The sequence below is a fragment of the Nocardia violaceofusca NBRC 14427 genome (genome assembly GCF_963869435.1).
Lineage (GTDB): Bacteria > Actinomycetota > Actinomycetes > Mycobacteriales > Mycobacteriaceae > Nocardia > Nocardia aobensis.
Genome location: NZ_CAWMPM010000028.1, coordinates 56,310 through 107,854, shown reverse-complemented (window position 1 = coordinate 107,854; position 51,545 = coordinate 56,310). Strand labels below are relative to the sequence as shown.

The 51,545-nt window shown below is 68.0% G+C and carries 58 protein-coding genes and 1 pseudogene (1 of these 59 only partly in view); 23 read left to right on the top strand and 36 right to left on the bottom strand.

What is annotated here, in order from left to right; translation table 11 throughout:
- Positions 1-326: DUF4229 domain-containing protein (locus tag AC5592_RS23400; protein WP_063065429.1), on the bottom strand; the 326-nt coding region annotated here is incomplete at its 3' end.
- A gap of 222 nt (positions 327-548) precedes the next feature.
- On the opposite strand from AC5592_RS23400, the gene AC5592_RS23395 reads away from it, so the two are divergent.
- Together AC5592_RS23395 and AC5592_RS23390 are read left to right on the top strand one after the other, a co-directional pair.
- Complete coding sequence (locus tag AC5592_RS23395) at positions 549-782, top strand: BldC family transcriptional regulator (protein WP_051025198.1); 234 nt, start codon at positions 549-551, stop codon at positions 780-782.
- A 78-nt stretch (positions 783-860) separates the two neighbouring features.
- Positions 861-1,064, top strand: a complete 204-nt coding sequence (locus AC5592_RS23390; protein ID WP_036506051.1) for a hypothetical protein — start codon at positions 861-863, stop codon at positions 1,062-1,064.
- Positions 1,065-1,107: 43 nt separating this feature from the next.
- On the opposite strand, the gene dapA is transcribed toward AC5592_RS23390, so the two are convergent.
- Positions 1,108-1,986: a 4-hydroxy-tetrahydrodipicolinate synthase gene (gene dapA / locus AC5592_RS23385; protein WP_063065428.1), complete on the bottom strand. Its 879-nt coding sequence runs from the start codon at positions 1,984-1,986 to the stop codon at positions 1,108-1,110.
- A gap of 71 nt (positions 1,987-2,057) precedes the next feature.
- Here dapA and AC5592_RS23380 point away from each other — a divergent pair, with 71 nt between their 5' ends.
- Positions 2,058-2,954, top strand: coding sequence for a LysR family transcriptional regulator (locus AC5592_RS23380; RefSeq protein ID WP_036505962.1), 897 nt, complete (start codon positions 2,058-2,060; stop codon positions 2,952-2,954).
- A 22-nt stretch (positions 2,955-2,976) separates the two neighbouring features.
- Here AC5592_RS23380 and AC5592_RS23375 read toward each other — a convergent pair whose 3' ends face one another.
- Positions 2,977-3,624, bottom strand: coding sequence for a hypothetical protein (locus AC5592_RS23375; RefSeq protein ID WP_063065427.1), 648 nt, complete (start codon positions 3,622-3,624; stop codon positions 2,977-2,979).
- 85 nt (positions 3,625-3,709) lie between these two features.
- Positions 3,710-4,393 (bottom strand): lysophospholipid acyltransferase family protein, encoded by a 684-nt coding sequence (locus AC5592_RS23370; protein ID WP_063065426.1) that lies wholly within the window; start codon positions 4,391-4,393, stop codon positions 3,710-3,712.
- Between the two features lie 142 nt (positions 4,394-4,535).
- On the opposite strand from AC5592_RS23370, the gene AC5592_RS23365 reads away from it, so the two are divergent.
- The 4 genes from AC5592_RS23365 to AC5592_RS23350 all read left to right on the top strand — a co-directional run bounded on the left by AC5592_RS23365 (position 4,536) and on the right by AC5592_RS23350 (position 7,444).
- Positions 4,536-5,414: a helix-turn-helix transcriptional regulator gene (locus AC5592_RS23365; protein ID WP_232329508.1), complete on the top strand. Its 879-nt coding sequence runs from the start codon at positions 4,536-4,538 to the stop codon at positions 5,412-5,414.
- Positions 5,415-5,453: 39 nt separating this feature from the next.
- Positions 5,454-6,431 carry a quinone oxidoreductase family protein gene (locus AC5592_RS23360; RefSeq protein ID WP_036505967.1) on the top strand — a complete coding sequence of 326 codons (978 nt, stop codon included), beginning with the start codon at positions 5,454-5,456 and terminating at the stop codon, positions 6,429-6,431.
- Positions 6,432-6,618: 187 nt separating this feature from the next.
- Positions 6,619-6,846, top strand: coding sequence for a deoxyribodipyrimidine photolyase (locus AC5592_RS23355; protein ID WP_227463165.1), 228 nt, complete (start codon positions 6,619-6,621; stop codon positions 6,844-6,846).
- A gap of 145 nt (positions 6,847-6,991) precedes the next feature.
- The gene (locus AC5592_RS23350; protein WP_084507043.1) at positions 6,992-7,444 is read left to right on the top strand and encodes a nuclear transport factor 2 family protein; all 453 of its coding nucleotides are present in this window, start codon (positions 6,992-6,994) and stop codon (positions 7,442-7,444) included.
- 172 nt (positions 7,445-7,616) lie between these two features.
- Here the strand turns inward: AC5592_RS23350 and AC5592_RS23345 are convergent, their stop codons facing one another.
- Positions 7,617-8,795 carry a helix-turn-helix domain-containing protein gene (locus AC5592_RS23345; RefSeq protein WP_036505970.1) on the bottom strand — a complete coding sequence of 393 codons (1,179 nt, stop codon included), beginning with the start codon at positions 8,793-8,795 and terminating at the stop codon, positions 7,617-7,619.
- Between the two features lie 105 nt (positions 8,796-8,900).
- Between AC5592_RS23345 and AC5592_RS23340 the strand changes: the two genes are divergently transcribed.
- The 3 genes from AC5592_RS23340 to AC5592_RS23330 all read left to right on the top strand — a co-directional run bounded on the left by AC5592_RS23340 (position 8,901) and on the right by AC5592_RS23330 (position 11,501).
- Positions 8,901-9,206, top strand: coding sequence for a hypothetical protein (locus AC5592_RS23340; RefSeq protein WP_036505972.1), 306 nt, complete (start codon positions 8,901-8,903; stop codon positions 9,204-9,206).
- A complete protein-coding gene (locus tag AC5592_RS23335; protein WP_036505974.1) occupies positions 9,203-9,415 on the top strand; it encodes a MarR family transcriptional regulator in 213 nt (70 codons plus the stop codon). The genes AC5592_RS23340 and AC5592_RS23335 overlap by 4 nt, the downstream gene beginning before the upstream one ends.
- A 715-nt stretch (positions 9,416-10,130) precedes the next feature.
- Positions 10,131-11,501, top strand: coding sequence for a wax ester/triacylglycerol synthase domain-containing protein (locus AC5592_RS23330; protein WP_063065424.1), 1,371 nt, complete (start codon positions 10,131-10,133; stop codon positions 11,499-11,501).
- Here AC5592_RS23330 and ccsB read toward each other — a convergent pair.
- From ccsB to hemL, 6 genes are all read right to left on the bottom strand, one after another.
- The gene (ccsB, locus tag AC5592_RS23325; RefSeq protein ID WP_036505978.1) at positions 11,498-12,490 is read right to left on the bottom strand and encodes a c-type cytochrome biogenesis protein CcsB; all 993 of its coding nucleotides are present in this window, start codon (positions 12,488-12,490) and stop codon (positions 11,498-11,500) included. The genes AC5592_RS23330 and ccsB overlap by 4 nt on opposite strands.
- 2 nt (positions 12,491-12,492) lie before the next feature.
- The gene (resB, locus tag AC5592_RS23320; protein WP_063065423.1) at positions 12,493-14,196 is read right to left on the bottom strand and encodes a cytochrome c biogenesis protein ResB; all 1,704 of its coding nucleotides are present in this window, start codon (positions 14,194-14,196) and stop codon (positions 12,493-12,495) included.
- A 5-nt stretch (positions 14,197-14,201) separates the two neighbouring features.
- Entirely contained in the window at positions 14,202-15,038 is an 837-nt protein-coding gene (locus AC5592_RS23315; protein WP_063065422.1) for a cytochrome c biogenesis CcdA family protein, read from the bottom strand.
- Positions 15,035-15,613 (bottom strand): TlpA disulfide reductase family protein, encoded by a 579-nt coding sequence (locus AC5592_RS23310; RefSeq protein ID WP_036506059.1) that lies wholly within the window; start codon positions 15,611-15,613, stop codon positions 15,035-15,037. Before AC5592_RS23310 ends, AC5592_RS23315 begins: the two co-directional genes overlap by 4 nt.
- 26 nt (positions 15,614-15,639) lie before the next feature.
- Positions 15,640-16,245: a histidine phosphatase family protein gene (locus tag AC5592_RS23305; protein ID WP_051025203.1), complete on the bottom strand. Its 606-nt coding sequence runs from the start codon at positions 16,243-16,245 to the stop codon at positions 15,640-15,642.
- 194 nt (positions 16,246-16,439) lie between these two features.
- A complete protein-coding gene (gene hemL, locus AC5592_RS23300) occupies positions 16,440-17,777 on the bottom strand; it encodes a glutamate-1-semialdehyde 2,1-aminomutase (RefSeq protein WP_036506061.1) in 1,338 nt (445 codons plus the stop codon).
- A 249-nt stretch (positions 17,778-18,026) separates the two neighbouring features.
- Here hemL and AC5592_RS23295 point away from each other — a divergent pair, with 249 nt between their 5' ends.
- A complete protein-coding gene (locus AC5592_RS23295) occupies positions 18,027-18,410 on the top strand; it encodes a hypothetical protein (protein WP_036505981.1) in 384 nt (127 codons plus the stop codon).
- A gap of 87 nt (positions 18,411-18,497) precedes the next feature.
- Here AC5592_RS23295 and AC5592_RS23290 read toward each other — a convergent pair whose 3' ends face one another.
- The 5 genes and pseudogenes from AC5592_RS23290 to hemB form a co-directional block, all read right to left on the bottom strand.
- A complete protein-coding gene (locus tag AC5592_RS23290; protein ID WP_036505982.1) occupies positions 18,498-18,833 on the bottom strand; it encodes a hypothetical protein in 336 nt (111 codons plus the stop codon).
- 81 nt (positions 18,834-18,914) lie between these two features.
- Positions 18,915-19,154: a hypothetical protein gene (locus AC5592_RS23285; RefSeq protein ID WP_143860068.1), complete on the bottom strand. Its 240-nt coding sequence runs from the start codon at positions 19,152-19,154 to the stop codon at positions 18,915-18,917.
- Between the two features lie 110 nt (positions 19,155-19,264).
- Positions 19,265-19,780 (bottom strand): annotated as a pseudogene (gene mce1N / locus AC5592_RS23280) (transport-regulating membrane protein Mce1N); the annotation flags it as partial.
- A 385-nt stretch (positions 19,781-20,165) separates the two neighbouring features.
- Positions 20,166-20,684, bottom strand: coding sequence for a hypothetical protein (locus AC5592_RS23275; protein ID WP_063065421.1), 519 nt, complete (start codon positions 20,682-20,684; stop codon positions 20,166-20,168).
- Positions 20,681-21,658 carry a porphobilinogen synthase gene (gene hemB / locus AC5592_RS23270; RefSeq protein ID WP_063065420.1) on the bottom strand — a complete coding sequence of 326 codons (978 nt, stop codon included), beginning with the start codon at positions 21,656-21,658 and terminating at the stop codon, positions 20,681-20,683. Before hemB ends, AC5592_RS23275 begins: the two co-directional genes overlap by 4 nt.
- 329 nt (positions 21,659-21,987) lie before the next feature.
- On the opposite strand from hemB, the gene AC5592_RS23265 reads away from it, so the two are divergent.
- On the top strand, positions 21,988-22,257 hold the full coding sequence (locus AC5592_RS23265; RefSeq protein ID WP_036505990.1) for a hypothetical protein: 270 nt from the start codon (positions 21,988-21,990) through the stop codon (positions 22,255-22,257).
- 41 nt (positions 22,258-22,298) lie between these two features.
- Here AC5592_RS23265 and AC5592_RS23260 read toward each other — a convergent pair whose 3' ends face one another.
- From AC5592_RS23260 to AC5592_RS23245, 4 genes are all read right to left on the bottom strand, one after another.
- Entirely contained in the window at positions 22,299-23,861 is a 1,563-nt protein-coding gene (locus AC5592_RS23260; RefSeq protein ID WP_036505992.1) for a bifunctional uroporphyrinogen-III C-methyltransferase/uroporphyrinogen-III synthase, read from the bottom strand.
- Positions 23,858-24,862, bottom strand: coding sequence for a hydroxymethylbilane synthase (gene hemC, locus AC5592_RS23255; RefSeq protein ID WP_036506065.1), 1,005 nt, complete (start codon positions 24,860-24,862; stop codon positions 23,858-23,860). The genes AC5592_RS23260 and hemC overlap by 4 nt, the downstream gene beginning before the upstream one ends.
- 62 nt (positions 24,863-24,924) lie before the next feature.
- Complete coding sequence (locus tag AC5592_RS23250; RefSeq protein WP_036505994.1) at positions 24,925-26,313, bottom strand: glutamyl-tRNA reductase; 1,389 nt, start codon at positions 26,311-26,313, stop codon at positions 24,925-24,927.
- Positions 26,310-27,185, bottom strand: a complete 876-nt coding sequence (locus AC5592_RS23245; RefSeq protein ID WP_063065439.1) for a redox-sensing transcriptional repressor Rex — start codon at positions 27,183-27,185, stop codon at positions 26,310-26,312. Before AC5592_RS23245 ends, AC5592_RS23250 begins: the two co-directional genes overlap by 4 nt.
- Before the next feature lie 352 nt (positions 27,186-27,537).
- Between AC5592_RS23245 and AC5592_RS23240 the strand changes: the two genes are divergently transcribed.
- A complete protein-coding gene (locus AC5592_RS23240) occupies positions 27,538-27,798 on the top strand; it encodes a glutaredoxin family protein (protein WP_036505996.1) in 261 nt (86 codons plus the stop codon).
- 81 nt (positions 27,799-27,879) lie between these two features.
- Complete coding sequence (locus AC5592_RS23235) at positions 27,880-28,917, top strand: HAD family hydrolase (protein ID WP_371507423.1); 1,038 nt, start codon at positions 27,880-27,882, stop codon at positions 28,915-28,917.
- A gap of 71 nt (positions 28,918-28,988) precedes the next feature.
- Here AC5592_RS23235 and AC5592_RS23230 read toward each other — a convergent pair whose 3' ends face one another.
- The 9 genes from AC5592_RS23230 to AC5592_RS23190 form a co-directional block, all read right to left on the bottom strand.
- The gene (locus AC5592_RS23230) at positions 28,989-29,999 is read right to left on the bottom strand and encodes a lysophospholipid acyltransferase family protein (protein ID WP_063065419.1); all 1,011 of its coding nucleotides are present in this window, start codon (positions 29,997-29,999) and stop codon (positions 28,989-28,991) included.
- Complete coding sequence (locus AC5592_RS23225) at positions 29,996-31,078, bottom strand: NAD-dependent epimerase/dehydratase family protein (protein WP_051025205.1); 1,083 nt, start codon at positions 31,076-31,078, stop codon at positions 29,996-29,998. The genes AC5592_RS23230 and AC5592_RS23225 overlap by 4 nt, the downstream gene beginning before the upstream one ends.
- A gap of 193 nt (positions 31,079-31,271) precedes the next feature.
- Positions 31,272-31,373, bottom strand: a complete 102-nt coding sequence (locus tag AC5592_RS23220) for a 30S ribosomal protein bS22 (RefSeq protein ID WP_003402602.1) — start codon at positions 31,371-31,373, stop codon at positions 31,272-31,274.
- 230 nt (positions 31,374-31,603) lie between these two features.
- On the bottom strand, positions 31,604-31,831 hold the full coding sequence (locus AC5592_RS23215) for a helix-turn-helix domain-containing protein (protein WP_030516190.1): 228 nt from the start codon (positions 31,829-31,831) through the stop codon (positions 31,604-31,606).
- A gap of 167 nt (positions 31,832-31,998) precedes the next feature.
- The gene (proC, locus tag AC5592_RS23210) at positions 31,999-32,817 is read right to left on the bottom strand and encodes a pyrroline-5-carboxylate reductase (RefSeq protein ID WP_036506000.1); all 819 of its coding nucleotides are present in this window, start codon (positions 32,815-32,817) and stop codon (positions 31,999-32,001) included.
- Positions 32,818-32,888: 71 nt separating this feature from the next.
- Positions 32,889-33,719 (bottom strand): thioesterase family protein, encoded by an 831-nt coding sequence (locus AC5592_RS23205; RefSeq protein ID WP_051025206.1) that lies wholly within the window; start codon positions 33,717-33,719, stop codon positions 32,889-32,891.
- 318 nt (positions 33,720-34,037) lie between these two features.
- Entirely contained in the window at positions 34,038-34,919 is an 882-nt protein-coding gene (locus tag AC5592_RS23200) for a sugar phosphate isomerase/epimerase family protein (protein ID WP_036506002.1), read from the bottom strand.
- A gap of 32 nt (positions 34,920-34,951) precedes the next feature.
- Positions 34,952-36,613 (bottom strand): Rv0497 family membrane protein, encoded by a 1,662-nt coding sequence (locus AC5592_RS23195; RefSeq protein ID WP_036506004.1) that lies wholly within the window; start codon positions 36,611-36,613, stop codon positions 34,952-34,954.
- Between the two features lie 36 nt (positions 36,614-36,649).
- Entirely contained in the window at positions 36,650-37,645 is a 996-nt protein-coding gene (locus AC5592_RS23190; RefSeq protein ID WP_051025200.1) for a Ppx/GppA family phosphatase, read from the bottom strand.
- Positions 37,646-37,812: 167 nt separating this feature from the next.
- On the opposite strand from AC5592_RS23190, the gene AC5592_RS23185 reads away from it, so the two are divergent.
- The 3 genes from AC5592_RS23185 (at position 37,813) to AC5592_RS23175 (ending at position 39,708) form a co-directional block, all read left to right on the top strand.
- Positions 37,813-38,652, top strand: a complete 840-nt coding sequence (locus AC5592_RS23185; protein ID WP_063065437.1) for a DUF3109 family protein — start codon at positions 37,813-37,815, stop codon at positions 38,650-38,652.
- Between the two features lie 24 nt (positions 38,653-38,676).
- Positions 38,677-39,315, top strand: coding sequence for an NADPH-dependent FMN reductase (locus AC5592_RS23180; RefSeq protein ID WP_083871305.1), 639 nt, complete (start codon positions 38,677-38,679; stop codon positions 39,313-39,315).
- A 78-nt stretch (positions 39,316-39,393) separates the two neighbouring features.
- Positions 39,394-39,708, top strand: a complete 315-nt coding sequence (locus AC5592_RS23175) for a hypothetical protein (RefSeq protein ID WP_143860062.1) — start codon at positions 39,394-39,396, stop codon at positions 39,706-39,708.
- A gap of 151 nt (positions 39,709-39,859) precedes the next feature.
- On the opposite strand, the gene AC5592_RS23170 is transcribed toward AC5592_RS23175, so the two are convergent.
- From AC5592_RS23170 to AC5592_RS23145, 6 genes are all read right to left on the bottom strand, one after another.
- Entirely contained in the window at positions 39,860-40,549 is a 690-nt protein-coding gene (locus tag AC5592_RS23170) for a response regulator (RefSeq protein WP_030516181.1), read from the bottom strand.
- Positions 40,546-41,796, bottom strand: a complete 1,251-nt coding sequence (locus tag AC5592_RS23165) for a sensor histidine kinase (protein ID WP_030516180.1) — start codon at positions 41,794-41,796, stop codon at positions 40,546-40,548. The genes AC5592_RS23170 and AC5592_RS23165 overlap by 4 nt, the downstream gene beginning before the upstream one ends.
- A 406-nt stretch (positions 41,797-42,202) precedes the next feature.
- Complete coding sequence (locus AC5592_RS23160) at positions 42,203-44,254, bottom strand: CocE/NonD family hydrolase (RefSeq protein ID WP_063065418.1); 2,052 nt, start codon at positions 44,252-44,254, stop codon at positions 42,203-42,205.
- 343 nt (positions 44,255-44,597) lie between these two features.
- Positions 44,598-45,335 (bottom strand): phosphoglyceromutase, encoded by a 738-nt coding sequence (locus AC5592_RS23155; protein WP_063065436.1) that lies wholly within the window; start codon positions 45,333-45,335, stop codon positions 44,598-44,600.
- 78 nt (positions 45,336-45,413) lie between these two features.
- Positions 45,414-46,208 carry a hypothetical protein gene (locus tag AC5592_RS23150; protein WP_036506009.1) on the bottom strand — a complete coding sequence of 265 codons (795 nt, stop codon included), beginning with the start codon at positions 46,206-46,208 and terminating at the stop codon, positions 45,414-45,416.
- A gap of 85 nt (positions 46,209-46,293) precedes the next feature.
- Positions 46,294-46,677: a hypothetical protein gene (locus AC5592_RS23145; protein WP_030516176.1), complete on the bottom strand. Its 384-nt coding sequence runs from the start codon at positions 46,675-46,677 to the stop codon at positions 46,294-46,296.
- Between the two features lie 149 nt (positions 46,678-46,826).
- Between AC5592_RS23145 and AC5592_RS23140 the strand changes: the two genes are divergently transcribed.
- From AC5592_RS23140 to AC5592_RS23115, 6 genes are all read left to right on the top strand, one after another.
- Positions 46,827-47,363, top strand: a complete 537-nt coding sequence (locus AC5592_RS23140; RefSeq protein WP_157163491.1) for an SLATT domain-containing protein — start codon at positions 46,827-46,829, stop codon at positions 47,361-47,363.
- Positions 47,364-47,477: 114 nt separating this feature from the next.
- Positions 47,478-47,639, top strand: coding sequence for a hypothetical protein (locus AC5592_RS23135; RefSeq protein ID WP_167332004.1), 162 nt, complete (start codon positions 47,478-47,480; stop codon positions 47,637-47,639).
- 5 nt (positions 47,640-47,644) lie between these two features.
- Entirely contained in the window at positions 47,645-48,751 is a 1,107-nt protein-coding gene (locus AC5592_RS23130) for a YeiH family protein (protein ID WP_036506085.1), read from the top strand.
- A 92-nt stretch (positions 48,752-48,843) separates the two neighbouring features.
- Positions 48,844-49,764, top strand: a complete 921-nt coding sequence (locus tag AC5592_RS23125; protein ID WP_063065417.1) for an alpha/beta fold hydrolase — start codon at positions 48,844-48,846, stop codon at positions 49,762-49,764.
- Positions 49,765-49,785: 21 nt separating this feature from the next.
- Entirely contained in the window at positions 49,786-51,009 is a 1,224-nt protein-coding gene (locus AC5592_RS23120; RefSeq protein WP_036506016.1) for an FAD-dependent oxidoreductase, read from the top strand.
- Between the two features lie 85 nt (positions 51,010-51,094).
- Positions 51,095-51,316, top strand: coding sequence for a DUF4287 domain-containing protein (locus tag AC5592_RS23115; RefSeq protein WP_063065435.1), 222 nt, complete (start codon positions 51,095-51,097; stop codon positions 51,314-51,316).
- A gap of 58 nt (positions 51,317-51,374) precedes the next feature.
- Here AC5592_RS23115 and AC5592_RS23110 read toward each other — a convergent pair whose 3' ends face one another.
- Positions 51,375-51,545: the 3' portion of an ROK family protein gene (locus AC5592_RS23110; RefSeq protein ID WP_063065416.1), read on the bottom strand. 792 nt of this gene lie beyond the right edge of the window; 171 of the gene's 963 nt are visible here — the last part of the coding sequence; the start codon falls outside the window, past its right edge — the gene reads right to left on this strand; its stop codon occupies positions 51,375-51,377.

The following is a 51,545-nucleotide window of genomic DNA, read 5'->3' as shown; positions in this document are numbered from 1 at the left end:
TCGCCACGCAGGCGAGCTCGCAGGTTCGCTTTGTCGTTGCGGCGCTTCTCGTCAACCGCCGCGATGTCCTCGTTCACGCGCGCCCGCAGCCGCTTGAACAGGACCAGCGACAGCGGCATCGCCACGATCAGCGCGAACAGCAGCGCGACGATCAGCGGGATGTCGACGTTCACCACGTGCGCCACCACCAGGATGATCACGGCGATCACGGCGACGAGGGCCAGCCGGGCCAGGGTGTACAGCGCCAGGTTGCGCGCAAGCCGCCGACCCGCCGAGGCCGGGGCCCGATCGCTCGCGGCGTCGTCGGATCGGGATGCTTCACTCACACGACCAGGGTAGGCGACGCCGCCGCACCCGTTCCGACCTGCCCGGGTCCCGCCGCATTCGATCGCCGGATGTTCGCCGGCGCGACGTACTCAGCCGTACGTATATCCGTTTTGTCTATTACTTCCCCTTTACCAACGTTAGATCGTTCGAACACCTGGGGGTCCGGGTGCAACGATGTCGCTATCTGATGAGGGATCTGTCGATTACGGAAAGGTTTGCGAATGACTGCGATCACCGCGGCGAGCCGCACGTTGGGTTCCGTCAACGGCCAGGAGGCCCTCCTGACCCCGGGCCAGGTGGCGGCGCTGTTCCACGTCGATCCGAAAACGGTCACTCGGTGGGCACATGCCGGACGGCTGGGCTCGCTGCGCACCCCTGGCGGACATCGCCGCTTCCGTGAATCGGAGGTAATGCAGCTGCTGAAGTCGCTGACCACCGAGGCGACCCGCCCCTGAGTTCGAGGGCTCATTCTCGCGGTCACAGTGCGACAGGTACGTCCACGGGATTACCCTCGATGTCAGGAGGTGAGCGACGTGGCGTACCTGTTGGCACTCATCGCGGTCGTGGCTGTCGCGGTGCTGTGCTGGAAAGCGTTCGGACCGGAGCATGCGCCCCGGATCGGCATCGGACGGGGGCCCGAGAAGCGACGTCGAGTCGTGGGCCCCGATGACGACCCCGAATTCCTGTGGCGGATCTCCCGCCAACATCGCGACGGCGACCCGGGCACGGATCACTGACGCGCATATCCTCACCCGTGAGATGGCTTGCAGGCGCGGCTGATCAGCCGATGGAGCCCGCGGTGGCCAGCGCAGCCGAGACCGAATCGGCGCACGCGGGCAGGAGCGGCAGGCGCACATGCGCGCTCGGTATCCGGCCCTGCGCGGCGAGCACCCCTTTGACCACGGTCGGGTTGGCCTCGGCGAACAGCGCCCGCGCCAGCTCGACCAACCGGTTGCCGATTTTTCGTGCCGCCTCGATCCGTCCGTCCCGCCAGGCCGCGATCAACTCCGCATAGGCCGCGGGCGCCACATTCGAGCAGGTCAGAATGGCTCCCTGCGCGCCCATCGCCAGCAGCGGCGCCGCGTACAGGTCGTCGCCGCACAGCACCGTCGTCCGGTCACCGACCGCCGCCAGCCACGCGACCGTCGTCTCGTCCACGACACCCACGGCATGTTTGAACCCCGCGACGTTCGGCAGTTCGGCCAGTTCGGTCAATGTTTCCGGATCGAGCGGCCGACCCGTCCGATGCGGCACGTTGTAGATCAGCAGCGGCACCGGGCTCCGCTGCGCGAGCCGCCGGAAATGTTCCACCACGCCGCGCTGCGAGGGTTTCGTGTAGTACGGGACCACCGTGAGCGCCGCCGCGACTCGCTCGTCCAGCGCGGCCAGCGCGAGCTCGGAATCGGCCGTCGAATTGGAGCCGGTGCCCACGATCAGCGGCGCGTCACGCTCGGCGCAGACCTGGGCGCAGATGTCGACGACCCGGCGCTTCTCCTCCGCTGTCAGGGTGGCCGGCTCGCCGGTGGTGCCCAGGGCGACGATGCCGGAGGCACCCGCGTCGAGGACGTCGTGCGCGAGCCGGCCCAGAGCGTCGCAGGCCAGCTCGCCGTCCGCCGTGAACGGCGTGACGAGTGGAACGAAGAGACCGCTGAACGTCATGCCACCTACCCTCGTCTAGGCGTTGATTCAGGTCCAGTTCACAAATCTTCCGTCGAGATTAAGCTGAACTTATGCTCGATGTACGCCGCCTACGGCTGTTGCGGGAATTGGCCCATCGCCGAACGATTGCTGCGGTCGCCGAGGCCGTGTCCTACACCCCGTCGGCGGTATCCCAGCAGCTCACCGCGCTGGAACGCGAGGCAGGGGTCACGCTACTGGAACGCAGCGGCCGCCGCGTCACCCTCACCGCGGCGGCGCGCCGCCTGGTGGAGCACACGGAATCGGTCCTCGCGATCCTGGAGCAGGCGGAGGCCGAACTGGCCACCGCCGAACTCACCGGCGCCCTGCACATCGGCGCCTTCCCCACCGCCGTGCAGCGGATACTGCCGCATGCACTGGTCTCGCTCAGCCGTGCTCATCCGCGCTTGGAACTGCATGTGACGGAATTGGATCCGGCGGCCGTGCCCGCGGCACTGCGCGCCGGCGCGCTGGATATCGCACTCATCCAGGAGTACGACTACGTGCCCGCCGAACCGGAGGCCGGCCTGGAGACCGAACCGTTCCTGGAGGAACCGGTCTACCTGGCAGCCCGCACCACCCAGCCGCTGGCCGCCTACCGCGAGGCGGCCTGGATCTCCGGAACACCCGGCACCCTCTGCCACACCATGACCGTAAGAGCATGCGAGGCAGCGGGTTTCGTTCCTCGTATCCGCCACCGCTCCGACGATTTCGGCACGGTGCTCGCCCTGGTCGCCGCCGGCCAGGGCGTCGCCTTCATTCCGCAGCTCGCGATACCCCTGCATCCCGAAACCGACACCACCCCGATCGAATTGACCCCGCTCCCCATCCGCCGCCGCACTCGGATCGCCTACCGCGCCGGCACCCGCACCCACCCCACCATCTCCGCCGCCCGCACGGCCCTGCACGCCACCACCGGAACCATCCCGCCGGTGGACGAACTCACCTGAACTGCTCGAAGGCTCTGGCCGGTCAGAGGCCCCGGCCGTCGACCACCGTTCGGAGTTCTTCGGGATCCCAGAAATCTCGGACGCCCGGGAGGTCGGACAGGTAGCGCAGTATGCGGTCCGGAGGCCAGCCGTGGGATTCGCCGAGACCGCCGGCCAGCATGCTGAGGTACCGTGCGGACGGCTTGGTCAGATCGACGGTCAGCGGGCTGTCCGGGGCGGTGAAGGTCAGGACCGGGATGCCGTCGACGTCGTCCACATGCCAGAGCGTTTCGTAGTGGCCTTCGCCGAGTTGAAGCGAGCCGCGGCGAACCACCTCCTCGGGGTCGAAGACCGGCCCGTGTCCCGGTTGCCGGTGCATCTCTTGAGCCATCAGATCGCTGAACTGACCGACGGTCAGCAGGTAACCCCGCGCCGCCGCGCCGACCGGCCAGTCCATCGGCGGACGGTGGGCATAGAACGCCACACCCCCGCTCCACACCGGGCTCTGCCCTGCGAAATACACGCATCCGGGAAGTGACAGTGGGCAATTCCGCGCGGGCGGCGTGGGATCGCGGAAACCCCCGTAGAGACGCGGGGTGCCCGGTGGATTGCCGCCCGCCCGGTAGTAGGCGAACCGCTTCTCGAACAGATTCGATCCGTAAGCGGCGTACCACACGCGGACCGCGGTCATCGGAGCTCGGTTCCTTCCGGAATGGCCACATCCCGACCATACGGGAGGGCAGGGCGCGACCTTCGGCACCTGGGGGCCGCCGACCTTATTCCCGCAGGTCTTCGATGCGGCGGCGCAGGTGATCGAGTAATTTCTCCGGATCGTCGAACTCCGCGGGATCGATGGGCGTGCCGAAATGGATGCGCACCTGCTGGCGGCGGTCGAATGCGGGGCCGTCGCCTCGATTGCGGCGCATCGGCAGCACTCGGTCGGTGCCCGTGGTGCCCACCGGAACGATCGGAACTCCGGTCGCCAGAGCCAGTTTCGCCACGCCCGGCTTGTACGGCTCGGTGTCGCCCGATGCGACCAGCCGCCCTTCCGGATAGATGATCAACACCCCGCCGTACCGCAGAATCTGTTCCGCCTGTGCCATCGCCGACTGTCCGGACACACTGTCGCGCCGCACCACCGGAATATGACCCAGTCGCCGCACCAACCACCCGACCACCGGCCACGACCACAACTCGGCCATCGCGATGGCAATTGCCCTGCGCCGCAACGCACCCCACAGGAACACCGCGTCCAGCATCGAGATGTGGTTGCTCGCCACGATCACCGGACCCGCCTTCGGCACCAGTTCTCGCCCCACCACGGTGACGTGCACGAAGTTCGACCACGCCAGCGTGCGCAGAATCCGCCGCACGAACTGCGTGGTGAGCCATGCCCGCTTGCCCAACCCCTTGGGCCGACGCCCGGATCGTTCGCGCCGACGCCCTGATTGTTCGCTCATTTCAACCCCCCGATTCCCACCGAACGAACTCGATTCTCCCACGGGGCACCGACATGTTCGGGGCCCTGTTGTCCGACGAGGTTTGCACGATTGATTCGGGCTCGAGCCATCAGCACCTGCGCCACCTCACTATCGTGGACGAGTGAGTATCAGCACGAACGACGATCCGCGCGGTACGAGCGCGCGGGATCGGCGGCGGGCGGAGCTGCGCGAATATCTGCGCAGCCGCCGTGAACGGCTCACGCCCGCCGAGGTGGGACTGCCGGAGGCCGGGCGGCGGCGCACTCCCGGGTTGCGGCGTGAAGAGGTCGCCGTGCTGGCCGGGGTCGGCGTGTCCTGGTACACGTGGCTCGAGCAGGGGCGCGATATAAAGGTCTCGGGCGAGGTGCTCGACGCCGTGGCCCGCGCGCTGCTGCTCGACGAGGCCGAGCGCGCACATCTGTATCGCCTCTCCGGCCTCAATCCTCCGCAGCGCGAGGCCGCGCCGTCGGTCCCGGCCTCTCCACAGATGCAGGCGTTGCTGGACGCATGGGCTCCGCGCCCGGGATACATCCGGGACCGGCATTGGAATTTCACCGCCGTCAACGACGCCGCCCGCCGCGTGTTCGGTTACGGCGACACCGACCACAACTGCCTGGTGTCCTACTTCACCAATGCCCGCTACCGCGTCCTGCACCAGCAGTGGGCGGAGAATGCGCCGGGCGTGGCGGCCGGGTTCCGCGCCGACTCCGCCCGCTATCCCGACGATCCCGAATTCGACCGCATCGCAACCGATCTCGCGCAGGTCAGCCCGGAGTTCGCCGAGCTCTGGGCCCGGCACGACGCCGCCGAACACAGCGTCGCGGTAAAGGCCGTCGAACATCCCGACGTGGGCTTGCTGATCTTCGACGCCACATTGTTCCCGGTGCCCGACCACCCCGGCCACCACCTGATCCTGCACAATCCGCGCCCCGGCACCGACACCGCCGAACGCCTGGAACGGCTGTTGCAGCCTGGTGGTCTCACACCCAGGATGAGCTGACACTGCCTCCTCGCCTGCCGCGCGCCGAGGATCATCCTCATGAGCAATGCACAGATGCGGGCGATCACCATCCCCGAATTCGGTCCGGCGGAGGTACTGCGGCCCGCCACCGTCGACATCCCGGAACCCGGCCCGGGCCAGGTGTCCATCGACGTCGCCTACGCGGGAGCCAACTTCGCCGAGGTGTTGTACCGGCAGGGCGTGGTCGGTGTGCCGTTGCCGTTCGTGCCGGGTATCGAGGTCTCGGGCCGGATCCGTGCCGTCGGACCGGACGTGACGGGCCTGACGGTCGGGCAGCCGGTCGCGGCGCTGACCATCGTCGACAGTGGCGGTTACGCCGAGGTCGTGGTCACCTCCGCCGCCGTGGTCGCACCGCTCGACGGCCTCGACCTGAGCCTCGATATCGCGGCGGCGTTGCCGTCCAACAGCACCACCGCCTTTCTCGTTCTCGATCGCGTGGCGCGGATCGAACCCGGCGAGAGTGTGCTGGTCCATGCGGCGGCCGGCGGCGTCGGCAGCCAGCTCGGCCAGGCCGCACGATTGCTCGGTGCGGGCCGGGTGGTCGGCAGCGTCGGCAGCGCCGAGAAGATCGACGTAGCTCGGTCCTTCGGCTACGACGAGGTGATCCTGCGCGAGAACATCTCCGGCGCAGGTGAGTTCGACATCGTGGTCGATATGGTCGGCGGCCCGGCCCGTCGTGCGAGCCTGGACCGGCTACGCCCGCTGGGCCGAATGATCGTGATGGGCAACGCTTCCGGCGCCGAAGACGTCGGAGTTTCCGCGAACGAGCTGTGGTTCACCAACAAAACCGTCTCCGGATTCAATCTCGCCGCCTTCGCCGCCGCCTACCCCGCCGACGCCGGAGCGGCGCTGCGCCGGGCCGTCGAGGCCGCCGCCCGCGGGGCGCTTCGCGTCCAGGTCGAGTCCCTGCCCTTCGACCAGGTTGTCGAGGCGCATCGACGCATCGAATCAGGTTCCAGCACAGGCAAAATAGTATTGGCGGCGGCGAGGGGATGACGCCGGGGCGACGTGCGGATTCCCGTCGGTGCGCGGGTCGCTGGTCGCGGTGGGTGGTGTGCGGGCCACGGTGCGCGGGTGGCGGGTCACGGGTCGCCGTTTGCGGTCGCGGCGCGCGGGTACTGCTGAGAAGCCGCACACCGGAATCTATTTCGGCCCGGAAGCTCGCGGCACAGGAGGAGTGATCATGAACTTGTTGCTGGCTGCCGCCCACACCGATCCGGAAGCGGCCGGATTCATCCTGCGCGGCGTCAAAGGAATCTTCGTCGCCATCGGCAGCATCATCGCCGCGTTCATTTGCGCCGCCATCGCCGCCGCCAAGGGCCGCAATCCGTTCGGCTGGGGGTTACTGGGACTGTTCTTCAGCATCCTGACCCTCATCGTGGTCGTCGTCATCCCGAGCAAGAAGTCCTGAAAGTTCCTCGCGCACAATTCGCCCCGGCAACCCGTTATCCGGGGCGAATTCTGCACGCGCTTCATGACGGTCTCCCGGTGTCGATGAATCCGCATGACGTCGGAGGTAATGGACTTGCGGCCTCCGCGCGGGCAGGGTCGACAGAGTGAACGATTCCGCTGCCACCCGCACCGTCGTCGAAGATCTGCTGACCCGCATGGCGGGCGGCGATCCGGAAACTATTGCCGCGCTGTACGCCCCGGCGAGCGACTGGAAACTGAACTGGCCGGAGGACGAGCACGGCCGCGCCGCCACCCCGTGGATCACACACCGCTCCACCCGCGCCGACGCGGCCGCGCATTTCCGCGAGATCGCTGAACACCATGTGCCCGAAGAGGCCGGCACGGTGGTCGAACGCATTCTCGTCGACGGCCCGGATGCGGTGGTCCTGGGCGAGATCCGCCAAACCGCACGCGCAACCGGGCGCCCCTACCGCGCCCGCTTCGCCCTTCACCTCACGGTGGAGGACGGCCTGATCACCCGCCACCACGTCTACGAGGACAGCCTTGCCGTCGCCCGGGCGTTCGCCCCGGACACCACGACCGTCGCCGCGCCGTGAAGTCTCGACTGCCGTGGGCCGAGACATGCGTTCGGGGCGGGCGAACCCTGAACTAATCGTGCAAACCTCGCCGATATTTCGAGTTTTCTGCATTTTTCGCGGCGGTTTGCACGAATAGTTCACCCACCACCGCACCCCGACGCACGCGAAGGCGAAGAACGGAGGGGTTTCGCTAGAGCCCCGCCCCGATCCACGCCGCGAATCCCAGCAACCCCTCGGATTGACGGCGCTGCGCCGCCGCGATGCCGTACACGGTCTCGCGAACCGAAGGATGCAGCCGCGTCTGCTGCGGTGCGGCGGCGCGGGCCTTGTTGAGCGCGGCCAGCGCTCGATCCGGTTTACCCGACATCAGCCACGCGCGCGCGTTGTCCTGCCAGTGGTGGCCGACGCGCGGCGCGGCGACGTCGGACGGTATCCGCAGTTCCGCTCCCTCACGCGCCGCTCTGCCCGGATCACCAGCTTCCAACTCCACGGCACAGGCATGGATTTCGACGTTGCCCGGGCCGAAATCCGTTGTGTACAAATCGCTCTCATGGCTCATCGGCCGCGCGATGTCACGCGCGGCGGCGATGTGGTCCTGCGCGAGTTCCAGACGACGGCCGCGCGCGGCCACGATCGCTGCCCGCAGGTGTCCGTAGCCGCGCAAAACCCGTTCTCCCTCGGTGGCACCGGGGACCAACGCCATTCCTCGTTCCACCAAATTCATTGCCACATCGGTTGAATCGTGCGCCATGAGTAGCCGCGAGCGCTTCATCAAACTGCGAACAGCAAAGCCGGGGTCGTCGGCGCGCGACGCGACGGTATCGAGCCGATCGAGTACCAGAGCGGTCAACGACGAGTATCCGAGCCGGCAGCATGCCCCTTCCGCGGCGATGTAGGCCGCGCACAGCATGCCGTACACAGCGGCGCGCTCGGCATCGTCGGAAGCCGTCTCGGCGGCACCGTGCAGTCGTCGAATCAGGTTCGGCAGCAACGCAAGAGCGCGACGCGTCCGATCGTTGTGCAACGCAGCTTCGACGGAGTCGAGTTCCGCGCGCAACTCCGCGGCGGTCGTCGGCTCCAGTGCCTGCACATACGAACCTTCGGCAAGTACGGCGCGCAGCTCCGGAAGGCCTTCGAGGGGTCCGTCCTCTTCGAGCGTCTCGAGATAGGGCGTGCCCTGCAACCTGTCCGGGTCTATCCCCAACGCCCTGGATACCGCCGCAATGAACCCCGGTGAGGCAACCTCTCGCCCCTGCTCGACCGCCTTCACCATCGACAGCGAATAGTTCGCGCGCGCCGCCAACTGACGCTGCCCCAGTCCCGCGATCTTGCGCTCGGATGCGATCCGCCGCCCCACGTGTTCGCCCATGCTCCGAGAGTAGATCGATACCGCCGCGCTGTCCCCCTGTCCCTTCACTGGTCTTCGGCGCCCCTACCTGCGCCGAATCTGACATACACAGACAGGAGGGTAGGGATGAGAACACGTCCGACAGCGCTGGCCTGGATCGACCCGGAGGTCAGCACCGCGCCGAACTGGGATGCGGCACAGGTGAAACGGCTCGCCCGGCACCTCGGTTACACGCTGCTCTGGCCGGTGCCGCATCGGACCATTCCGCTGCTCGACCAGATCCGCACGGCCGACGTGGATGCGATCGTCATGCCCACACCCGCCCATCTCGACGCCCGCACCCTCGACCTGATCATGCACCTCGCGGATGTCGAAACCGCGTGCCCTCGCCTGTCTTTCGCACGATGGCACGCCTCCGGAGCTCGCGCGTGAATCCATCCGAGCGCGCCGTCCTGCGCACACTCGCGCCGGGCGGCCTTCTCACCACCGCCCAACTGCAACGAGCCACGGCGCACACCACGCGAAGCATCCGCAACGCCCTGGCCCGCCTGCACGCGCGCGGCCTGGTCGTCCCGAGCCGAGACCGCTGCCGATGGCAACTGAGCCCGCGCGGTCGCGCCGTCGCGGCATCGATCCGGTGATCGGCCTGCTGATCGCCGCGGGAATTCCGACAACCGTATTGCTGTGGGCCGCATGCTGTCCGACCCGCACAGGCGAAACCTTGATCCGGCCGACGCGCCCGCACGCGGCAGACGATCTCCACGGCACCGGATCCTCATCGACGGTGACATCAGCGAAGATTCCGCGACGCAGTGACCGCCGACGTCCACCGTCGGAGGTCGGCGCAGCACAAGAAGAGGCAGTGCCCCACCCGCTGGGCGGCTCAGACCCACAGAAGTGGGGCACCGGTTCTTCCCCTGACAACGGAGGCCGACGTATCCGCTCCCCATGGAGGGCAACCTCCGCGCACACACCGTAACCGGTATGAGGCCTCCGGTTAGGTCGCATTAATGCGATTGCAATGAATCGTTACCTGCCCGTCGAAGCCGAGCCGCGACCCCGCAGGTACGAGGAACACAGCGTCTACGCAGCTTGACATGACCTTGCAGGACCTGCATCCGCCGTGTCGGTACCTGACACCAAGGTCGCAAGATTGCGCGATACGGTTGGGAAACCCTTGCACGCCGCGGTGACGTCGGCATCTCGGCGGAACCGGTACGAGTCCTTCGGTCACGGCGGCACCGACGTTCGGCCCTACCGGCGCGACGGATGCGGTGCATACGGTCGAGGCACGAGCGGCGCCGGAAGTCGCATCCGCGGCGAACACGGCGCCGATTCTCCAGCGAAGGCACGCCGATGACGGACACGCGCGAATCTCACCTCAGCCAGTCCGACCTGTTCTCGTGGAGCATGGAGCGCGACGCGGTCCTGCGCTCGACGATCGTCTCGGTCGTGATGCTCGACGCCGAGCCCGACTGGGAACGACTGGTGCAGGCCGTCGATCGCGGCACCCGGGTGGCGCCCCGCTTCCGGGATCGGCTGGTCGCCCTGCCGGCCGGTCTCGCTCCGCCGCGCTGGGAAGCCGATCCCGGCTTCGACCTGTCCTGGCATATGCGCCGGGTCGCACTGCCGGCCGCGCTCGACCGGACGGCGGTGTTCGAGTTCGCCCGTGTCGAGGCCATGACGGCCTTCGACCCGGTCCGCCCGTTGTGGCAGGTGACCGTGCTCGGCGATGTGGCCGGCGGCGGTAGCGCGCTGGTGCTCAAGGTGCATCACTGCCTGACCGACGGCTTGGGCGGCATCCAATTGGCCAACGAGATCGTCGATTTCACCCGCTCCGGCGGCGAACCTCGGCCGGACCCGGAGCCCGCCCCGGAAAGCCGCGGTGGACTGGCCGACATCGTCGGATGGAACTGGGCGGTGGGATCGGAGTTGCTGCGCGGCGGCCTCGCGCACGTGCTGCCGTTGGCCCGCCACGCCCTGACCCACCCGGTAGGTACCGTGCGCGACGGGGTGGGGCTGGCCGTCTCGATCGGCAAACTGGCGCGACCGGTGGTCGGCACCCTCTCTCCCGTGATGACGAAACGTGGTCTGGCGCGCCACCTTTCGACCCTCGACGTCCCGCTCGAACCGCTGCGCCGCGCCGCGCACACGGTCGGCTGCACCCTCAACGACGCCTTCCTGGCCGGGGTGGTCATCGGGCTGCACCGCTATCACGAAGTGCACGAAACGGAGGTCGAGCGGCTGCGGGTCACGATGCCGGTCAGCGTGCGCAAGGACACCGACCCGATCGGCGGAAATCGCATCACTCTGGTGAGATTCGCGCTGCCGGCCGGCATCACCGACCCGGCCGCGCTGATGCCCGTGCTGGACGCCATGGTCGTCGGCTGGCGGCACGAACCGGCGATCCCCTATTCGGCCGCCGTCGCCGCCACGCTGAACCGGCTACCGGTCGCGATCGTCACGGCGATGCTCAAGCACGTGGACTTCGTCGCCTCGGACGTGCCCGGCTCCCCCGTACCCATCTACATCGCCGGCGCCGCCGTCGAGCGCATGTACGCCTTCGGCCCCACTATCGGCACGGCGTTCAACGTCACCCTCATCTCACACACCGACACCTGCTGTGTGGGCATCAACGCCGATACCGCCGCCGTGCCGGACGTGGAAGTCTTCACCGACTGTCTCGCCGAAGGTTTCCACACCGTCCTCGAACTGGGTGGAGGCTAGTTCAGCCCCGCGTAGCTGTGCAGCCCGCTCACCACGATGTTGATGATGAAAAGGTTGAACAGCATGGCGACGAAACCGGCCACGTTGATCCAGGCGGCCTTGGTTTCGCGCCAGCCGGAGGTCGCGCGGGCGTGCAGGTAGGCGGCGTAGATGACCCAGGCGATGAAGGAGACGGTTTCCTTGGGGTCCCAGCCCCAGAAGCGGCCCCACGCGCTTTCGGCCCAGATGGCGCCGAGGATGATGCCGGTGCCGAAGAGAGGGAAGGCCACGACCGTCGTGCGGTAGGCGAGGCGGTCGAGGGTGCGGGCGTCGGGCAGGCGGCGGGCGAGGGCGCCGAGCGGGTTGCTCGATTCCTGCCCCTCGGGCTGGTTCATACGCAGCAGGAACAGCAGGCTCGCCACACCGGAGAGCATGAAGATGCCGCTGCCGATGCTGACGATGGTGACGTGGATCGGCAGCCAGTACGACTTCAGCGCCGGAACCACGGGCGCGGCGTCGGCGTAGAGTACCTGGCCGGCCAGGAACATCAGGATCAGCACCGGGACCAGCAGGAAGACCCACATCGCGCGGTACCGGCGGTCGTGGATGAAGACCAGGCCGGTAACCATCGCGGCCGCGGTCGCCATGGTGATGAACTCGTACATGTTGCCGAGCGGGAAGCGGTGGGTCGCGAATCCGCGCAACACGATCGAGGCCAGATGCAGGCCGATCGCGACGAAGAGGACCGCGAACGCCATATTGCCGAGTTGCTCCGCCAGCGAACGCTTCGGCGCGGGCTCCAGCTTGCCGGGGACGAGCGGCCGGTCGGCGCTCACGCCACCGGAGGCGCCCACGCCGACCAGTTCGCGCTCACGCTCCTGCGCGCTGGTCACCTTCTTCTTCGCGGAGGCGTACTGCACGATCAGCATCGCCAGCACCAGCAGGTAGACGACGAACGCCGTCTTGAAGGCGAGATTGCTGTAACCGGCGAGTGTTTCGTCGATCGGCATGTTCACTCTCCCGTGCTCTCGGTCCGGGCGACCGGGCGCTGATCCGTGGGGCTGCCGGTGTCGGTGCGGTCGGAGCCGAGCAGCCGTGTCAGCAAGCGGTCGAACTCGCCGCCCCAGCCCGCCTGGTCGGTGCGGGCCAGCCCACCCATTTCTACTACAGTACGTCGTTCACCGGAACGGTCGTCGTCCGGGCCTTCCGGATAGGCGCGCAACCAGATCCGCCGCCGCTTGACCACCAGCGAGACCAGCAGACCTGCCATCATCGTCAACGCGCACACCAGCACCCAGCTCTGCGCCGGATCGTGGGAGACCTGCAGATTCGCGTACTGCTGCGCGCCGTCGAAGGTGACCTTGGTGCCGTCGGCCAGCGTGGCCGATTCACCGGGCCGCAGATTGACGCGCTGCTGCTTCGTCAGCCGGCCCTGTTTGATCATCTCCGGATCGAGCGAGAACAACGACTGCGCGCGTCCGGTGTCGAGTCCGGTCTCGCCGCGGTAGATGTCGATCGCCACCGCCGGATCGGTCAGGCCCGGATACGAGGAGGTCAGCAGGCTGCCGTGCATCAGCGCGGTGGGGGCGAACAGGCCCTCGATCGCGATCTGGTTCTTGCGCCGCTCGTCCTCGCTGCCGTACATGCCGCCCGGCGGGTCGAATCGCATCACACCGCTGGACAGGAAGGTGGCGCCGTCGTCGGGCCGCCACTGGATGGTCTCGGTGCGCTTCTGCCCGTTCGGATAGGTGACGGTGAAGGTGGGCGCGTAGCCGTGTCCCTGCAGGTAGACACGGTCGCCGGCGACGCGCAGCGGATGGTTGACCTGGATGGTGGTGTCACGCCAGGTGTCGGTCGCCAGATCCTCGCCGGTCTGATACGAGATGTCGGCGGTGAACATCTCGGCCTGCCCGTTGGGCAGGTAGTCGGCCTTGAAATCCTTGACGCGCACGCAGACCGGCGTCAGTCCGGTGCCGTCGTTGACCCGTCCGGCCTTGAAGGAATCGAAGACCGCCGGCGAGGTGGTGCAGAATCCGGGACCGCCGTCGGCGACGACGATCACGTTGCCCTCATAGCCGAACAGCTTGCCCGCCGCGATCGCGACCAGCAGGCCGACCAGGGCCAAGTGGAAGACCAGATTGCCCAGCTCGCGCAGATACCCCTTCTCCGCGGAGAGCGTCACCTCACCGGGACGGCCGTTGCGCACGCCGGATTCGTCCCGCACCACCGTGCGCCAGCCGCGCAGTCCGCGTCGCGCCTGCTCGATCGCCTCGGCGGGGGTGTCATCGGTGGTGGTCGCGGCGTGATGCGGCAGCCGGGACAGGTTGCGCGGCACCATGACCGGCGGTGTGCGCAGCGCCTTGTAGTGGTCGAAGACGCGCGGCACGATGCAGCCGACCAGCGAGACGAACAGCAGGGCGTAGATCGCGGTGAACCAGAAGCTGGAGAACACGTCGAACAGCTGCAGCCGGTCCATCCACGGACCGAGGGTGCCGCGATCGGCGATGTACTTGTCGACCTTCTGCGGGTTGAGACTGCGCTGCGGCAGCAACGCCCCCGGAATCGCCGCCAGCGCCAGCAGGAACAGCAGCATCAGCGCGGTGCGCATACTGGTCAATCCGCGCCAGGCGTTGCGCAGCAGTGCGAACGCGCGGCGCGGCAGCGACTGGCGCGGCGGCTTCGCGGCGGTGGACGGGGGCGTCATCGTGGCAGTCATGGGGCTCAGATCGGCAGGGTTACCTGGGAGACGAATACGTTGCGGATCCATCCGACGAACTGGTCCCACATCCCGGTGACCAGTGCGATGCCGACCACGACGAGCAGTACGCCGCCGATGATCTGGATGGTGCGCGAATTGCGCCGGAGCCAGCCGACTCCGCGCAGCGCGGTGGCCGATCCGAACGCGAGAATCACGAACGGCAGGCCGAGACCGAGGCAGTACGCCACGATCAGCGCGACACCGCGAGCGGCCGTCGCCCCCTCGGTGCCGGCGGATACGGCCATCACGCCGGACAGCGTCGGACCCAGGCACGGCGTCCAGCCGAGGGCGAACACCGCGCCCAGCAGCGGTGCGCCGACGATTCCGGTGAGCCGGCGCGGATGCATTCTGGTGTCACGCTGCAACATCGGCACCAGGCCGAGGAATACCAGCCCCATCATGATCGTCACCACGCCGCCGATGCGTTGCAGCAGTTCACGATTGACGTTCAGGGTCTGGATGACCCCGAAGACCGTGGCCGAGGCCAGCACGAATACCACGGTGAAACCGGCGACGAAGAGTCCGGCCGCACCCGCCACGCGCATCCGCCCGGCGCGCAGCGCGACGGCCGCGCTCTTGCCCTGGGCCTCGCCGACGGTGACCGGCGGCGCTTCGGCGCCCACGAGCCCGGCCAGATACGACAGATATCCCGGTACCAGCGGCACCACGCACGGCGACGCGAACGAGACCAGTCCGGCGAGCAGGCACGCGCCCAAGGCCAGCAGCAGCGGCCCGGTGGCCGCGGTCTGCTGGAACGATTCGCCCACCGAAGCCAACGCCGGCAAAGCCAACGCCGTCACTGCCGGCCCTCCTGCGCGACCTGATTCACCACCGGCAGCAGATCCTCGGCCAGCAACGACCGCAGGAAGACCGCGGCGACGCGATGCTGCCGATCCAGCACCAGCGTGGTGGGGATGACGCTGGTGGGGAATTTGCCGCCGAGCGCCAGCAGGCTGCGCATCTCGGGGTCGTAGATGGAGGGATAGCCGACATGGTTGTCGGTCACGAAGTCACGCGCCTTGTCTTCCTGCGGATCACGCACATTGATCCCCAGGAAGGCGACGCCCTTGTCCTTGGACTGTTCGTAGACCTGTTCCAGCGCGGGCGCTTCCGCGCGGCACGGCCCGCACCACTGGCCCCAGAGGTTCAGCACGACGACCTGATTCGGGAAGTCGTCGACCGAGACGGTCTTGCCGGTCAGCAGATTCGGTCCCGACAGGTGGCCGATCGTGCCGCGCGCGGCCGGTGGGTCGTACCGGATATCGGTCTTGCCACCGGGTGAGACGAAATCGAAGGTGCCGCCCTGGGCGACCGCGTCGTTACCCGACGAACAACCGGCCAGCGCGGCGACGACCGCCACGCAGGCCAGCAGCATCGGCAGCAGACGCCGGACCGCCCCGCTCACGCCCCGGTCACCCTGGGATCCGAGCCGCCGGACGGCTCGGAGTAGACGATGTCGATCAACGTATCGCCTTGGTACACAAGCGAAGTCAGCGAAGCCAGCGAGCACTGCCGCTGCCGCGGATCGTGCCACAGCCGCTTACCCTCCAGGAAGCGGCGCAGCGTCCACACCGGCAGCTGATGCGATACCACCACGGCCTCGTGCCCGGCGGCCTCCACCCGCGCCTTGTTGACGGCGGCGAGCATGCGATGCGCGATCTGCAGATACGGCTCCCCCCACGACGGGGTGAACGGATCGCGCAGCTTCCACCAGTGCCGCGGCTTGCGCAGCGCGCCGTCGCCGACCGATACCCGCAGGCCCTCGAAGGTGTTGCCGGCCTCGATGAGGTTGTCGTCGGTGCGCACGATCAGCCCGTGCTGTCCGGCGATCGGCGCGGCGGTCTCCTGGGCGCGCTGCAGCGGCGAGGCGACGACCAGGGCGATGTCGTGGTCGGCGAGAGTGCGCGCGACCGTCGCCGCCTGCGAACGGCCGGTCACCGAGAGACTGAAGCCGGGCAGGCGGCCGTAGAGGATGCCCTTGGGGTTGTGCACCTCGCCGTGGCGCATCACGTGGACGATCGTCTCGGTATCCGAGGCGACGTCACCGGGGAGCGAGGGAACCTTGCCGGCATCGGCTCCCGAGCCGGGCACGGGCGCCTGCGACGGTTCGGTGTCCTCGTTCACCGCGGCCGCACCGGTCGGTTCTTCGTGCGAGGGGGATTCTGTTGCGGCAGTGACGGATTCGAGCTGATCTGAGTCGCTCACGCGCGGGATCCTTCGGGTGTGGCGGCCGCGGCTGCCGCGGCGGCGGCGGGCAGTGCGGCAGCGATACGGTCGAATGCGTCCTCGTCGAGGGCGGCCGAGACGAACCAGGCCTCGAACGGGCTCGGCGGCGCGTAGACGCCACGCTCCAGCAGCGCGTGGAAGAAGGCCGGGAAACGCCAGGTGGCGGTGGCCTTGGCGGTCGCGTAGTCGGTAACCGGACCCTCGGCGAAGAACACGCTCACCATATTGCCCGCGAATTGCACGGTGTGCGGGACCCCCGCGGTGGTCAGAGCCTCGGTGATCAGGGATCCGAGTCGTTCGGCGTTGCGGTCGAGGGCCGCGTAGACGTCCGCGTCGGCGGCGCGCAGCGTGGCCAGACCGGCCGCCACCGCCACCGGATTACCCGAGAGCGTGCCCGCCTGATACACCGGCCCGATCGGCGCGAGGTGATCCATGACCTCGGCGCGGCCACCGAAGGCCGCGGCCGGGAGTCCGCCGCTCATCACCTTGCCGAAGGTGTACAGGTCGCCGGCCACCGGATCGCGGCCGTACCAGCCCGCGGCGCTGACGCGGAAGCCGGTCATCACCTCGTCCATGATCAGCAGGGCGCCGTGTTCGCTGGTCAGCTCGCGCAGGCCGGCGTTGAAACCGGGCAGCGGCGGGACCGCGCCCATATTGCCGGCGGCCGCCTCGGTGATCACGGCGGCGATCTGGCCCGGATATTCGGCGAAGGCCGTGGCGACGGCTTCGAGGTCGTTGTAGGGCAGTACGAGGGTGTCGGAGGCTTGCGCCCCGGTCACACCCGGCGAGGTGGGCAGACCCAGGGTGGCGACGCCGGAACCGGCATCGGCCAGCAACGCGTCGACATGGCCGTGATAGCAGCCCGCGAACTTGACGATCTTGCTGCGCCCGGTGAATCCGCGCGCCAGCCGCACCGCGCTCATGGTGGCCTCGGTGCCGGAGTTCACCAGCCGCACCCGCTGCACCGGATCGACCCGCGCGGCGATCGCCTCGGCCAGCTCGATCTCGGCCTCGGTCGGCGCGCCGAAGGACAGCCCGCTGGTGGCCGCCCGCTGCACCGCGTCCACGACGGCCGGGTGCGCATGTCCCAGGATCATCGGCCCCCAGGAACACACCAGGTCCACATAGTCGTTGCCGTCGGCGTCGGTGAGCGTGTACCCACGCGCCGAAGCGATGAATCGCGGGGTGCCGCCGACCGAATTGAAGGCCCGCACAGGCGAGTTCACACCGCCGGGGATGATCGCGGCGGCGCGTTCGAAGAGTCGGGCGGAGACCGGCACGTTTACCTGGGTCGCGCGCGGAGAAGAACTCACGACCACCAGTGTCGCAGCCCCCGCCGGAGCGGTCGACGACAGGGTGTAGTGGGGTGAGCCACCCCACAGGGCAAGCCGGCATATTGTACTCCCGCTCGCCCGACCAGCGGTTTGCCGAGAATTTCCTCACATTCGCCCGTCAGCGCCCGCAGCGCAACACGCGGCGTAAATTTCCTGCCATAAGGGTTGTGGCCTGGTTGCCCATGCGTAACCTCGTACCCACCATCACGCTCATCGCCGGGAGGGTCCATGCGCAAAGCAGTATTCGGGGTAGCCCTGTTGACAACCCTCGTCGGCTCCGTCGCGGCAGCGACCCAGGCCGCCGCCCTGACGCCCGTCGTCCAGCCCGAGCAGCAGCGCGCCGGAGTGATCCTCACCCACGACGAGACCGCCGCGCTCGGCGACGGGCCGATTCCGGCACTGGTCACGATGGTCGTTCCGGAGAGCCGGATCGGTGCGGGCCTGAAGCCGGACACCCAGCTCTATCACGATCAGAACGGCAACGTGCACGCCTCACTGCGGCAGGTGATCGAGGAGGCGGCGAGCCACCCGGACGGCAGCGTCGTGGTGATGGCGAACGTGCCCGGATCGCACGGCACGCGCCTGCTCGACGTCTTCCAGCAGTGGCACTGACCGAAGGTCTTCGACCGGCGCCGACCGAAGGTCTTCGACCGGCACTGACCGAAGGTCTTCGACCCGCACTGACCGCGCGGCGGCGGTTCAGGGCACCGGAACGCCCAGGCACAGCAGGGCATACCCGGTGGACAGCAGGCAATTCAGCGGCGTGGGAAGCAGATCCAGCAGTGAGGAAACCTGCCCGGCGCGCGGCGACACCGCAGTCGCGGCCACCGAATCGGCGACAACCGCGGCGGCTCGGCTCTGCGCGCCGGATACCTGCGGACCGGCCGGCTCCACAGTAACCGCCGAAGTGCCTGCGGCCGAAGGACTTTCAGGCGAGGCGGCGGCCACGGCCACCGGAGCCATACCGATCGCCGCGGCCGCGAGAATCGTGAACGAGGATTTCCGCACTGCTCGGGTGCGCGTCATGGTGCTCATTTTCCGGTAATACCCACAACACTCGATCCACTATCGGACGGCGCGCGGCGAAAACGGGTGCGGCTGTGGGAAACAGGCGTTTCAGCGCGGGCGCACCGCGCACCGCACCACCAGATCGATGGCCGCGAGTCCCGCGGCGGCGACCAGTACCGTGGCCAGCGCCAGCCACGGACCGGCGTAGTGAGTGGATTCGAAGGCAGGCTGATCTCCCACCGCCGCGAACCAGGTCCGGTGCACACCGTGCCGCCAGATGGGCACGGCGGCCACCGCGCAGGCCACGACCAGCACCAGATCGAGCAGGATCCACAGCCGGCGCATCACGCGACATCCTCCTTGCCCTCGGACCCCACGTCGCCCTCGCCGTCCGAACCGGACGCCACCACCGAATTCTCCGCATCGTCGGCGCTCGCCGCGAGCACGGCCGCGGACTCCTGCGCCGGAGAGTCCGCGGACTTCTTCGCCGCGGGAGTCGATTCCTCGGCGAGCCGCTCGAGCGCGGCGCTCAACTCGGCGCGCAACTGCTGATGATCGCGCGCCCAGGCCTGCACCATGGCGCCGTCGCGCAATTTCAGGCCGATGCCGCGGCGGCGGCGCGGCACTCCGGTCAGTTCACCCAGCGCGCGGGCCGACTCCCAGGGATCGTCGTCCCACGATTCCTCGTCGTGTTCGGGAAAGACCCGCGCGATCGACTCCAGCGGCAGCGTTTCGGTGCCCTCGCGCAGCGCGGAGTCGGTGAGTTCGACGCTGACGTGGCGTTTTCCCGCAACGACCTGCAGAGTCACGAACCCGGCGAGCAGAATCGCGCAGAAGGTGAGGCCGAACCAGTGCACCGGGCCGCGCCGCAGCGCGAGTTCCAGGATCAGCACCAGCAGGCAGAGCAGCGGGCCGTAGGCGACCGTTCGCCAGCGGGCGCCGGGCTCGCTGAACAGCACGGAATCCGGCCGCACCGCGGCGGTGGATTGGGCGTCGCTCACGCAAGACCTCCGAATACGACGCGCGTGCCGGACCGAGCGGGTGGCGGCGGAGTCAGCCGACCTTCCCCGGGAGCAGCAGTCCGGCGAGGGTGAGCAGTGCCAGAAGCAGCAGCAGTCCCATCACCAGGACATCGCGTCGAATGCTTTGTCGCTGCTGAATCACCACGCGCATCGATGTCTCCGATCCACCGAAGCCATCCGTGCTGCGCTCTCATCGCGGTGACCGATCGATGCGACCACCGACCGAAAAACCACATCCGAGGAGCAACGCACAACCAACGACTTTCAGTTCCCGAGCTATCTGTGACAACCCTCACCATACATCCCGGTCGGCACGCGACAAATTCGGCCTCGCGTCTCAGTGGCCGTTCGCTCGGAAGAAAGCCTCGGATTCCTTTCTGCGGCAGAGGAATACGGCTCCGCAGGCCAGGACAGCCTGTAATATCGCCGCCGCCCCGATCAGCACCGCCGGGCCGCCCACGACCGCGCCGAGTCCGAACATCGACCCGACGGCGCCGAGCACCAGCACCACGGTCGCCACATCGGCAACCGTGCGCGCCCACAGTCGCCCGCGACCGAGCTCGTGCACCACGGCCACCGCGCCGATCCCGACGGCCAGGCCGTAGGTGAGGACCAGCACCTCGAGAATCGAGACCACGAGCTCCATCTGCGCCACGCTGAAGTCGGGCCGCTCGCCGTGCAGTTGATCGTAGAAGTCCTGGGCGACCTGGCGGCGATTACCGAGACGGTCGACCGCGCCGAGGATCAGCCGCAACACCCCGAGTGCGACCACGGCCCACCACAGCTGACAGGCGGTGCGCACATCTTCGGGTCTGGTTCGGATGCCGGGCTCGGCCGGCATTGTCGCCGGATTCACGACAGCCAGTGCGCGGCCTCGGTGGCCCAGTAGGTCAGCACGATATCCGCGCCCGCCCGGCGGATGCCGAGAAGCGATTCGAGGATGGCGCCGCGGCGGTCGATCCAGCCGCGTTCGGCCGCGGCCGTGATCATCGCGTACTCGCCGGAGATCTGATACGCCGCGACCGGAACCGGCGAATGATCGGCGACGTCGCGCAGGATGTCGAGATACGACATGGCCGGTTTGACCATCACGATGTCGGCGCCCTCGGCCAGGTCCAGCTCGAGTTCGCGCAGCGATTCACGCCGATTCGCGGCATCCTGCTGATAGGTGCGGCGATCGCCCTGCAGCGACGATCCGACGGCCTCGCGGAACGGGCCGTAGAACGCCGAGGCGTATTTGGCCGCATAGGCGAGGATCCCGGTATCGATGTGGCCGGCGGCATCCAGACCCGCGCGGATCGCGCCGACCTGGCCGTCCATCATGCCGCTGGTGCCCAGCAGTTCGGCGCCGGCCGCGGCTTGGGCCAGCGCCATCTCGACATAGCGGTCCAGGGTCGCGTCGTTGTCGACGGAGCCGTCGCCGGCCAGCACCCCGCAGTGCCCGTGATCGGTGAATTCGTCCAGACAGGTATCGGCCATCACGACGGTGTCGCCGCCGACCTCCTCGGTCAGCGCGCGCAGGCCGCGGTTGAGAATGCCGTCCGGGGCACTGGCCTGGCTGCCCACCGCATCCTTGTCCTCCGGACGCGGTACGCCGAACAGCATGAGCCCGCCGACGCCCGCGCCGACCGCCTCCGCCGCGGCCTTGCGCAGCGAATCCATCGAATGCTGGTACACGCCGGGCATCGAACTGATCTCGCGCGGTTCGGCCAGTCCGTCGGCGACGAACATGGGCAGTACCAATTGCCTTGGTTCCAAGGTGGTTTCGGCGACGAGGCGACGCATCGCGGGGGTACGACGCAACCGCCGCGGGCGGTCCATTCCGGTCATAACCGCACGATACGCCGCGCGAAAGCCCGGCTCCCAGGCACCTCCCGGCCGATTGGCGCGGATCACAGCCGGCAAATTCCGGGCGACGCGCGGGCGATCCGGCCGCGCGCCGAAACCCGTTGCGGGGCCCGGTTTTTGTCGGTGCCCTCCGGTAGAATCGAAGATGTGTTCGAGGGGATTCGTCGACAGTCGGACCGGCCTCGGTAGCGCGCTACTGCCCACGGCGCACGACCGAACGATCGGCGGTGGGACGGACTGCCCATATCCGTCCCGCCTTCGATTCCGTCCACCGACGACTCGGCGAATCTCCATCCGAGGGGAGGATTCTCATGCCCACCGCACCGACGATGATCGATCCCTACGCGCCGCTGCTGAAACAGCCTCTACCGGCCGGACGGCCGCGCTCCTGGTACGTCATGCACAATCGCAGGCTGAAGGCCATGCGACTGGCCATCGCCCTGCTCGACTCCGGCGTCTACCGCGCCAACCTCGCCGACAATCAGACCATCCGGCACACCGCCGAGGTCGTCGGCATCCGCCCGCCCTCGAACAAGACCTGCAGCCTCGTCCGCGACCTCATGCGCGTCCGGCGGGTGTGAGGTCTCCCGCTCAGCCGCTAGCGGCCCAGCCCATCGAGCCGCTAGCGGCTGCGGCGGCTCTTCTTGCGCGGCGGGGGCAGCAGGCCCTCGGCGCGCAGGTGGGCGGCGTGTTCGGCCAGGGCGTCGACCAGCGGGCCGACCTGGGCGATCTCGGGTTGCACATCCACGCGCAAACCGAATTCGATAGCCGTTTCGGCGGTTTTGGGACCGATACAGGCAACGATGGTGCGCGCGTGCGGCTTTCCGGCGATACCGACCAGATTCCGGACCGTGGACGAGGAGGTGAACAGCACGGCGTCGAAGCCGCCGGTCTTGATCATCTCCCGCGTTTCGGCCGGTGGCGGCGAGGCCCGCACGGTGCGGTACGCGGTGACATCGTCGATCTCCCAGCCGCGGTCGCGCAGACCCTCGGCCAGCGTTTCGGTGGCGATATCGGCGCGCGGCAGCAGCACGCGGTTGACCGGGTCGAAAACATCGTCGTAGGGCGGGAAGTCGGCCAGCAGACCCTCCGAGGACTGCTCACCGCTGGGCACCAGTTCGGGGTTGATACCGAACGAGCGCACCTTGTCGGCGGTCGCCTCACCGACGCACGCGATCTTCACACCGGAGAAAGCCCGTGCGTCCAAACCGAATTCGCCGAACTTCTCCCACACCGCGCGCACGGCGTTGGTGGAGGTGAACACCACCCACTGGTAACGACCGTCGACCAGGCCCTTGACCGCGCGCTCCATCTGCGCGGGGCTGCGCGGCGGCTCGACGGCGATGGTCGGAACTTCCATCGGGATGGCGCCGTGCATGACGAGCTTCTCGCTCATCTCACCGGCCTGCTCCTTGGTGCGCGGCACGAGCACGGTCCAGCCGTACAACGCCCGCGACTCCCACCACGACATCTTGGAGCGCTTCTCGACCTCCTTGCCGACCGTGACCACGAGCGGTCCGACCAGCTCCGAGGCGGCGGAGTTCAGGGTGGCCAGCGTCGCCTCGATGGTGCGCTGCTGCCGGGTGGTGCCACGCACGGTCACCGCGACCGGGGTCTGCGGGGCGAGGCCGTGCTCGACCAGCGCGCTCGCGGTCTCGGCCAGGTGGCCGGAGGTGGCGTGCAACACCAGCGGGCCGGGGGCGGCGGCGACGGAGGCCCAGTCGACCTCGCCACGCACGTCGACCTCGGTGTGCGAGGAGCCGAGCGCGATACCGGCATACGCCGGCACCGTGGTCGCCGACGGCAGCCCGGGCAGCACCTCGAAGTTCATATGCGACCGGGTGACGGCGTTGACCTCGGAGATCACCGAATCGGTGGTCATCGGGTCGCCGGAGACCAGCCGCACCACATCGTGTCCGGCGCGGGCCTCGTGGACCAGCGTCTTCGCGACCTCGGCCGGCTCGCCCAGCGCGGGGCGCACGTCGACCGCGGATTCCCCGTCGGGCCCCGGCTCGACGGCGGTGCCGATCATGGCCAGCACGCCCTTGTCGACATCGGGATCGGTGAACGCCAGGCGCGCTCGTCCCAGCACCTCGCGGGCGCGGACCGTGAGCAGCGCCGGGTCACCAGGACCCGACCCGACGAACAGAATCCGACCGGGATGTTTCTTGGTGGCTCGGCTCATGGCTTGTTCTCCATCGGGCTGGGATTGGTGAAGTCGGACGCGCCGGCGGATACCTCGCCGGCCAGCAGGTCGCGCGCCCCCAGCTCCAGGAGCTCACGCGCCAGATCGCGGCCCAGCTGCTCTGCGTTCGCGAGCGAGCCGACCGCCGAGGCCCGGATGACATCCGAGCCGTCGATCGCCGCCGCGCCGCCGCGCAGCGACAGTTCCTCCACCACGCGGCCCTCGTCGTCGAGCGATTCGACGACTTCGGCGAGCGCACCGACCGGCGCCGTGCAACCGGCTTCGAGTTCGGCGAGCAGCGCGCGTTCGGCGACGACCGTGGCGCGACTGCCCGGATCGTCGAGGGTGGACAGGATGCTGACGAGATCGCTTTCCTCGCTGCGGCATTCGACCGCGAGCGCGCCCTGAGCCGGTGCCGGCAACATCTGCACGGGCTCGAGGGCCTCGGTGACCGAACCGAGCCGGTCCACGCGGGACAGCCCGGCCCGCGCGACGACCACGGCGTCGAGTTCCCCTTCGGCGACCTTACGAAGTCTGGTGTCGATATTGCCGCGCAACGGCACGATCTCGAGACCGAGTCCGAGTGCGCGCAACTGGGCGGCACGCCGCGGCGCGGAGGTGCCGACCCGGGATCCGGCGGGTAGTTCGCCCAGCACCAGGCCGTCCCGGGCGACCAGGGCGTCACGCGGATCCTCGCGCGGCGGAATCGCGGCGATGGTGAAGCGGGGGTCCGGCGCGGTGGGCAGATCCTTGTAGGAGTGCACCGCGATGTCGACGGTCCCGGCGGCCAGTTCCTCGCGCAGCGCGGCGGTGAACACCCCGACGCCGATCTTCTCGACCGGGTCGGACGACTGGTCGCCCGCCGTCTTCACGATCACCAGTTCGGCGTGCTGCCCGGTGGCGATCAGCGCGTCGCGCACGGTGCCGGCCTGGGTCAGTGCCAGCACGCTGCCGCGGGTGCCGATCCGCCACGGGGCGTCGGTGGTGCCGCGTCGCGTCATGTCGTGCTCCTGCGTGTCGACCCCGGTGGCCGCGCCCCCGAATGCGGTGGCCGTATCAGCGCTCACTGCGGATGCCCCTGTTCGTCTCCGAGATGGCTCGTGGTGAAGTCGTCGGCCAGTTCGCCGCCGAGGGTGGCGATTTCCATCGGCGCCGCAACAGCTTGTGCCGCACCGGGTTTCAATTCGAACAATTCGCGCAGCGCTTCGGCGTAGCTGCCGCCGCCGGGCGCCGAGGCCAGCTGCTTGACCCGGACCGTGGGCGCGTGCAGCAGTTTGTCGACCACCCGGCGCACCGTGCGGGCCACCTCTTCGCGCTGCGGATCGCCGAGATCGGGCAGTTTGGATTCCAGCCGCATCAGTTCCGCCTCGACCACCTCGGCCGCGCGCTGGCGCAGGGCCGCGACGGTCGGGGTCACCTCGGCCATCCGCTGGCCGGACAGATATTTGGCGAGCTCCTCGGCGACCAGGGCGCGCGCGGCGCTGGTGTCGTCGGCCGCCGCACCCGCCGCGGGATCGCGCTGCAGCGTCTCCATATCGATGACGGTGATATCGGGCAGTCCGGCCACCGCGGGATCCACATCGCGCGGCAGTCCCAGGTCGCAGATCACCATCTGATGTCCGGCGCGGGAGACGTTGAGGGCGCGGTGGGCGTCGGCCAGGCTCACCACCGAACCGACCGCGCCGGTGCTGGTGATCACGATGTCGGCGTCGGCCATGGCGTTCACCAGGTTCGACAGTTCCATCGCGGTCGCCGGTGCGCCGTGCATGGTGGTCGCGGTGTGGGCCAGCCGCTGGGCACGCTCGAGGGTGCGGTTGACCACGATGATTCTGCCGATTCCGGCCCGTGCCAGATGGGCCACCGACAGCCCGCCCATCGCGCCCGCGCCGACCACGACCGCGGTGCGCCCGGCCAGATCACCGAGCACGTTCGCGGCGCGATCCAGCGCGACCGACACCACCGAGGCGCCCGCGCGGTCGATCCCGGTTTCCGAATGCACCCGCTTGCCGACGCGCAGGGCGTGCTGGGCCAATTCGTGCAGGGTGCGTCCGGCGGCCTGCTGGGCATCGGCGGCGGCGTAGGCCGAGCGGATCTGGCTGAGCACCTGCTGCTCGCCGACGACCATCGAATCCAGGCCGCTGGCCACCGCGAACAGATGTTCGGCCGCCGCCTCGCTGTAGCGCACGTAGGCGTGTTTGGTCAGTTCGGGCAGCGGCAGATCGGAATGCCGGGCCAGCAGATCGCCGACCTCGGCGAGCCCGCCGTGGAAGGCGTCGACCACTGCGTAGATCTCGACGCGGTTGCAGGTGGAGACGATCATCGCCTCGGAAATGTGCTGGGAGGCCAGCATGCGATCGGTCAGCTTGGGCCGGTCCTCCTCGGTGACCGCGACCTTCTCCAGCACCGCCACGGGAGCGCTGCGATGCGAAATTCCGACGAGAAGCACACTCATGGTGCGACCACCGATCCCTTGCTGGTTGGCTCCGTTGCCGAATGCGAGGTTGTCTTGCGGGGTGCGGGCTGGTGGGCCGCGCGGCCGGCCATCCGCCGCCCGATCGGGGTGGATACCGCGTGCACCGTCTCCCCCGCGGCGACGCGCTCGGTCGCGGCCGGTTCCGCGGCCTCGAGTTCCGCGCTGCGAGCGCGCTCGAACGACAGCATCTGCAGTTCGACGGCGAGGTCGACGCGGCGGACCTCCACGGTGGCCGGAACCGCGAGGTTCACCGGCGAGAAGCTGAGGATGCACTGCACCCCGGCGGCGACGAGTTCGTCGCAGACGCCCTGGGCCGCGGCATCGGGAACGGTGACGACCGCGATCGTGGGGGCGAGTTCGGCGACCGCGGCCCGCAGCCGGGCGGTGTCGAGCACCCGCAGCCCGGCGACCGAGGCGCCGATCACCGCGGGATCGTTGTCGAAGATGCCGACCATGGTGAATCCGCGCCGCGAGAATCCGCCGTAACCGGCCAGTGCCCGGCCCAGATTTCCGGCGCCGACCAGGATCACGCGATGGCCGTCGGCCAGGCCGAGGACGTCCTCGATGCGGTTGCGCAACTTGGCCACGTCGTAGCCGACGCCGCGAACCCCGTTGGGGCCGAGGAAGGATAGATCCTTGCGAAGCTTCGCCGAACCGACACCCGCCGCGACAGCCAGTTCTTCACTCGATACGATGAGCACACCCTCGTCGGCCAGGACGGCGAGCACTCGGAGGTAGGTGGCCAAGCGGGTCACCGTCGCCTGCGGGATGTCCTTGTTGATGGATTTGCCGGAAACGCTGTTCAGAGCTCTGCCGGAGACGCCACCTGGCGTCTCATGCTGCTCTGTCACGTCGTTCGGCTCCTCGTCCGGCCGGGGGGTAGTGTCCGGGTTTTCGCTTGGTCCGCCGCCGATACCGGGCACAGGCATCGGTATCGGATCGGTATTGATACACGGGGTGCGGTTGCGTCCGCCGCCAGAAGCAGGCGGGTCGCGTGTCACCACCGTAACCGCTTGTGAAGCCCTGCACAAAGTCGGTGAATTCAGTCACTCTCCACTCGTCGGCTTCACGAATGCCTGCTCACATTCAACCGCCGTGGCACGGGCTTCGGTGCAGGCACGCCGGACCGGCGATTTCGTCGCGCGAATCCGGCGATTCGCGGCTAATCGCAGGTCTGTCGGCGCCGTGGCATTTAATGGCGATATGAGTACTGCCACGCATTCGGTGACTTTGCTGACTCGTGACGGCTGCGGTATGTGCACGGTCGCACTGACGCAACTGCGCGCCATCTGCGCGGACTTCGGGCTGGAGCCGGCGACCGTCGATGTCGACGCGGCGGCGGCCACCGACCCGTCGCTGCGGGCCGAGTTCGGCGACCGGCTGCCGGTGGTGCTGCTCGACGGCCGTGAACACAGCTACTTCGACGTCGACGAACCGCGATTGCGGGCCGATCTGAGTCGCTGAGCACACATCGCCGAGCAGCCATCGGGACCACGCTGTGCTCGGCTAATGTTGGAGTGTTCGCGCGAACAGGCGGAGGTACTGGTGCCGGAACGATCGAAAGATGCGAGGACGGGCTTCATCGCGGGCAGGTTCGGCGAATTCCCGGCGCGCTGGGGGCAGGGTCTGTCGGACCAGCTCACACGGATCGCGCGCAGCCCGTTCGGGCCCAGCGAGGAGGAGGTACGCGCCAACCTCGCCGGTGAGGCCAGCGCCGACGCGGCCCTCGCACTGCACGACGCGGAATTGGCCGAAACCTTTGGCGCCGAATCCGATTCGGAATTACCGCCACACGCACGCCCGCCCCGCGACCTGACCGCGGCGGCATTTTTCGACGTGGACAACACGATGGTGCAGGGCGCCTCGATCGTGCACTTCGCGCGCGGCCTGGCGGCGCGGAAATATTTCAAGACTTCCGACCTCGTCGATATGGCCTGGAAGCAGGTGAAATTCCGGGTCACCGGCAAGGAAAGCCAGGGCGATATGGCCAGCGGTAAGGAAAAAGCGCTGTCATTCATCGCCGGCCGCTCGACCGCCGAACTCGCCGCACTCGGCGAGGAAATCTACGACGAAATCATCGCCGACAAGATCTGGCCCGGCACCCGCGCGCTGGCGCAAATGCATCTGGACGCCGGGCAGCAGGTGTGGCTGGTCACCGCGACGCCGGTGGAACTCGCACAGGTCATCGCGAAACGCCTCGGGCTGACCGGCGCGCTGGGCACCGTCGCCGAAAGTGTGGACGGCGTCTTCACCGGACGGCTGGTCGGCGATATTCTGCACGGCCTCGGTAAAGCACATGCGGTGCGCACCCTGGCCATTCGCGAGGGTCTCAATCTCAAACGCTGTACGGCCTATTCCGACAGCCACAACGACGTGCCGATGCTCTCGCTGGCCGGTACCGCGGTGGCGATCAACCCGGATTCGGACCTGCGCGAGGTCGCCAAGAACCGCGGGTGGGAGATTCGCGATTTCCGGACCGGCCGCAAAGCCGCCAAGATCGGCGTGCCCACCGCATTGGCGCTGGGCGCGGCCGGTGGCGCGGCGGCCGCCGTGCTCACCCGCAAGCGCGAACACCACGGATGAGATTTTCCGGGGCGAAGTGATCGAGCCTCCTCGCCGCAGCGAGGAGGCTCGATTTCCGGCTCTGTTCGGCGTCAGCCGGTGAAGGGGTTGCGCCGCTTGGTGAGCAGCTTGTACAGCGTCTGCTGGATGGTTTCGCGGACCTGATCGGTGACTTCGAACATCGTCATCGGATCGTCGGCCGCCTCCGCCGCGTAATCCTCGGTCGCGATGGGCTTACCGAATTCGATGGTCCACTTCGACGGCAACGGAATCGCACCCAGCGGTCCCAGATGCGGAAATGTGGGAGTCACCGGGAAATACGGCAATCCGAGCAGCCGCGCCAACGGCTTGATATCGGCGAGTTTCGGATAGATCTCCTCGGACCCGACGATCGAGCACGGAATGATCGGCACACCGGTTTTCACCGCCGCCGAAACGAATCCGCCGCGGCCGAAGCGCTGCAACTTGTAGCGCTCCGCATACGGCTTGCCGATGCCCTTGAAACCTTCCGGGAACACCCCCGCGACCTCGCCCGACCGCAGCAGCCGTTCGGCGTCGGCCGGGCAGGCCAGGGTGTGGCCGGCCTTGCGGGCCAGCCCGCCGACCACCGGCATCTCGAACACCAGATCGGCGGCCAGCAATCGCAGCGACCGATGGGCGGGATGCCGATCGTGTACCGCCAGCTGCAGCATGAGCGCGTCCAGTGCCACCACGCCGGCGTGATTGGAGACGACCAGCGCACCACCGGAGGACGGAATGTTCTCGATGCCGTTGACGTCCACCCGGAACCACAGATCCGACAGTGGTCGCAGCGTCGGCAGGATGACCGATTGGAGCAGATGTTCGTCGCGACCGAACTCGTCGACCTGGTAGTCCCCGGTGAGGCGGCGGCGGGCGAAATCGGCGGTATTGCGAATACCGCCGGCCACCGCACCCCGCACCAGATCACCCAGCGAGCGCGGCGGCGCCGATTCGGCCAGCCGCTCGGTCAACGAGGTCACCGGCTGCAGGGCCGACTCCCCGGGCCAGCGCCGCGATGCCGGGCGCTGCCGGGCCTCGAAATCCGTCTCGTGCAGGTGAATGACTTTGGCCACGTCGTTCATCGATGTGCTCCCGTCCCGGCCCCGACGAGGCCGAGGAGTCTGTTTTCTGCGGCGTCGATCCAGCGCGGATCGATGACGGGCCGCAACGCTGCGCCCCCGATGAAGTCGTCGAACGCCTGCACCGTCGTCCAACGCGGTGCGAAGCCGAGTTCGCTGCGCATTCTCGTGGTGTCCAATCCACAGCCGTAGTGGAAGTAATCGATCTGCTCGGTGGTGAACTCACGCATCACCGGGCCCATGAACGACCGGCCGACCGTCTGGAAAACACTCATCGGCACCGGTAGTTCGACGCGACCCGCGCGACGGATGGCCTGCGACAAAGCCAGCGACCCGTCCCCGGCGACGTTGAACGTGCCGCCTGATGCGGAATGCGCCGCATGCGCCAGCGCCGCGATCGCGTCCTCTTCGTGCAACAGCTGCATACGGGGGTCGCGGCCGAAGATCGTCGGCGTGATCGGAGAGCGAAAATACTGCACACCCCGGCCCGCCAGCCGCGGCCCCACAATCGGTGGAAATCGAAGGATCACCGCGGCGATATCCGGACGCCGACGCGCCATTCCACGGACGAATCCCTCGACCTCGATCATATCGCGCGCGAACCAGCCCTTCGGCGGCGTGCGCGCACTCATTTCCTCGGTGAATTTCGCCGGATCCTTAGGACCACAACCGTACACCGCCGAGGAGGACCGGAGCACGACACGGCGCACACTCGGTGCCTTCTGACAGACCGCCATCAGCTGCATGGCGCCGAAGACGTTGTAGTCCTTCATCGCCGCCCGGCCGCCACCGGCGGGCGGGCGGGAGAGCACGGCCGGATGCACGACGGTGTCGACCTTGTTTCCGTCGATCACCTTGCGGATCAACGGATTTCGAATGTCGGCGCGAACGAACTCGGCCCGTCCCATGCGACGCAGCAGATCGCGGCTGGGCATGCGGGCGTCGACGGCGATGACGCGTTCGATCGCGGGATCGGCCGCCAGCCGAGTGACGACATTGCCGCCGAAGAAGCGGCTCGCGCCCGTGACGAGAACGACTTTTGGCGGCTGGTCGTCGCGGCCAGCCGTACGCCCGTCCCGCATATCCGAACCCACGCCGAATCCCACCTGTGCACCCCTGCTTTGGCTAGTTCCGTTAACCAGAGTAGCGGCTGTTACGGAGGTGGCCGACAGTATTTACCAGGATCTAACGATGACTTCAGTCACCGGAAACAAATGCTGAAGCCCGCCACCTGAAACGGTGGCGGGCTTTCAGCTAATTTCCAGCGTGTAAGACTTATTTGCCGAGTTTGCGACGCTGCACGCGCGTACGGCGAAGCAGCTTGCGGTGCTTCTTCTTCGACATCCGCTTACGGCGCTTCTTGATCACAGAACCCATAGGGTTGTTCCTCGCGTTCTCTCTCTACCCTCGGCACGCACGCCGGTTACGTACGCCCATCTTCCGGTTCGCTCGGCGGCCGCCTGGCAACCAGTGTTCAGCTCCCGACCTGACCCAGATCGGCAGCGGGTAACACAACGGTGGTTCATCGTACCGGGCCAACCCACGGCGAACGAAACGGGCACCGATGTGCCCGGTCGCCGACACCGCCGACCGGCGTCCACACGTCTCTACCCGGCGTCGAAGTACGACGTCTGCAGGTAGTCGTGTACCGCCTTGGCGTGTACCCGGAACGATCGACCGACTCTGACAGCGGGTAGTTCTCCCGAGTGAACCAGCCGATACACCGTCATCTTGGAAACCCGCATCAGATTCGCCACCTCGGCAACGGTGAGGAACTGCGTTCCTCCACCGCCGATGACAGGACCGGAACTCGCAGAGCTGTTTCCAGACATCATTGCGCCACTGACCTCCGGCACGTCCGCGCCGCCGGCTTCCCCACCGGCGGAACAGACACGCACGTGCTCCCTCGAGCTTAGCGTGACCAGTGGGATTGCTGCGACGGGTGGGAGAAATAGCAGTGTCACCAGCGGATGTCACGTCACACCCGGCGGCCACCGCGCGGTTACTCGCCGGTCGCCCCCTGTTCGACCGAGCGGCGCTTGGCCGCGTGCAGCGCCTCCCAGAACGCCGAACGCACGCCGCCGCGCTCGAGCTCGCGCACGGCCGCCGCGGTGGTCCCGGCCGGCGAGGTCACCGCGGCACGCAACTCCGCGGCATCCTGGCCGGATTCCTCCAGCAGCGCCGCCGAGCCGAGCATGGTCTGCACCACCAGTTCGGTGGCCACGTCCCGGGTCAGCCCGAGGCCGACACCGGCCTCCACCATGGCCTCGACCACCAGGAAGAAGTACGCGGGTCCGGAGCCGGACACCGCGGTCACCGCGTCCATCTGGCTCTCGGCGACGGTGACGACCCTGCCGACCGCGCCCAGCAGTTCCGAGACCGTGTCCAGCTCGGCGGATTTGGCGTGCCGGCCGGCCGCGATCGCGCTCATGCCCTGGCCGACCAGCATCGGGGTGTTCGGCATGACCCGCACCACCGGGAATCCGGCGGGCAACTTCGACTCCACCCGGGCGGTGGTCACGCCGGCCGCGAGCGACACCAGGATCTGATCGCGGTCGTTGTCGAGTTCGAGTTTGCCGAGTTCGGTCAGCACGGCGTCGACATCGTGCGGCTTCACCGCGACCACCAGCACATCCGCGCCCGCCGCGGCCTCGGCCAGACTGTCGGTGACGCGGATGCCGAACCGCTCGCTCAACACCTGCGCGCGGGCCGTCACCGTCTCGACCACGACCAGATCCTTACCCGGTCGCCCGGCCTCGAGCAGCCCGGCGATCAACGCCTCGCCGATCCGTCCGCCACCGATCACCGCAATTCTCGTCATGAGGCCCAAGGCTATCCGTGCGCGGCGAGCGATGCGGGGCAGGGGCGATCAGGGACCGGCGAGGCAGCGAATCAGCGCGGCAGCGGAATCAACGCGAGCTGGCGGGTCTGCGCCACCACCGCGCCCGTGCTGTCGAGCACCAACTGGTCCTCGTCGAACATGCGCTCACCGATCTCGTGGGCGGTCGCGATGACCCGCAGCCAGCCCGGCGCGGGCCGCCGCCGCAGGTAGGTGGTGAGCTGCACGGTCGGCGCCCAGCCGAACCGGCCCATATTCATCGGCACCGGCGGGCTCATATCGCCCGCCATCATGGCGAAATAGGCGGCGACGTCCGGATCGCTGCCGTCACCGGCGCGCGGACGGATCCACAACCGCAGCCGGGGCTCGCCCCGCTCGCCGGACAGGAACCGCGCCCAGGACGGGTCGATCGCCACCGACGCGCCCCGTGCGACGTTGACCAACCGGCCCATCGGAGAATCCGGCGCGTCGTATCCCAGGGCGTCGGCGGGGGGCTCCGGCGGCATATCCGCCACGGTCTCGCGGCGATAGGCCGGTTCGGCGTCATCGAGGTGACCGAAGGTGAACGCCGAATGCACCAGCGTGCGGCCACCCTGGACCAGATCGGCGTCGACCAGGCAGATCTGGCGGCCCGTCTTGCGGATACGGACCTCGTACTCGACCTCGCCGGGATCGGGGGCGCCGAGAAAATCGGTGCTCGCCGCGATCGGGAACATCTCGGCCAGATCGGGGTGCGTGGTGCGCAACCGGGTGGTGGCGGCTGCCGCCGACGCGGCGATCATGGTCCCGCCGTGCAGTTTCTTACCGATCGTCCACACCGGATCGATGACGCCGCGATAGCGCGCGAGCTCCGCGGAAGCCTCCACCTCGGTCACCGCGCACACCCGGCTGAACGGTGCGTCGTCCACCTCCGGTCGTACCGTCTCGACCGCCAGTTCCGTCACCCCGCCGCTCCTCTCCGTGGGCCCAGCCGGTTCCGACCGGCTCGTACACCGTATAAGTCTGCCGGAAGGTCGCTCGATTCCCTACGGGTGTGACGAACGCCTTCCCGCGCGGACTGCCCGTACGCCCCGGGCACGAGGACATATGAACGGTCTCGGCCCGCCTCGATTTTGGAGCGACGGAGGGAGGGAGCGCAGCGACTGACCGGAGGAGTGAAAATCGAGGCGGGCCGAGACCCGCCGGAGCGAAGCGGAGGCAAATCAACCCTGCCGGGTCGGTTCCCGCCCCGGCGCCGGCTGCAGATTGTTCAGATGGGTGCGGGCGAACCGCAGCGACCGCCCCAGCATCGCCGCGCGGTCGGCGGTGGTCCGCGCGTTCTGGGTGTTCACCTCGATCACGGCATGACCGCGGAAATCGTTGCGCACCAACGCTTCACACACTTCCACACAGGGCTGCGCACCCTCACCGGGAACCAGGTGTTCGTCGTGCGCGGCGCCGCGGCCGTCGGCCAGGTGCAGGTGCGCCAGACCGCTGCCCATGCGGTCGGCCAAGGTCAGCGCGTCCATTCCGGCGGTCGCGGTGTGCGACAGATCCAGGGTGTAGTGCCGGAAGCCGGTGTCGGTCGGATCGTAGGACGGGCTGAACGCGGTGACGGAAAGTCCCGGTCCGCCACGGCGTTCCAGCCGGCGCGCCGAGCCGGAGCGACGCCCGAACAGCGTGTCGGCGCGCATGGGGAACATGTTCTCCACCGCGACGACGACCGGACTGCTGTCCTCGAGTTCGCCCACCTGCTGCGCGAAGCCCTCCGCATAGCGCCGCTGCCAGCGGAAGGGCGGATGCACCACCACGGTCGCCGACCCCAGCGCCTCCGCGGCCCGCACACTGCGTTCGAGCTTGGCCACCGGATCGGCACCCCACACCCGCTGCGAAATGAGCAGACAGGGCGCGTGCACCGCCAGCACGGGCACCGAGTACCGGCGCACATACGACTGGACGGTGGCGATGTTCTGGCTGGCCGGTTCGGCCCAGACCATCAATTCCACGCCGTCGTAACCCAAGTCGGCGGCGTACCGGAACGCCGCCTCGGTGTTCTCCGGATAGACCGACGCCGTCGACAACCCCACCTGAACGGTGGTCCCCACCTGACCGCTGTACCCCACTTGCTGCTCCCTGCTCAGTTCGTGCTGAGAAGAAAGGCTAGCGGTCCGAGCGTCACGAAGATGCCCACAACGACCGCGATCACCGTGCTGAGGATGTCGTCGGTGCGGCGCAGTACGCGAACCAGCGCGACCAGACCGAGGATCACGACCATCGCCAGCACCAGGGCCACGAACGGCATGATGTCCCACATCTGCTCGAAGCCCTTGAACAGCAACATTCCCGCGACCGCCGCACCGACGGCCTGGCCGCCCAGGATCATCCACTGCCGGCGGTTCAGGTCCTCGACCGAGCCGCGGCGCGGAGCCGGCCGGCTCAGCTGCGGCAGTTTGTCGCGCAGCGAGAATCCGCGCGGGGCGGCCCGGCGCCGGCGCGGGGTGGCCTCGATCTCCTCGTCGTCGAGCAGATCGTCGTCGTAGTCGTCCTCGGGCTCGTCGAGTTCGACCGGTGCGTAGAACTCGGTGCGCGCCTCGGCCGGATCGAGCAGATCGATGACCCCGCGGCGCGGCCCGCGATCCCGGCGCGCTGCGGCTTCGCGCCGCTCCTCACGAGCTCCGGCGTCGCGCAGCAGATCTCCGGCAACGGTCTGCCCGGACAGCAGCGGCTGCTCGGAAGCGGCCAGCGACCATCCCGGCGACCGATCCTCGGCCGGCTCGTCCTCGTGGCCGCCCGGTCCGGATTCGTCGAAATCACGGGGAGCCGAAACCGGAGCACCCGGCCGCCGCCGGGCCGACCACGCGGGGAGACCCCGGCCCGCGTCGGCGCCGTTGCGACCGCCCGCGAGGCCGTCGGGCGCATCGGCCCCGTCGCGTCCCGGCTTCGCACCGTTGCGGCGCGGCAGATCCGCGCGGCCCGGGGTGGGGTACTCGGGGGCACCGAATTCGCGGCCTGCCGGAGCGCCGAATTCGCGGGGCGGCGAAGAAGTTTCGGGCGGGCGTGGCGGCGCCCAGGCAGTAGTCGGCGGCGTGGCGTCGGTTCCCATCCCGCCCCGGAACGGCGGCACCATCACGGTGTTGCGCTCGTCGGGCTCCGGCCGATGCCGGCGCCCGGTCCGACCCGAATCCACCGGCGCTTCCGGAGCGGCGAACGAACCCGCCGCCTCCCGCTCGGCCAGCGCCTCCCGCAGTTCGCGGCGGGCGCGGCGGCCGGTGGGCGCCGGCGCGGAATCCACGCCGTACGGGGCGGGAGCGCCCTCAGGCGCGGCGTGCCGGGTGGAATCGGGCTGGGCGTCGTATCCGGAAGCGCCGTATCCGGGAGCGTCGAATCCGGGTGCCGCGCCGAACTCGGGCGCTGAGCCGTATCCGCCCGGCGATTCGAACGAGGCGGACGGTAAACCGCTCGCCCCGTATCCCGGCGAGTCCCAGGAGTTCGGCGCGCTCGGCGCCTCCGGAGCGGCGGCCAGCGGATCGTAGAAACTGATCGGGCCGGACAGCGGTGATTCGGCTTCGTACCCGGGTACCGAGAGCTGGAAGTCGGGCATCGGTTCCGGATCCGGCTCGGCCTCCGGGGCGGCGTGCGAGGAGGAACCCTCCCGGACCGCCGGCAGGTCGCCGGTCAGGTCGGTGACCGCGATGCCGCGTCCGCCTCTGCGGCGCCGCCCGCCGCCCGACGCCGGAACTCCCTGGCCGTTGCGCGCCAGCAGTTCGGCGACCGACAGCTGGGTCGAATCCTCACTCATGCCGGCTCCTTTCCGATAGACCGCTGCCCGAATCGATCATCCCGATACGGCCTCGGTCGGGCCCGGCACTCCGATGGGCCGAGTACTACCCGGACCCGGGTCGGTACCCGGGTCGGTATCCAGTTTGCGCAGGATCAGTCCTTCGCGCAGCGCCCACGGGCAGATTTCGAGCGTATCGAGGGACAATGCCCGCATACTCGCCTCCGCCACGAGCGCGCCGGCCACCAATTGCTGGGACCGGTCGGAACTGACACCTTCCAATTCTGCGCGATCGGCGGCGGTCATCCGAGAAATGAATGCGATCAACTGCCGCAGACCGGAACTGGTGAGACTACGCCGCACGCGCGGTCCCGCGGCCGAAGGGGCGGCTCCGGTCAGCCGGGCCAGCGAGCGGAAGGTTTTCGAGGTGCCCACCGCCAGATCCGGGCGCCCGACCTCCAGCAGTTGTTTGGCCGGGATCACCAACTCGGCGTCGAGCCAGTCCCGCAGCACCGCCACCCGCCGCTTGCCCGGCGGATCGCCGTTCAGCCAGTCTCTGGTCAGCCGGCCCGCGCCCAACTGCAGCGACAGCGCCGCATCGGGCGCCTCGTCGCAGCCGTTGCTCATCTCGAGCGATCCCCCGCCGATGTCGAGGTTCAGAATGCGCCCCGCACTCCACCCGTACCAGCGCCGCACCGCCAGGAACGTCAGCCGGGCCTCGTCGACACCCGACAGCACCCGCAGATCGACACCGGCGCGCGCGCGGATCTGCGCCAGCACGGCATCGGAATTGGCCGCCTCCCGCAGCGCCGAGGTCGCGAAGGGCATCAGCTCCACGCAGCCGGAAGTCTTTGCGATACTGGCGAATTCGGTGATCGTCTTGGTGAGCTTGGCCGCGCCCTCGGGCGTGATGCAGCCCGCGTCGTCCATATTCTCCGACAGCCGCAGGGTGGCCTTCGTCGAGCTCATCGGCATCGGGTGCCCACCCCGATGCGCGTCCACCACGAGCAGGTGGACGGTATTACTTCCCACATCGAGAACACCGAGCCGCACATGAATACGGTACCGGGGACGGTGCGAGCACCGGAGGACGAATCCGAACTCCCCCGACCCACCAGCCCGGGAGTGGGGCTCGAGCGGGGAAGCTGTTAGCGTCTGGCGATGTGACCGCAGGAGCATCCGCGCCCACCCCCTTCTCGCCGGACACGGCGCCGACCGGGCTGCGACCAGCTGCGAAGATCGATCCGGCACCGGAGGTCGATCTCGACTTCCTGCGGGAGTGGATCGAATTCGTCGATCCCGCAAACGCCGAGCATCTGATCGCGGCCGACCTCACCTGGTTGCTGTCGCGCTGGACCTGTGTCTTCGGCACGCCGGCCTGCCAGGGCATCATCGAGGGCCGCCCGGACGACGGCTGCTGTTCGCACGGCGCCTTCCTCAGCGACGACGACGACCGCAAGAAGCTGGCCAAGGCCGTGAAGATGCTCACGCCGCAGGACTGGCAGCTGATGGACGAGGCGCGCGACCGCGACGGCAAGGTCCGCAAGAAGCTGTATCTGGAAGAGGACGAACTCGACGACGAGCCGGCCATCCGCACTCGCCGCTACGAGGGCGCCTGCATCTTCCTCAACCGTCCGGGCTTCGCCGGCGGAATCGGCTGCGCCCTGCACACGATGGCCCTGCGCAAGGGCATCGAGCCGCTGACGGTGAAACCCGAGGTGTGCTGGCAGCTGCCGATCCGGCGCACCCAGGACTGGGTCGACCGGCCCGACGGCGAACAGATCCTGCGCACCACCATCACCGAATACGACCGGCGCGGCTGGGGCCCGGGTGGCCTGGATCTGCACTGGTACTGCTCGGGTTCGCCCGACGCGCATGTCGGCAGCCGCCCGGTCTGGCAGTCCTACGCGCCCGAACTGATCGAATTGATCGGGCAGCCGGCCTACGACGAACTCGCCCGGCACTGCCGCCGGCGCGAAGGGCTGGGATTGATCGCGGTGCATCCGGCCACGACCGCCGCGCGCGAGAAGACGGAAACCGACCCAGCCGGGAATATCTGATCCGCCAACCCATTTCGTACGAATATGGGTATTGCGCCGGATACGCCGGCATCCGAGTCCTCCGTCGCCGAGACCGACTCCGCGGGATCCGATTCTGCGGTATCACGCCCCGGCGCACCTCGAATCCTGTTGATTTCCGGAAGTACCCGGCCGGGATCCACCAACACCGCCGCGTTGCGCACCTTCGCCGAAATCGCCGCACCGGAATGCACCGCGGAATTGTTCACCGGATTGGTCGATATTCCGGCCTTCGTTCCCGGTGACCAACCCGCCCCGCCGGCGGTGCACGCGTTGCGTGAGCGACTCGCGGCCGCCGATGCCGTGGTGTTCTGCGCGCCCGAATACGCCGGCTTCATTCCCGGCAGCCTGAAGAATCTGCTGGAGTGGACCGTCGGGGCCGCGGATCTGCACGAGAAACCGGTGGCCTGGATTTCGGTGGCGGCCGCGGGCCGCGGTGAAGGTGCGATCACATCGCTGCGCACGGTGCTCGGATATGTCGGCGCGGTGGAAATCGAATCCGCGTGCCGGCGAATGACGGTGCTGGGCAGCATGATCGGGGCCGACGGAACGATCGCGGACGCGACGGTGCGACAGGCTCTCGCCGAATCCGTCGCCGCGATCGGCGCCTATCTCTCGGCCGCGGCCGCGTCGCGGGAATTGTGAAGTATCTCTGTACGGTCATCGCCTCGCCATGCGCGCTTCACATACCCGTGATAGGCATAAACCATGATGAGGAAATTCTTGGCTACTGCAGCACTCGCCGCCGGTGCGGCCCTGACGCTGGCTCCCGCCGCGCACGCCGATCCCGCCACCGATCCGGCGCACTACTCGCTGCAGAACGACAACTTCGTCGTCTACAACGACCCGGCGGTGCTGTCCGCGAAGGAGAACGGCAAGCAGGTCATCGTGAGCCCCTACGGCACCTCCCGCCCGATCGCGTGCCACGACGACACCGCGCCGCTGGACGACTGCTGGCAGCGTGACGACTTCGGCTGGTTCCAGCTGCAGAAGCAGGAGCTGCCGCAGATCGGCACCGCGTGGGTGCACGTCGTCTAGCCGACGGCAGCCGACGTCGATTCGACAAGTCGATTCGAAAAGTCGATACGGAAAAGCCGCGAGACCCGTCGGGCCTCGCGGCTTTCTCGTTTCCGCGGCTTCCTCGTTTCCGCGGCTTCCTCGTTCCGGCGGCTTCGCCGTTCCGGCGGAATCAGGCCTCGAGCTTGTACCCGAGCCCGCGCACGGTCACCAGATGTTCGGGCTTGGCCGGATCGGCCTCGATCTTCGACCGCAGCCGCTTGACGTGGACATCCAGGGTCTTGGTGTCGCCGACGTAATCGGCGCCCCAGACGCGGTCGATCAGCTGGCCGCGGGTCAGCACCCGGCCGGAATTGCGCAGCAGGTATTCGAGCAGATCGAATTCCTTCAGCGGCAGCGTCACCGACTTGCCGTTGACCTGCACGGTGTGGCGGTCCACATCCATGCGCACCGGGCCGGCCTCGAGCACGCCGCTCTCGCCGGACCCGTCCATCTCCTCGCCGGCGCCGCGGCGCAGCACCGCCCGGATGCGGGCGATCAGTTCCCGTGAGGAGTACGGCTTGGTGACGTAGTCGTCGGCCCCCAGTTCCAGGCCGACCACCTTGTCGATCTCGCTGTCGCGCGCGGTCACCATGATCACCGGCACACTGCTGCGGGTGCGCAGCTGCTTGCACACGTCGGTGCCGCTCATCCCGGGCAGCATCAGATCCAGCAGCACGATATCGGCGCCGGAGCGGTCGAATTCCGACAGCGCGGATGGCCCGTCGCCCACGACCGTGACCTCGAAGCCCTCCTTGCGCAGCAGGAACGCGAGCGGATCGGCCAGCGACTCCTCGTCCTCGACGATCAACACACTGGTCATCGGGTTGCCTCCACACCGTTTTGTCCGGTCCGCCGGCGCGGACCGTCGTCGTTCTTGCCCACCCCGATTGCGGTGGGGCTCTTCCTCTCCGCCGGGGCGGCGGAATTCTGGTTGCCGGATTCGACCGCTGGAATACGCAGCGTGAACGTGGAACCGGTGCCCAATTTGCTCCACAACGTGATTTCCCCGTTGTGATTGGCGGCCACGTGCTTGACGATAGCCAGCCCGAGCCCGGTTCCGCCGGTGGCGCGCGAACGCGCCTTGTCCGCGCGGAAGAAACGTTCGAAAACCCGTTCCTGGTCTTCCTTGGCGATGCCGATGCCGCGATCGGTGACCGCGATATTGACGTGGCCGTTGCGCAGCGAACGGCTCACCGACACGTGCGAACCCTTCGGCGAATAGTTGATCGCGTTCTCGACCAGATTCGACAGTGCCGTCACCAGCAGAGTTTCGTCGCCGAGTATCTCGAGCCCGCTGTTGGCGTCGGTGCTGACGGTGATTCCGGCGGCCTCGGCGGCGGTGCGGGACCGTTCGATCGCGGCATTGACCACCGTGTCGACGTCGACCGCCTCGAGCTGCGGCAGCTTCTCGGCCCCCTGCAGCCGCGACAGCGCGATCAGCTCGGTGACCATCTTGCCCATCCGGTTCGATTCGCTGACCAGTCGCTGACCGAAATGCCGCACCGAATCCGGATCGTCGGCCGACTCCAGCATGGCCTCGGCGAGCAGACTCATCGCGCCGACCGGGGTCTTGAGCTCGTGGCTGACATTGGCGACGAAATCGCGGCGGGTGGCCTCCATACGGGCCTGTTCGGAGTCGTCGTCGGCGAACAGCACGACGAAGTTCGAATCGCCGCGCGAGAGCGGACGGGCCACGCCGCGCACGGCGATACTATTGCGGCCGGGCAGCGGATTCTTCAGCGTCTGGTCGAACTCGACGTCCTCGCCGGTCGCGATCACCTTCTCCACCGCCGCCCAGGCGCGTTCGTCGAGCAACCGGTTGCGGACCAGGCCCAGTTCCTCGGCGCGCGGGTTGACCAGCACCACGTCGCGATATTCGTCGACCACGGCGATGCCGCTCTCCGAGGCCAGCACGATCAGATCCAGCACCTGCGACATGGTCAAGCCGGATTCGGCCGCGCGGCGCTCGGCTTGCCGGGCGTTCATGTACGGGATGACCAGGCCACCGACGGCCAGACCGACTACGGCCGCGAGGACTGCAAGCAGCACGGCCTGGGGAACGCTCACATAGAGAATCGTACGGTCGCGGACACGTACTCCAAACCCGGGTTGACGAAGTTTCGCGCAGGTCACGGCTGATTCCGCGATCGTTGGCCGGGTGTTCACACAAAGTTGGCCGAGCCCCGGATCGGCCTCGACCGGCGGTTTTCGGCCGCATGGCAATGGTCGCGCGGACAGTTTGCCTTGCGGCACCGCACATCTGGAGGCCGCGCGAATCGCGCGTGAACACCTCCGGCGTGTCGGTCGGCCCGCGTCGCCCGGCCTCGCGGCGTATGCCGGTTGTGAGGTGCGCCTCAATTCCGCGCCGCGGGCACCGGCGGGAGACGCGCCGCGCGCACCGGCGGAAAACGAAAAGTCCCGGGTACGTACGCCGTTGTACGTTCCCGGGACCGTCGGGGAGTCCCCTACCGGATCACCAGCCGGAGTCTCCCTTGACCGGGATGTTCACGAAACTCGGGGCGTTCGGATCCAGTTGCAGATGCTCGGGTTTCAGGCCGGTGTCGGCGAGCATCGGCGCGATCGGCAGGCCCTTGGGGAAGTTGCCGGCGAACACGTCCACCCGCAGCCGATGGCCCGGCGCGAGGACGGCCCGGGTGGCGGGCAGGGCGATATTCAGCTCGGTGACCTCACCGGGAACCGTGGGCAGGCGCTTGTCCAGCGAGGTGTAGGCCCGCGGATCGGTGTAGTCGCCGTTCTCGGAACGGGCGCTGTTCGCCTCGTCGACCTCACGCAGCGAGGCCATCAACTGTCCCGAGGACAGCACCGTCGACTGCCCGTCGGGCGCGACGTCGTTCACCGTCACCGTCCAGTAGCCGTCGGCGGCGTCCTGAACCGTGTTGAGCCGCACCGCGATCGGGCCCGAGATCGTGGTCTCGCCCGCGACCGGCGCACTGGTGAAGGTGAGCGCGTCGGTTTCCGCGATGCGCGAGTCCGCGGCGCAGCCGTTGATGATCGCGAGCACACCGGCGGTGGCCTGCGCGGCATCGTTGGAGCACACCGTGGTCAGACCGGGCGCCACCGTCAGACGCGTCGGCGCACCGGTGAATTCACCGGTCAGCGAGCCGTCGTAGACGCTGTTCGCGGTGCCGCTGCGATCAGCGGACAGGTACATGCGGCGGTACTTCGCCGCCTCCTCGGCCGGCGCCGACGGCCCGAAACCGCCCTGGGTGACCCAGCCGCCGCCCTGTTCGCGCAGCGTCACCGGACCGTAGGTGTCGATGCCGTTGTCGATTCCCTTGAGCCACTTGTCGAACCACGCGCGCTGCAGGACGTCCAGCCGCGGCGGCAGGCCGGGCTTGCCGTACTCGTTGCCCGAGTTGAGGTGGTAGGTGTTGCCCATGAACAGCTGCTTCTGCCCGGGCGGCAGCGGGATCTGGTTGTAGATCTTGGATTCGGAGTAGGTGAACAGATCGTGCCAGCCGCCGGTGACGAAGGTCGGCACCTGAATTCGGCCCGGATCACCGATCCACGCCTGCCGTTGCGCGGACATGTCGTTCAACATGTCCTTCGCCCGCGGATCGAGGGTGTTCATATCGGTGTTGGTGTAGGCGTTCAGCAGGACGTCCATATAGGTGTACGGATCGCTGATCCGGTCGTTCAGCCAGGCGGTGTCGAATTTGCCGGTCACGATCGACTGCACGTCCGGGACCCATTTGAGGGTGTTGATCGCGGTGAGCCACAACGGAATGAAGTTGAAGCCGAAGCCGCCGCCGGGGGCGAGCACATCGTCGACCAGATCGCTGCCGGGCACCACCGGGAAGATCGCCTTCAGCGCGGGCGGCTGCTTCTCCGCGACCTGGACCTGATTGATGCCCGAATAGGAAATGCCGGTCATCCCGACCTTGCCGTCCGACCACGGTTGCCGCGACGCCCAGTCGATCACCTCGACGGTGTCCTGCTGCTCGCGCTGCCGCAACATATCCCATTCGCCCTGCGAGAAGCCGGTGCCGCGGACATCGATGACGACCTGGGTGTAACCGCTTTTGATCAGCTGACGGTCGACGGAGAAGTTGCGAAGCTCGCCGCCACCGAAGGCCTTGGTCAGATCGGTGACCCCGGACAGCGGAGTGCCACTCATATCGATCTGGCGGAACAGTCCCAGCAGCGCGTCGGACAGACCCGGAACCGAGCCCGCGTGATCGGCCAGATTCGACACCAATTTGGTGTAGGGCGTCATGTTCACGACGACCGGGGTGCGGGTGTCGACCGGACGGCTGGCGGCGTCGGCGGGGCGGTACACATTGCCCTTCAGCACCGTGCCGTCGCTCATGGTGATCGGCACATCCCAGTCGATGTGGATGTTCGGATACTGCTGCGGGCCGTCCTGGGTGGCGGTCCACGCGGCGCCGGCGGCGCCACCGTCCGGGCCGGTCGCGACGGGTCCGGCCTGGGCCGGAGTGGCGAAGAACGGGACGGTCACCGCGGCGGCGACGGCGGCAACTGTGGCGCGTAACGCGTACTTCATCGAACGTGATCCGCCTCTCGAAATGGTCGAACGACCGAGAGTGTATCTACTGCGGAGTAAGTTGCAAACCAGCCGTTACAACTTCTGCAAGGAAAAACTCTCAACTTCTCAGCCCCTCATCCACGTCGATGACCAGCGGAAAGTCCCGCGGTTTACCTACCGGAAGTTATCCACACCACTCCCCACCGGCCCGGACGCCACTACCGGCAGTGCAATTCGGGACACGAACCGCCATATGGGCAATTCGATAGCTACGAATCGGCAGAAGAGATGCAGCTCACAAGATACGACGACGCGCCGCGGTCGATGACCACGGCGCGTCGGAAAGTGCGGAGAATCCGGTCTATTTACCGCCCTGGCTCGCGACCGCGGCCGCACCCGCGGCTGCCGCCTCGGGGTCCAGATACTCGGCCGGACCGATCGGGCGCAGATTTTCGTCCAGTTCGTAGCGCAGCGGAATACCCGTGGGAATGTTGAGGCCGGCGATATCCTCGTCGGAAATCGCGTCCAGATGCTTCACCAGCGCGCGCAGTGAATTTCCGTGTGCCGCAATCAGAACGGTCTTTCCGGCCACCAGTTCGCTGGAAATCGTGGACTCCCAATACGGGACCATGCGGGCGACGACATCCTTCAGGCATTCGGTCGCCGGCACGTCGATACCGGCGTAGCGCGCGTCGCCACTCTGGCTGTATTCGCTGTCGGCCTCGATCGGCGGGGGCGGGGTGTCGTAGCTGCGACGCCACATCATGAACTGGTCGTCGCCGTACTGATCGCGGATCTGGGCCTTGTTCTTACCCTGCAGCGCGCCGTAGTGCCGCTCGTTGAGCCGCCAGTCCCGCACCACCGGAATCCAGTGCCGATCCGCGGCGTCCAGGGCGATATTCGCGGTGCTGATCGCCCGCCGCAGCAGCGAGGTATAGACGATATCGGGCAGAATGCCGTGCTCGGCCAGCAGTTCACCGGCCCGTTTGCCCTCGGCGACACCCTTGTCGGTCAGGTGCACATCCACCCAGCCGGTGAACAGATTGAGAGCATTCCATTCGCTTTCGCCGTGGCGCAGCAACACGAGGGTGTACGTCATGCAGGTCATGCTAGCGGTGCCGCGCAGGCGGATTTCAGCTGCGCCGGATCGGACGCTCGCGACCGCCGCGAGCGCGGCCTACCAGCTCACGGTGAGATCGTAGGCGGTCAGAATCGCCTGCAGAGCGGGGTTGATCGGCGGAGGCAACACCTCGGCGCCCGAATCCGCCGATGTGACGAGTCCGTTCGCGGTGTGCGCGAGACCGGTCCTGCGCAGCCAGATGGCCCAGCAGTCCCATTCGCTGCCGTGCCGCGACCCGTAGGCGATGCCGTGCGCGAGGCTGTCGTCGTCGAGAGTGATCTGCCAGATCCGCGTGGAGATCGCCGTGGTGAGCCAGCGCTCGCCGCCGCGCAGTTCGGCGACCGTGACCTCCCGCAGACCGCGCTCCACGAGTGCGATGGGGGCATACCGCGCGATCGCCGACAGGCTCGAGGCCGCCTCGATATCGATGAACCATCCGTGCGTCGGCAGTCTCAGGTGGTAGAGCTTGTATTCACTGAGCCACAACATGTTCAGCTCACGCGGCGGCCGATATCCCGAGCTCTGCCACTCCTCTTTGATCAGCGATTCGAGCTCGTCGTCGGAGGCGACGTCGTCGAAATAGTGGGATGCGCGGCGAGGAAGTTTCGGCTTGAGCGGTGCGAGAAGCTCTCCGTACGCGCCCTGTTCGGTACTGGCGGCGTAGACGGTCTGCTGGCCTTCGACGTCGTAACGGTTCCAGTCCGTTCGTGATTCGTCACTGGAGATCCCGCGCTGGAGCGGATTGAGCGGTCCGTAGGACGGTTTCGCCAGCCGATAGACCTCACGCGAGGCAGCGGGCAGAAGCGCGAAACCGGTCTTGGCGCAGCGCCGAGCATTTCGGGTTTCGCGCACAGACACCGGTCTCCCTCTTCCGATAGCTTCCCAAAGAGGGGAGTTTATCGAAGGCGGGCTTCACCGCGCGCCCCGGTCGACCGAGTCAGTTGTCCGAGCCGTCGACGAATGCCACTGCGGCAGCGATGGTCTCGCGGAATCGGTCCGCACGGATGGCCAGGGCGGGCGACTCCTCGCCCAGTCGCGGATTGGCTCCGATGAACCACGACCGCGCCACATCACTGTCCTCGGCGGTCGCCAGGATGATCCAGCACCGATGCGCGACCTGCAGGCGAGCCAGGGCGGCATCCCTGGGCGTCGGACCTTCGGCATGGGACCACTTGTGCGGCAGCTTGCGGTCTCGGACACCGGCGATCAACGCCACCAGGGTCGGACCCAGATGCTGGACGAGCTGTCGCGCGAGCTCCGCCGGACGCAGCTTGGCCGTATCGACATGACTGGTGATGGCGAGAGCGTTCGCAACGGTCATCGGTCTCAACCCTCCAGTGCACGAGCCTGCCGCAACACGGCGGTGAGATCAGTGTAGCTGAAAATGCCACCCAAATGCAACCACTTCTGCTACCTTATCCACCTCCATATCAACCCAGCACCGCACTCCCGCTAGGACCTCCCTGTTCCATGCGACTGTCGAGAAATACGCGCGGAAGTCACTCCTCGGGGCTGCACAGCCCCCCTTCGCCGCCCAGCGACGCCGACGCCCTGACCGTGAGCCTGCACTACCTGATCTATTACCGGAACGAGTACGAACGCTCCCGCCTGGTCGTCAAGACCCGGGCCAAACGGGTGGTCGTATGGACCGCCGTCGCCAACGGTGTCATCGCCGTGCTCGGTACCGCGGTGGCGGTCTTCCAGGCGCCGTGGATCGGCCTGCTCAGCACGGGACTCGCGGCATCGATCGGCGTGGTCACCGCCTGGGACGGTCTGTATCGCCATCGGGAGATGTGGATCCAGCGCAGTGTCATCATCGGCCAGCTCCAGACCTTGCTGCGCGGCGTCGAACTGCGGCGAGCCCAGCACGAGGATCGCGACCTGCTCGCCCGCGAGGCGATGATCGAACTCAACGCGATCCTCGCCGAAGATCTGGAAGCGTGGACCTCCATGCGCCGAACCCAGCCGCTGGCGCGCGAAGTCACCGACACGGGCAAGGAACGCTAGACCCGTCCTTCTCGAATCTTGTTGATTCGATTACTTTCCCGCCGACTCGACGGCGCTCATGATGACGCCTGATCGCAGAAGTCACCGCGATCGACGGCTATGAGGGAGTCGGCCATGAGCGAACCGGGTGTGGTACCCGACCGGGAAGGTTCGGGGGCATCGGCCCCGGAACCTTCCGTCTTCCGGCGGATCGGCGTCGACTGGTGGGCGGTGATCGTCGCGGGCGTGTTCGTGCTGCTCGCCGTCGCCGACGCCCTGCCGAAGATTCCGTGGTGATCGCCATGGCTACCGAAACGACAACCGCGACAGAGGAATCGGTGAACCTGCGGGGCGCTCTGGCCTATCTGCCGGGCATCGCGCTGCTGGTGGCGGTCGGCTTGCTCGGCAAGTACACCCAGATCCGGGTGAACGACTTCGTCCACGCTCACCACTGGCGCTTCCCCGATATCGAATATGTCCTGTGGGCCATCGTCTTCGGATTGATCATCGCCAATACCGTTGGGGTGCACCGGATTTTCAAGCCCGGTATCGGCACCTACGAATTCTGGTTGAAGGCCGGCATCGTGGCGCTGGGATCCCGTTTCGTCCTCGGGGATGTGGCGAAACTGGGTGGCACCAGCTTCGTGCTGATCCTCATCGATATGACGGTGGCGGGCGCGATCATTCTCACCGTGGCACGGCTGCTCGGCCTGTCCGGCAAGCTGGGATCGCTACTGGCCGTGGGCACCTCGATCTGCGGCGTCTCGGCGATCGTGGCCGCGCGCGGAGCCATCCGGGCCCGCAATGCGGACGTCGGTTATGCCATCGCGGCGATCCTGACACTGGGCGCGGTATCACTGTTCACGCTTCCCGCGATCGGCCACGGCCTGGGGCTGACCGATCACGAATTCGGCCTCTGGGCGGGTCTGGCCGTGGACAACACCGCCGAAACCACCGCGACCGGCTACGCCTACTCCGACGCCGCAGGCAAACTGGCGGTGCTGGTGAAATCGACCCGCAACGCGCTCATCGGATTCGTGGTCCTGGGCTTCGGCCTGTACTGGGCTTCCCGCGGTGAGGCCGACACCATCGCGCCCGGTCTGCGCGCCAAGGCTGCCTTCGTGTGGGCGAAGTTCCCGAAGTTCGTCCTCGGCTTCCTGGCGGTCTCCGCGCTGGCGACCGCCCACTGGATCGACAAGGCGCAATTGGCCAACCTGGCCAACCTGTCGAAATGGGCCTTCCTGCTCACCTTCGCCGGCGTCGGTCTCAACACCGATTTCCGGGAATTGGGGCGCAGCGGATGGCGGCCCCTGGCGGTGGCGGTGGTCGGCCTGGTCGTGGTCGCGACGGTGTCGCTGGGACTGGTGCTGTTCACCGTCCGGGTGTTGCACTGGGGCGTGGTCGACTGACGGACAGCCGGTAGCGGCCGACATTTCTACAAGACGCGCACCCGCGTCCTCCGGGACAGTCATGGCATTCGCCATCGTCCTCAGGAGGAGATATGGAAACTGCCGCTGCCGGCCGAGCGAAACGCGCGATGCTGCTGCTGGTCACCGCGCTCACCGCACTGCTCGTCGGGAATACCGCAGGGGTCGCGACGGCCGCACCGGACGATTCCGTGGACCGGATGGTGCGGCTACCGGATGGCGATATCCACGTCGTCACCAGCGGGGCGCCGAGCGCGCGGGCGGTGGTGCTGATCCACGGGACCGGCGGCTCGGTCTCGTGGTGGGATCCGGTCCTGCCCGCGCTGGCGGACTTCTACGTGGTGCGCGTCGACCTGCTCGGCCACGGCCGGTCGGCCAAACCGGACAGCGGTTACAGCATGGCCGAGCAGGGACATCGCGTCGGAGCGGTCCTCGACCGCCTCGGCGTGCGGAGCGCGATCGCCGTCGGGCACTCCACCGGCGGGTACGTGGCGACCGAACTCGCCGCTCAGCGCCGCGACCTGGTGAGCGCGATCGGACTGATCAGCACCGGGTCGCGCCTGGACGCCTTCACCGACAACGGCCCACTCGGCAACCTGCTGTTCGTCCCGCAGATCGGGCAACCGCTGTGGCCCCTGCTCCCGGATGCCGCCATTCGATACGCCATGAGCAGCGCGTTCACTCGCGACGTCGCGATCCCGCAGCAGCTCGTGGACGACTTCCACGGCATGACCTACCGCAGTATCACCGCGACCTCCGACGCGTCGGACGTCTATCTGCGGGAACGCCGGGAACCGGACCGCCTCGCCGATCTCGGGCTGCCGAGCCTGGTGCTCTACGGCTCCCGGGACCACCGCTGGCCGGCGGCATCGTTCCAGGACTATCGGAGCGTGCCCGGAGTGCGGATCGAATCGCTCGACTGCGGGCACAGCCCGATGATCGAGGAGCCCGGCCCCACCGGAGAACTCCTGCGCGACTTCGCCGAAAAGTACTGAGCCACACGATCGGACGATTCGATGCGAATTCTCGTCTCCGGCGCCGGTATCGCCGGATCGGTGCTCGCGTACTGGCTCACCCGCCACGGCTACTCCGTGACGGTCGTCGAACGCGTGCCGGCACCGCGCAAGACGGGCGGTCACGCCGTGGACCTGTTCCGGCCCGCGATGGACATCTCGGAAAAGATGGGCGTGCTGCCTCGGATCGAGGAGCGCGCCACCGGAACCAGCCGGATGGTTCTGCACCCAGAGGGCGGGCGCGGTCCCGTACGGGTGGATCTCGCCAAGATCTTCGGCGCCACCTCGGATCGGCACGCCGAGATCATGCGCGACGATCTGAGCGAGATCTACTACGACGCCACCCGCGACGACGTCGAATATCTCTTCGGCGATTCGGTCACCTCGATCTCCACCGAGGGCGAGGTGCGGTTCGACCACGCCGCACCCCGCCGCTTCGACCTGGTGGTCGGCGCGGACGGACTGCATTCGACCGTGCGCCGCCTGGTCTTCGGCGAGGAGTCCCGCTTCCGTGTGTTCGCGGGCGCCTATCTCGCGGTGCTGACGCTGCCCGACTCCGGCCTGGACCGTGAACTCCACATCCACGTCGGCGTCGGGCGCACCGCCGGCATGTACGGCGCGCGTCACCTCGGCGACGCCCGAGCGCTGTTCCTGTTCCGCAGCGAGCGCGAACTCGACTGTCACCATCGCGACATACCGCGGCAGAAGGCTCTGCTGCGCAACGCCTTCCGCGACTTCGATCCCGAGGTGTGGCAATGGCTGGACGAACTCGACCACAGCCCGGCGTTCTATTTCGACTCCATCGCCCAGCTGCGGATGGGCAGCTGGTCGCGTGGCCGGGTGACACTCGTCGGCGATGCGGGTTACTGCCCCGGCCCGGCCGTCGGCGGCAGCACCACCCTCGCCGTCGTCGGCGCCTACGTACTCGCCGGTGAACTGGCCCGGGCGGGCGGCGATTACGAACGAGCCTTCCCCGCCTACGAACACGCGATGGCAGATCACATACGCGACAGCCGTGCGGTCGCCTCGAGCGCGGCGAAAACGCTGATTCCGTCCTCCCGCCTCGGTGTCACCGGACTGGTGCAGGCCACTCGCCTGCTCTCCGCCCTGCCCACCGGCGCCGCCCGCACCTTCCTCCGGCTCACCACCACGAGCGCCCGGGTCTACAACTCCATGACCGTGGACGACTACCCGCCGAATGTCCGGAACAGCAGTGCCCTCGGGTAGGCGCCGCCCGCCTCACAGAGAGCATGTGTCGCACATCACTTTCCGATGTGGATGAGTTCCGCCGATCGATACCGTCCACATGAACATGAGCGAACAGAGCACCGCAGCGGTGAAGGGTCCGGCGTCCTACTTCCCTGCCATCGAGAAGAAGTACGGCCGGCCCGTCGAGGAGTGGTTCGAGGTCGTTCGCGGGTCGGAGCTGACCAAGCATATGGAGCTGGTCGCCTGGTTGAAGAGCGAGCACGGGCTGGGGCACGGGCATGCGAACGCGCTCGTCGCGCATGTGCGCAGCATCGACAACGGGTAGGCAGCACGGGCTCGGCCCGACAGCGCGCAGGCGCCGGCCGTCGAACCGGCCCTCGTCCTCAATCGGTCGCGAGAGCCGCCGCGCCCACCAGCGTGGCTCCGTCCGCGATCGGAGATTTCAGGACACGAAGTTTACGGATGAAGCCGAGGCCGGCATGTTTCACCACCGCCGCCCGCAGCGGATCCCACAGCGGGGCGCCGGATTCGGCGAAACCGCCACCGATCACGAC

Excerpts from the sequence above, each read along its gene's own strand:
- AC5592_RS23395 (WP_051025198.1), top strand. The coding sequence starts at position 549 with ATGACTGCGATCACCGCGGCGAGCCGCACGTTGGGTTCCGTCAACGGC.
- dapA (WP_063065428.1), bottom strand. The coding sequence starts at position 1,986 with ATGACGTTCAGCGGTCTCTTCGTTCCACTCGTCACGCCGTTCACGGCG.
- AC5592_RS23380 (WP_036505962.1), top strand. The coding sequence starts at position 2,058 with ATGCTCGATGTACGCCGCCTACGGCTGTTGCGGGAATTGGCCCATCGC.
- AC5592_RS23375 (WP_063065427.1), bottom strand. The coding sequence starts at position 3,624 with ATGACCGCGGTCCGCGTGTGGTACGCCGCTTACGGATCGAATCTGTTC.
- AC5592_RS23370 (WP_063065426.1), bottom strand. The coding sequence starts at position 4,393 with ATGAGCGAACAATCAGGGCGTCGGCGCGAACGATCCGGGCGTCGGCCC.
- AC5592_RS23360 (WP_036505967.1), top strand. The coding sequence starts at position 5,454 with ATGAGCAATGCACAGATGCGGGCGATCACCATCCCCGAATTCGGTCCG.
- AC5592_RS23355 (WP_227463165.1), top strand. The coding sequence starts at position 6,619 with ATGAACTTGTTGCTGGCTGCCGCCCACACCGATCCGGAAGCGGCCGGA.
- AC5592_RS23345 (WP_036505970.1), bottom strand. The coding sequence starts at position 8,795 with ATGGGCGAACACGTGGGGCGGCGGATCGCATCCGAGCGCAAGATCGCG.
- AC5592_RS23340 (WP_036505972.1), top strand. The coding sequence starts at position 8,901 with ATGAGAACACGTCCGACAGCGCTGGCCTGGATCGACCCGGAGGTCAGC.
- AC5592_RS23330 (WP_063065424.1), top strand. The coding sequence starts at position 10,131 with ATGACGGACACGCGCGAATCTCACCTCAGCCAGTCCGACCTGTTCTCG.
- ccsB (WP_036505978.1), bottom strand. The coding sequence starts at position 12,490 with ATGCCGATCGACGAAACACTCGCCGGTTACAGCAATCTCGCCTTCAAG.
- resB (WP_063065423.1), bottom strand. The coding sequence starts at position 14,196 with ATGACTGCCACGATGACGCCCCCGTCCACCGCCGCGAAGCCGCCGCGC.
- AC5592_RS23310 (WP_036506059.1), bottom strand. The coding sequence starts at position 15,613 with ATGCTGCTGGCCTGCGTGGCGGTCGTCGCCGCGCTGGCCGGTTGTTCG.
- AC5592_RS23305 (WP_051025203.1), bottom strand. The coding sequence starts at position 16,245 with ATGCGCCACGGCGAGGTGCACAACCCCAAGGGCATCCTCTACGGCCGC.
- AC5592_RS23295 (WP_036505981.1), top strand. The coding sequence starts at position 18,027 with ATGCGCAAAGCAGTATTCGGGGTAGCCCTGTTGACAACCCTCGTCGGC.
- AC5592_RS23290 (WP_036505982.1), bottom strand. The coding sequence starts at position 18,833 with ATGAGCACCATGACGCGCACCCGAGCAGTGCGGAAATCCTCGTTCACG.
- hemB (WP_063065420.1), bottom strand. The coding sequence starts at position 21,658 with ATGACCGGAATGGACCGCCCGCGGCGGTTGCGTCGTACCCCCGCGATG.
- AC5592_RS23265 (WP_036505990.1), top strand. The coding sequence starts at position 21,988 with ATGCCCACCGCACCGACGATGATCGATCCCTACGCGCCGCTGCTGAAA.
- AC5592_RS23260 (WP_036505992.1), bottom strand. The coding sequence starts at position 23,861 with ATGAGCCGAGCCACCAAGAAACATCCCGGTCGGATTCTGTTCGTCGGG.
- hemC (WP_036506065.1), bottom strand. The coding sequence starts at position 24,862 with ATGACGCGACGCGGCACCACCGACGCCCCGTGGCGGATCGGCACCCGC.
- AC5592_RS23250 (WP_036505994.1), bottom strand. The coding sequence starts at position 26,313 with ATGAGTGTGCTTCTCGTCGGAATTTCGCATCGCAGCGCTCCCGTGGCG.
- AC5592_RS23240 (WP_036505996.1), top strand. The coding sequence starts at position 27,538 with ATGAGTACTGCCACGCATTCGGTGACTTTGCTGACTCGTGACGGCTGC.
- AC5592_RS23230 (WP_063065419.1), bottom strand. The coding sequence starts at position 29,999 with ATGAACGACGTGGCCAAAGTCATTCACCTGCACGAGACGGATTTCGAG.
- AC5592_RS23225 (WP_051025205.1), bottom strand. The coding sequence starts at position 31,078 with ATGCGGGACGGGCGTACGGCTGGCCGCGACGACCAGCCGCCAAAAGTC.
- AC5592_RS23220 (WP_003402602.1), bottom strand. The coding sequence starts at position 31,373 with ATGGGTTCTGTGATCAAGAAGCGCCGTAAGCGGATGTCGAAGAAGAAG.
- AC5592_RS23215 (WP_030516190.1), bottom strand. The coding sequence starts at position 31,831 with ATGATGTCTGGAAACAGCTCTGCGAGTTCCGGTCCTGTCATCGGCGGT.
- proC (WP_036506000.1), bottom strand. The coding sequence starts at position 32,817 with ATGACGAGAATTGCGGTGATCGGTGGCGGACGGATCGGCGAGGCGTTG.
- AC5592_RS23195 (WP_036506004.1), bottom strand. The coding sequence starts at position 36,613 with ATGAGTGAGGATTCGACCCAGCTGTCGGTCGCCGAACTGCTGGCGCGC.
- AC5592_RS23180 (WP_083871305.1), top strand. The coding sequence starts at position 38,677 with ATGGGTATTGCGCCGGATACGCCGGCATCCGAGTCCTCCGTCGCCGAG.
- AC5592_RS23170 (WP_030516181.1), bottom strand. The coding sequence starts at position 40,549 with ATGACCAGTGTGTTGATCGTCGAGGACGAGGAGTCGCTGGCCGATCCG.
- AC5592_RS23160 (WP_063065418.1), bottom strand. The coding sequence starts at position 44,254 with ATGAAGTACGCGTTACGCGCCACAGTTGCCGCCGTCGCCGCCGCGGTG.
- AC5592_RS23155 (WP_063065436.1), bottom strand. The coding sequence starts at position 45,335 with ATGACGTACACCCTCGTGTTGCTGCGCCACGGCGAAAGCGAATGGAAT.
- AC5592_RS23145 (WP_030516176.1), bottom strand. The coding sequence starts at position 46,677 with ATGACCGTTGCGAACGCTCTCGCCATCACCAGTCATGTCGATACGGCC.
- AC5592_RS23140 (WP_157163491.1), top strand. The coding sequence starts at position 46,827 with ATGCGACTGTCGAGAAATACGCGCGGAAGTCACTCCTCGGGGCTGCAC.
- AC5592_RS23135 (WP_167332004.1), top strand. The coding sequence starts at position 47,478 with ATGAGCGAACCGGGTGTGGTACCCGACCGGGAAGGTTCGGGGGCATCG.
- AC5592_RS23130 (WP_036506085.1), top strand. The coding sequence starts at position 47,645 with ATGGCTACCGAAACGACAACCGCGACAGAGGAATCGGTGAACCTGCGG.
- AC5592_RS23125 (WP_063065417.1), top strand. The coding sequence starts at position 48,844 with ATGGAAACTGCCGCTGCCGGCCGAGCGAAACGCGCGATGCTGCTGCTG.
- AC5592_RS23120 (WP_036506016.1), top strand. The coding sequence starts at position 49,786 with ATGCGAATTCTCGTCTCCGGCGCCGGTATCGCCGGATCGGTGCTCGCG.
- AC5592_RS23115 (WP_063065435.1), top strand. The coding sequence starts at position 51,095 with ATGAGCGAACAGAGCACCGCAGCGGTGAAGGGTCCGGCGTCCTACTTC.